Genomic DNA, 42775 nt, shown 5'->3' on the forward strand with positions numbered 1-42775 from the left:
ATCATTGATGTTCCTGCCAACTATGGATACGGGGGATGTAGTTATAAAAATCCAAGTTGAAATAGCAGAAACTGTGCCACGCCTTTAAATAACAGCTGAAAGCCGCATAAACAGTGCACTTCATTTAAATCGGCAAACTTGCACTATCACTATTTAAATCAGCCAGTGCTGCTGCGCGACCAACAATTGCTGTCGAACTGCTGATTTCGCAGCACTAAAACGCCCCTGCAAAAACAATGCAGCGTTCGCCGGATATAAACAGAAGAGAATTAAAACCCGAGCGCAGGCTTGCCCAACAAACCGCCACCCGCCAGGCAAAAAACCGCGCAAAGCAAAGCACCACGGGGGCCACAGAGCAGGCACCGGGCCGGCCTAATGCATTTTAGTTAGCTGTTTATGCACTGCTGTTTTCGCAACACCTTTAACAGCAATTGCTGTTTCAGCAACATAAGAAAACACCCGCAGTTTTCACATAAAAGCCGGCCAGCCAATTAACACCCCTCAGCCACCGCAGAACAAAACTCGCCCAACACAAACAAGCAAACCCTTATAAATCGCGCAGTTAGCCAATGCCTGCCTGGTATTTCTCAATAACATTCAACGCGCTCTTTGCGCCTTTTAACGAGCATTACCAATAGCTGGCATGGAGCATGCTCTATGGATTGGCGTGAATAACCACACCGCTATTCAAGGAACGGACATGAGCACTAACAAACCACCAGTCCAACTCTTCTATACCCGCTGCGGCGCAGCCACCGCCTCGGCCCTGGCCATTCGTAAAAACTGGCTGCAAAACGAATTCGCCGGTGCAGACACCGTGCTGCATTCGCTGCGCGATTCCCACAGCCTGGCAGTGCGCAATGCGCACTATCACCACCAGCAAACCGGCCTGTTTCGCGAAGGCGGCAATATCCCGCCGATCTGGGCCAAAGGCAGCGGCTCGGACACCGTGGTGGTCGGTATCACCTGGCTGGATGAATACCAGGGCATCCTCACCCGCGCCGACAGCGATATCCGTGATATCGCCGACCTCAAGGGCAAGCGCCTGGGTGTGCCGCTGCATCAGAACGCGGTGATCGACTTTCAGCGCGGCGCGGCCCAGCACGGTTATGTCACCGCGCTGGGGTTGGCCGGGCTGAGCACCGACGACGTCACCCTGGTGGACCTTGAAGCTCCCAGCTACGACACCGAAGACGGCCCGCGCAGCACCACCCGCGAACAGCGCGCCGACGTCGCCGTGACTGCTCTGGATGCCGGCACCGTGGATGCCATCTTCCTGCGCTTCACCCGCGGCTATCGCCTGTCGCAGGACGCGCGCTATCGCCAGCTGATCAATATCAACGAGCTGTCCGACCCGCTGCTGCGCGTCAACAACGGCACGCCACGGCCGATCACCGTCGACCGCCAATTCCTCGAACAGCACCCGGAAGTGGTGGTGCGTTATCTCGCCGTGCTGCTGCGCACCGCTGAATGGGCCGCCAGCCACCACGACGAAGTGGTGCAGCTGCTGCAACCCGAAGACAGCAACGCCACGGCCGCCGAAGTGGTCGGTTCCCACGGTGCCGATGTGCACCTGTCCTTCACCCCCAAGCTGAGCCCCGAGTACATCGCCGGCCTGAACACGCAAAAGAACTTCCTGCGCGACTGGGGCTATCTGAAGGCCGACTTCGAAGTGAGCGACTGGATTGTCAGCGGCCCGCTGGAGCAGGCGCAAAAACTGGTTGCCGAGGAAAAAGCCAAGGCTGCCGCCGCAGCCTGAAGCCGTCCCCCTGCCCTTTCTTACCCTTTATTGTTGGAGCAACACCCATGAGCGCTTTTGAAAAAACCGAAGTTGATCTGATCGCCTATATCGAACAAGCCAAATCGGATGCCGTGCATGTGTTCGAAACCCTGCGCGCCAACGGCACGCTGTCGGCCAGCCTGACCTTCCATATCTCCCACCGTGTGCCGGGTACCGACACCTTGCTGGGTATTCGTTTCCCTGGCGGGCTGGCACGCAGCCAGGCGCCGAAAATCAGCGTGTCGTCGTTTGCCGAGGCCAGCGGTTCGCTGCTCAATGAACCGCGCCTGGAAGCCGACACCGTTATTCACGTGCACACCGCCTGGCTGTCCGCCTGGTCCCTGGCCCACAAAGACTTCCCAATTCTCTATGTGGCGGCGGCCCGTCACCTGCTGGCACGCAGCATTCCCAACCACCTGGAACGCACCCGCAGCGCGCTGGAAGTGATCAGCGAGCGCCTGGACAAACACCCGGAACTGGCACCACCACCCGCCTTGCTGGAGTCCAACGGCGGCGCCAATTTCTGGGGCCAAGGGATTATCAAAACCGCGGAAACCATTCTGTTCGTGGAAGAGGCTGCGCGCTTCCAGGCCATTGCCGAGCAGATCGGCGGGGCCCAGGTGTACACCCCTGGCGGTCTGGAACTGCAGTGGAAGCGCACCGGCCTGCTGGAAAAATCCAAAGCCTTCAGCGGTTAAGCCTGGCGGGCGTCCCCTCGCTGACAACCCCGGGACGCCCGGCGTACCCGACCCTGTGGGGCGTGCATCACGCCCCCGCTTTTGCCCATAGAGAAGCGCACCGTGAGCAGCAAAAAACGCCAATTGGCCCTTAACGTCTTTCTGCACCGCTTCGGCCACCACCCGGAGGCCTGGAGACATCCCAGCTCAACCGACAATGGCCGGCCCAACCTGGCGTGGTGGATAAAGGCCGCCAAGCTGGCGGAAGCCGCCAAATTCGATACCTTTTTCGTCGCCGACTTTATCGGCCGTTCGGGAGAGGTCAGCGCACAGACCGGGCGCAGCCCGCAGAACTACCAGTTCGAACCCTTTACCCTGTTGTCCGCGATTGCCGCCGTCACCGAGCACATCGGCCTGGTGGCAACGGTCAACACCAACTACGACTCGCCCTATCACGTCGCACGCAAATTCACTTCACTGGACCACCTCAGCGGCGGGCGCGCCGGCTGGAACGTGGTGTCCTCGTTCGGCGATCACGCGGCGAAAAACTTCGGCATCAGCGAGGCGCGCAGCCATGAAGAACGCTACGAGCGTGCGGCCGAATTTATTGCCGTGACCAAGGCGCTGTGGGACAGCTGGGATGACGACGCCTTCGATCAACCCGATCGCCAGAACGGCGCGTTTTACAAGCCAAGCTCCGGCCACCCGGTAAACCACCACGGCAAATACTTCACCAGCGAAGGGCTGCTCGATTACCCCCGCCCTATCCAGGGTTACCCGGTGATTGTGCAGGCGGGCAACTCGGAAACCGGGCTGGAGTTTGCCGCCCGCGAAGCCGAGATGACCTACGCCTCGGCGCAGTCGCTGGAGGTCGCCAAGGCGTATTACGCCAACCTCAAAGGGCGCATGGCCAAGTACGGCCGCGATGAAGACCAGCTCAAGGTCACCCCGGGGCTCTCGGTGGTGGTCGGCGAATCCGATCAGGAGGCCCAGGATCGCTTCAACGAACTGCAGCAACTGGTCGATGTGAGCAACGTGCAGTTTGGCGGTTTCGACCTGTCCTCCTACGACGTCGATGGCCCCCTGCCCGACCTGCCGTACCAGGCCGATGCCAACGGCAAAGGCCGCTTCCAGCAGCAGCTGGACCTGGCCCGGCGGGAAAACCTGAGCATTCGCCAACTGGTGCTGCGCTTCCGGGTTTCCCGCGGGCACCTGCAAGCCATTGGCTCGGTGAAAACCGTGGCCGACACCATCGAACAATGGTTTGTCGAACGCGGCGCTGACGGTTTCAACGTGGTACCGCCGTATCTGCCGCAAGGCTTCGAAGACTTCACCCGCCTGGTAGTGCCCGAACTGCAACGGCGCGGCATTTTCCGCCGCGAGTACGAAGGCAAAACCTTCCGCGAAAACCTTGGCCTGAAGCGCCCGGGTAACCCACGGGATACACGGACCGCATAACGGCGAAAAGCATCGCGGCTGAAGCCGCTCCTACGAATCGCACCATCTGCGTAGGAGCGGCTTCAGCCGCGATCCCTGCAAACACCGAAGCCTTCTGGAATCCACGCTATGGCGTATTACCTGATCACCCGCTTGCTGGCGATGATCCCCACCCTGTTGGGGGTTCTGACCCTGACCTTTCTGGTCACCCAATTCGTACCGGGTGGCCCTGTCGATCATGTGCTCAGCGACCTGGATAACCAGAGCGCGCGCTCCGGTGCCGAAGGTGCGACCTCGGGCAGCGGCTGGAGCTACAGCGGACGGCAGGGTATCGATGCGCAACAGATCGAACACCTGACCCGCCAGTACGGCTTCGATCAGCCGGTGTTCGAGCGTTATGTGTCGATGCTCAGCAACTTTCTGCGCTTCGATCTGGGCCAGAGTTACTTCCGTAACGAAAGCGTGTGGGAGCTGATCAAGTCCAAGCTTGGCGTTTCGGTGTCGTTGGGCATCTGGACCTTTCTGCTCACCTACCTGATCTCCGTGCCCCTCGGTGTGGCCAAGGCCGTGCGCGCCGGCAGCCGCTTCGACTTCATCACCAGCCTGCTGATTCTGTGCGGCTATGCGGTGCCGGGGTTTGTGCTCGGCGTGCTGCTGATTGTGCTGTTTGGTGGCGGCTCGTTCTGGGACGTTTTCCCGCTGCGCGGCCTGACCTCGGATAACTGGAGCGAGCTGAGCTGGCTGGGCAAGATCACCGACTACCTGTGGCATATCACCCTGCCGGTGGCCGCTTCGGTGCTCAGCACCTTCGCGTTGAAAACGCTGCTGACGAAAAACACCTTTCTGGAAGAAATCAGCCGCCAATACGTGCTGACCGCCCGCGCCAAAGGTCTGTCCGAGCGCCGGGTGCTGTGGAAACACGTATTTCGCAATGCCCTGTTGCCGCTGGTCACCGGCTTTCCCGGTGCCTTTATCGCGGCGTTTTTTACCGGCAGCCTGCTGATCGAAACCCTGTTCTCCCTCGACGGCCTCGGCCTGCTGTCTTACGAGTCGATCAATAGCCGCGACTACCCGGTAGTGCTCGGCAGCCTGTACCTGCTGACCCTGATCGGCCTGCTGACCAAGCTGGTGGGCGATATCGCCTATGTGTTGGTCGACCCACGAATCAAATTCAACGCGCAGGTGGCCTGATGACTGCTCAGACGATTGCCCCGCCGAGTTTCTGGCAGCGCCTGTCCCAACGCTGGGGCCGCCGCACGCCAGGGGTTGAGGATCAGCTGCTGCCCCACCCGGAGCTGCAAACCGAGGCGGCGGTAGCCCCGGGCAGACGCCTGTGGCTGCGCTTCAAGCAGAACCGCCTGGGCTACTGGAGCCTGATTCTGTTTACCTCGCTGTACCTGGTGAGCCTGGCGGGTGAGTTGATCAGCAATGACAAACCCTTGCTGGTGTACTTCCAGAACCAATGGTTTTTGCCGCTGCTGCATGACTACCCCGAGGCACTGTTTGGCGGCCAGCTGCCCATTTATACCGACTACAACGACCCCTTTATTCGCGAGCAGTTGGCCAAGCCCGGCAACTTCGCCTTGTATGCGCCCAACCCCTACTACTACGACACCCTGAATTACTTCTCCAACGCCGTGCACTACCCCGGCCCCCCCACCAGGGAAAACCTGCTGGGCACCGATATCGCCGGCTACGACATCGTTGCCCGGCTGCTGTATGGCTTTCGCGTGTCGGTGACCTTCGGCCTGGCGTTGACCTTGATCGGCACCGTACTCGGCGTGCTGATCGGCGCGGTGCAGGGCTACTTCGCCGGCAAGCTCGACCTGGTCGCCCAGCGCCTGATCGAGGTGTGGGGTTCGCTGCCCGAGCTCTACCTGCTGATCATCTTCGCTTCGTTGTTTGAGCCCAGCCTGATTCTGCTGGCGGTGCTGCTGTCGCTGTTCGGCTGGATCTATCTGTCGGATTACGTGCGCGCCGAGTTCCTGCGCAACCGCCAGCTGGAATACGTCAAAGCCGCGCGCGCCATGGGTTTGTCCCACGGGCAGATCATCTGGCGGCACATCCTGCCCAACAGCCTGACGCCGGTGATCACCTTTCTGCCGTTTCGCATGAGCGCGGCCATCATGGCCCTGGCCAGCCTGGACTTTCTCGGCCTCGGCGTCCAAGCGCCGGCGCCCAGCCTTGGCCAGTTGCTGTTGCAAGGCAAAGAAAACCTGGATGCCTGGTGGATCGCCGTGTCGGGCTTTGGCGTGCTGATGCTGACCCTGCTGTTGCTGACGTTTATGGGCGAAGCCCTGCGCAACGCCATGGATACCCATATTGCCGACCGACTGCCGGCGGAGACTGTGTGATGAGTGCGACCTTGCCGAGCCCGGTTTTGTTAAGCCTGGAGAACCTCACCATCACCCTGGGTAACCGCACCGTGGTGGACGACCTGAACCTGCAGATCAAGCCCGGCGAGCGCCTGGCGCTGGTAGGGGAATCCGGCTCGGGTAAAACCATCACCGCGCTGTCGATCCTGCGCCTGCTGCCGAACGCCAAGGTGCAGGGCCGCATCCTGCTGCAGGGTGAAGACCTGCAGAAAAAAGGTATTGGCCAAATCCGCCAGATCCGCGGCCGCGACGTGGCGATGATTTTCCAGGAACCGATGTCCGCGCTTAACCCGCTGTACAGCATCGGCGCGCAGATTATCGAAACTCTGCAACTGCACGAGGGGCTGGGCCCACGCGAGGCGCGGGAGAAAACCATCCGCCTGCTGGCGCGCACCGGTATCCGTGAGCCGGAGCGGCGGGTGGACAGCTTTCCCCACCAGCTTTCCGGTGGCCAATTACAGCGCGCGGTCATCGCCATGGCCCTCGCCTGCCGGCCCAAACTGCTGATCGCCGACGAACCCACCACCGCCCTGGACATGACCGTGCGGGCGCGCATCGTGCAGTTGCTGCTGGACCTGCAAGAGGAAGAACTGGCCCGTGGCGATGGCCAGGGTATGGCCATTCTGCTGATCACCCACGACCTCAACCTGGTGCGTCGCTTTGCCCAGCGGGTAGCGGTGATGGAGCACGGCAAGCTGGTGGAGAGCAACAGCACCGAAGCCTTGTTCGCCAGGCCGCAACACCCCTACACCATCAAGCTGCTCAACAGCCGGCCGCAGCGCGAGATTGCCGAAGTACCGGTGGGTGCTGCCACCCTGCTGCACACCGAAGCCTTGCGGGTGGAATACGCGAAGAAGATTGCCGGCTGGCGCGGCTGGTTTCGCCACGACCGCTTTATTGCCCTGGACAGCGCCAGCGTGTCGCTGCGGGCCGGGGAAACCATCGGCGTGGTCGGCGAGTCGGGCTCCGGCAAGTCGACCCTGGCGCAGGCCATTCTCAACCTGATTCCGGTGCAAGGCGGCACGCTGGATTTCGACGGCATTGCCATGCACCAACGCAGCAAGCAACAGCGCCGCGAATTGCGCGCCACCCTGCAGGTGGTGTTTCAAGACCCCTTTGGCTCGCTGTCGCCACGGCAAACGGTGGCGCAGATTGTCGGCGAAGGCCTGGCCCTGCACTTCCCCGAACTCAGCGCCGCCCAGCGCCTGACGCGGATTGTCGAGGTGCTCGGCGAGGTCGGCCTGCCCACCAGCGCGCTAAGCCGCTACCCCCACGAGTTCTCCGGCGGCCAGCGCCAGCGCATTGCCATCGCCCGCGCCCTGGTGCTGAAGCCGCGCGTGCTGGTGCTCGACGAACCGACCTCGGCGTTGGATGTATCGATCCAGAACCAGATCCTGCAACTGCTGGTCAGCCTGCAGAAAAAGCATGGCCTGAGTTACGTGTTGATCAGCCATGACCTGGCCGTGGTGAACGCCCTGGCGCACCGCCTGTATGTGGTTAAAGACGGGGTGATCGTCGAGGCGGGCGACACCGCCGAGCTGATCGCCCGCCCCCAGCACCCCTACACCCAAAGCCTGGTTCAGGCCTCGTTGTAAACCGGCCCGTGGAAACTCTATGACGCTCTTGATCGCCTCCCCCCTCACCCGCCGCCTCGGCCCGGCTTTGGCCTTGTTCGGCGTGTTGCTGGCCAGCCCGACAACCACCTGGGCCGCGCATGCCGTGGCGCAATTCGGTACGCCCAAATACCCGGCGGACTTTCAGCACTTTGACTATGTGAACCCGCAAGCGCCCAAGGGCGGCACGCTGTCCATGTCGCTGGTGGCCACCAACAGCAGCTTCGACAAGTACAACCCCTACAGCCTGCGCGGCACGCCACCGCCGGGGCTGCTGGAACTGGTATTCGAAACCCTGACCATCAATGGCCTGGACGAGCTGAACACCCACTACGGCCTGCTGGCCGACGATATTCAGGTAGCCCCGGACTTCACTTCGGTGCTGTTCCACCTCAACCCCAAGGCGCGCTTCAGCAACGGCGACGCGGTGACCGCCGACGACGTGCTGTATTCGTACAAGACCCTTACCGACGGCAAAGCCAGCCCACGCTTCAAGGCCTACTTCGCCGAGATTGCCCAGGTGCAGGTGCTCGACCCGCAACGCGTGCGCTTTGTGTTCAAACGCAAAGGCCGCGACCTGTCGTTTATCGCCGGCAGCCTGCCGGTGTTCTCGCCCAAGTGGGGGCAGCAGGCGGACGGCAGCACGGTGCCCTTCGACCAGTTGCGCTTCGAGCAACCGATTGCCAGCGGCCCCTACCAGATCGACAAGGCCATCAGCGGGCGCGGCATTGTTTATCGGCGTAACCCCGACTACTGGGCCAACGATCTGCCGGTACGGCGCGGCTCGTTCAACTTCACCACGATCGACTTCAAGCTCTACAAAGACCGCGACACCCAGGTGGCCGCCCTGCGCGCCGGCGACTACGACGTGATCAGCGAAACCCAGATGCGCTACTGGTGCTGCCAGTACATCGGCAAGCGCTTTGATCAGGGCGAGCTGGTCAAACGCACCTTTACCCACCGCAACCCGCCGGCCATGAACGGCTGGGTGGTGAATCTGCGCAAGCCACGCTTCCAGGACCCGAGGGTGCGCGAGGCGTTGGACTACGCGCTGGATTTCGAGTGGATCAACCAGAAGATTTTCGACAACGAGTTCAAGCGAGTGGACAGCTACTTCGCCGGCACCGCGCTGGCGGCCAGCGGCCTGCCCAGTGAGGACGAGTTGAAGCTGCTCGAACCCTACCGTGGGCAGATTCCCGATGCGGCCTTCGGGCCCATGCTGCAGCAGCCCTCCACCCACGCACCCGGCAGCGTGCGGCAGAACCTCACCAAAGCCCTGGAGCTGTTCGCCGAAGCCGGCTGGCATAACCGCGATGGCGTGCTGCGCAACGCCCAGGGTGAACCCTTTGTGCTGGAAGTGGCCGGCACCCGCACGCAAAGCCCCTACACCGACCCGATCTACCTGAACCTGAGCAAGATCGGTGTGGTGGTGAAGAAGAAGCTCACCGACGCCGCCACCGCCCGCAAGCAACTGACCAGCTTCGACTACGACTACACCACCCTGGCGCTGCGTGAAGCACGCAACCCCGGTGATGAGCTGTGGCGCAACTTCAATAGCAAGGACGCCGACCGGCCCGGCTCGGAGAACATCACCGGGGTCAAGTCGGCGGCCGTCGATGGGCTGATCAAGCACCTGCTGGATGCCGACAGCGAGCACGAGCAGCAAACCGCCGCCCATGCCCTCGACCGCGTGCTGGTGCACAGCTACTACGTCATCCCCTGGCGCTACCTGGACAAGCACTACGTGATCTTCAACCAGCGCCTACAACAACCGGCCAACTTGCCGCAGTACTACGGTGCCAATGAATGGGTGCTGAGCACCTGGTGGGACGGCACGGCCGAGCGCCTTTCCACGTCCCGCTAAGCCATCACCCGATAAGCCATTTGCCAGACAAGCCCCTTACCAGAAAAGCCCCTTGCCCCTTTGAGGTCACCATGTCCCAGCCCCGCCACTCCGAGCACGCCATCCACCCGCTGTTTATCAATCGCTGGTCGCCGCGCGCCTTTACCGGCGAAGCCATCGACCCCGCCACCCTCGACAGCCTGTTCGAAGCCGCCCGTTGGGCACCGTCGGCCAACAACTCCCAGCCGTGGCGTTTTATCTATGCACGCAACGGCTCGGCGCACTGGCCGCCACTGCTGGAACTGCTTAACGAGAAGAACCGTGCCTGGGCCGGCAATGCCTCGGTGCTGATCGTGCTGGTGTCGAAAACCACCCACGTACGCGCCGGCAGCGACGCCGCCAGCGCACTGCGCAACCACTCGCTGGATGCCGGGGCCGCCTGGGCCCATCTGGCCTTGCAGGCCGAACACGCCGGCTGGCACAGCCACGCCATTGGCGGTTTCGACCGCGAGCAGGCGCGCACCCTGCTGGGTGTGCCGGACGGCTACCACGTGGAAATCGCCATTGCCATCGGCAAGCTGGCCAGCCGCGACAGCTTGTCGGCCGAGCTGCAGGCCCGTGAGCAACCCACTCAACGCAACCCGCTGCGCAGCCTGATCGCCGAAGGGCGCTTCAGCTTCCACGAGTGAAGCGTGCCCGCGCGGCCACAGCGCGCCCCCCAACCATCATTTCTGATCGAAACCAGCACCTATGAAAAACCTCTGGCGCACTATCCAGTTCATCCCCGAATACCGCGGGCGGGTGATTGCCGTGACCCTGGTCGGCACCATTCTGGGCTTTATCGGAACGGCCACGCCCTACCTGTACAAAGTGATCGTCGACACCATTTCGCAACTGCTCACCGGCAAAATCACCCAGGAGCAAGCCACCTGGAGCGTCACCCTGCTGCTCGGGGTGTTCTTCGTCCTGCGCCTGGGCGTGGTGGTGTTTGGTGCCCTGCAGAACAAGCAGGCCGATGACCTCTGGCTGGACACCGTAAGCACCTTCCGCCAGCGCGTTTTCGACAACATGACGCAGAAGTCCATCGACTACTTCGAGAAGACCCGCGTCGGCGAAATCATGGACCGCTTCGGTAATATCACCAGCATCACCATGTGGCTGTCCTCGCTCACCGAAGGCACCCTGGCGAACATCCTGCAGATGCTGTTTATCATCAGCGTGCTGCTGATCAAGGCACCGCTGGTGGGCGCGATCATGACCGCGGTGCTCGTGCTGAACTTCTGGATTTCCTACCGCACAGTGGGTTGGACCCGCCCCTACCGGCGCGGCTGGCAAGCCCTGGCCGGGCGCATGACCGGGCTGCTGGCGGAAATGGTCGGCAATATCTCCACGGTGCGCAGCTTCGGTGGCGAGCCGGCGGTCAAGCAGCGCTACGACGACACCCAGGCCGAATGGATGATTACCCGCGGCAAGCTGCACACCACCGAATGGCGCTCCGAGCAGGCGCTCAATCTGATCAATACCCTGGGCGTGTTTATCGCCGTGGCGCTGACCGTGCATGGTGCCTTGCAGAGCCGTTTCACCACCGGCGACATTCTGCTGATCCTTACCCTCACCCAGAACCTGATCAACAGCATTGGCCCCATCGCTCGGCAGATCAATCAGGCCGGCGAAATCGAAAGCAACGCCGAGCGCTTGATCGAACTGCTGGATATCGAAGCCGAACATGCCGACCGCCCCCATGCGATTGCCCTGACCCGCCTGAACAGCATCACCTTTGAGAACGTCAGTTTTCATTACCCGGGCAAAGAGGAATACGCCCTCAGGAACGTCTCCTTCCATCTGGACGCCGGGCTTACCCTGGCCCTGGTGGGCAGCAGCGGCAGCGGCAAAAGCACCATCGTCAAACTGCTGATGCGTTTTTACGATGTCAGCGAGGGCCGCATCCTGATCAATGGCATCGACCTGCGCGACTACCAGCAACGCACGGTGCGCGCGCTGATGGGCGTGGTGCTGCAGGACGTGGCGCTGTTCAACGACAGCATCGGCGAAAACATCGCCTTCGCCCGCCCCGGCGCCAACGCCGAGCAGGTGCGCGAAGCGGCCAGGGCAGCGCATGCCGACGAGTTTATCCAGCGCATGGAAGCGCAGTACGACACCTTGGTAGGCGAGCGCGGCATCAAGCTGTCCGGCGGTGAAAAGCAGCGGGTGGCGATTGCCCGCGCGGTGCTCAAAGACCCGCAACTGATCATCCTCGACGAAGCCACCAGCGCCCTCGATTCCGAATCCGAACACCTGGTTCAGCAGGGGCTGGAGCGTCTGATCAGTGGCCGCACCTCGGTGATCATCGCCCACCGCCTGAGCACCGTGATGTCCGCCGACCTGATTCTGGTGATGCGTAACGGCGAGGTGCACGAGCGCGGCAACCACGCTGAGCTGGCGCTGCGTGAGGGGGGCTTCTACGCCAAGTTGTATGCCCTGCAAAGCCAGGGCCGCCCGGCGCTGGCCAATTGATCCGTGGCCAGCCGCTGCTGCGGCCCGGACAGGGCTGTTGTTGGGTTGCTGCTGGCCAGCCAAAGGCGTTTTTCTCAGCTCTGAAACTATCCGCAGAGAAATCTGCAAGCTATTGATAGAAAAGGGATTAAACCGCCGTTAAGCGGCTGGCACAGGGGTTGCAAAGTGAGCTTTGCCACTCCCTGCACAGCCTCTGCAGTACGGCAGCAAGGCAGGTCCGCCGTCCTTGAGCGGCGAGTAACAGCAACGTGCCCCTGGCACCTGCGCCCACTGAAAAGCAAAGGAAGAGCACCCTCATGAGTCAACCACTGGATACGCTTTGGTACACCCGCTGCCCGGTTCCGACCGGCCTCGGTATTGCTGTGCAAAAGGGCTGGCTGGAACAGACCCTGGCTACCCAGGGCACGCAGATCAAATCCCTGCGTGAATCGGAAAACCAAGCCGTGCGCGAGTCGCACTTCGACCACACCCTGCAGAACTCGGTGCGCCACGGCGGCAATATTCCGGCCATCTGGGCCCGCGCCAGTGGCCGCGAAACCCGGGTGATCGGCCTGTCCTGGCAGGACGAAGTGCAGTTGATCCTGAGCCTGCCGGACAGCGGCATCAAAACCGTCAAAGACCTCAAAGGCCGCAAGTTCGGCCTGCCGCTGTGGGCCAATGCGCAAATCGACTTCTCCCGCGCCCAAGCCATTCGTGGTCTGGAAAACGCCTTGAAACTCGAAGGCCTGCAAGTCAGCGATGTCGAGCTGGTCGACTACCAGCGCGGCGGCACCCATAGCGACGAAGCGGCACGTACGGTGTCCGGTATCACCACCTTCGGCGGCCGTCGCACAGGCGGGCAGAACGCCGAACTGGTTGGCCTGCTGCGCGGTGAAGTGGATGCGATCTTCCTCAAAGGCGCTTCCGCCGCCCACCTGGCCCACGCCTTCGGCCTGCACACGGTAATCGACACCGGCTCGCACCCGGAGCCGCTGATTCGCGCCAATAACGGCACCCCACGCACCCTGTCGGTAGACCTGCACCTGCTGGAAAACCACTTCGACGCCGCCGTGGGCATTCTCGACGCGGTGATTCGCGCCGAAGCCTGGGCCTGGAACAATCCCGAAGACACCCGCCGTTACCTGGCGCGGGAAACCAACAGCAGCGAGTTCTGGGTGACCGGTGCCTACGGCGAAGACGCGCACCTGCGCCTGCGTACCGACCTGCATGAAAACTCGATCCTCGGCCTGCAGGACTTCACCGACTTCCTGCATCGCTGGAACTTTATCCCGCAGACCTTCTCGGTGCGTGACTGGATCGACCCACGTCCGCTGCAGGCGCTACGCTCAGCCACGGCATTGGCAGGCTGAACCCGGCAACAGGCCGGGTGAGCACCGCGCGCAGTGGTGTTCATCTGGCCTGTAGCGCGCCCGAGACCTCGACAAGCAGGCCCCATGAGCAAACCCCTCGATACCCTTTGGTACACCCACAGCCCGGTACCCACCGGGCTGGGGATTGCCGTTGAATCCGGTCGCCTGGCGGATGCCTTGCGCCCGTTCGGCACCACTATTCAAGCGCTGCGCGAATCCAACGACCGCGAGATCCGCGAAGCGCATTTCGACCACCACCTGCCCAATTCCGTCCGCCACGGCGGCAACACCCCCGCCATCTGGGCCCGCGCCAGCGGCGCGCAGACCCGCTTGCTGGGGTTGTCGTGGAGCGACGAAGTGCAGTTGATCGTCAGCCACCCGGAAGGCCCGGTAAAAACCATCAGCGACCTGAAAAACCGACGCTTCGGCCTGCCCAAATGGGCCAACGTGAAAATCGACTTCAACCGCGCCACCGCCCTGCGCGCCCTGGAAAACGCCTTGAGCCTGGAAGACCTGCAGGTGTCCGACGTGGAGCTGGTCGACTACCCCTATGGCGGCACCCACAGCGATAACCCGGTCCGCCATATCTTCGGTGCCCAGGTGCGTTTGAGCGGCAAGCAGGTACGGCGCAGCAACCGCGAATTGATGGGCCTGATGAATGGCACGGTGGACGCCATCTTTCTCAAAGGTGCCCATGGCCTGCAACTGGCCGATGAATTCGGCCTGCATGTAGTGATCGATACCGGCTCGCACCCGGACCCGATGATCCGCGCCAATATCGGCACGCCGCGCACCCTGACGGTGGACCAACTGCTGCTCGATGAACACTTCGATATCGCCTTGTGCATCGTCGACAGCGTGATGCGCGCCGAACGCTGGGCCTGGGTAAACCCGGACGACACCCGGCGTTTCCTCGCCCGGGAACTGAACACCAGCGAATACTGGGTAGCCGCCGCGTATGGCGAAGACGCCAACCGCCGCCTGCACACGGCCCTGGACGAACGCTCGATCCTCGCCCTGCAGGCGTTGACCGACTTCCTCGAACGCTGGGGCTTTATTCCGCGAAGCTTCGACGTACGCGACTGGATCGACGAGCGCCCGCTAAGCCAGAGCCTGCACCGCCTTGTAGAGGCCCGCCCGTGACAACAGCGGGTGCCACACCGGGGTCGGCCAAGCAAAACCCAGCCGATAAGCAGCGGGGGTACAGGCGTGGGGCTGGACCGGATGGGACGCTGGCCACCCGCCAATCGTCAGGCTGCTCGATGCTCAGTACTTGATATCCCTGGCTTGGCGGCGGGTATCTTGTTTGCTACTGCGCTTCTCCTGGCGACACTCGACATTGGTTTTGTCATTGCCCCTTCGACAGTCATCCTTGGTCTGCCGGGCATTGGAGCGACCATCCTGGCGGGTATCACGAGCTTCACGCCGTTGCTCACCCTGCTCGGTCGCGTAGGCCGGTTGCGCCATCCACTGCACGCCAGCAACAAGGACCAGCATGCTCAGAGCCTTGAAATAGTGCTTGCGGTTCATCATTTTTCTCCCCTTATCGACCGTTCAAGGCCCAACGAAGAATTCAGCGCAAAATCTGTATCCACTTCGTATGGTCGCCACTCAACACGCACGCTGAAACGTGAAGACTGAGAATAGGTCAGGCAGGCCGCCGCGCAAGGAACGGATGAGCGGCGCTGTGGCAGGCTGGGCTGATCGTCCTTCCAAGGGCTTTTACCCGCAGTCCCCTCGCCGCGGATGCGATGTACCCCCTTCGCCGCCTTGCCCTATCGGGCTGAGCATAGGGATCAAGCAGAGCAGCTGTCTTACGACTAGTTTTACCTGCAACACCGAAGCCCTCGTCCACCACTCAGCCAGGTAAAGGTTCGCAATGACTAAAACAATCGATCTGACGGTCACCCAGGATTACCTCAATCCGTTTGCCGCGCCGGACAGTCCCAAGCTAAGCCCCGAGCTGACGGACTATCTGTCGGATAGCGCCTGGTACTACCCCTCGCTGAGCCTGCAGATTCGCTGCCCGGAAGATGAGCGAGAACGCCTGCAGCAGGCCATCGGCAATACCTTTGCGGAAAAGAGCGAACAACTCAAAGGAGAAATTCGCACCCAGCGGCTGCTAGCGGTGATCCTCCTGGGCCTGGCACTCGCCTTGGTGCTGGCTGGCACGGCTCTGGGCATTGAAGGCACCATCCCTGTGGGCGTCGTTACCGTCACCGCGTGGATGCTGCTCTGGCGCAGTGGAGAGATATTTTTTCTGGATATCCGCAGCGTTAACCGGCACCTGCGTAAGTATCAGCGCATCGTCAGCGCATCCAAGCAGTTTGTTTAAGGTGACCCGTTGCCGTGCCCACCGCCCAGCCACTGCGCGGGCGAAACGCTTGGCAACGTGGCTCGAACAAGAACGCCAATGGACTCTTGCGGCAGTACGTTGCACAGGGCACCGACCTGTCGATTTACGCGCAAGCCAAGCTCAATGCAGGAGCGCGAGCGACCTCGAAAAACACTCGACGTCGATAGGCCCGAGCGGTCCGTTTTTCCGCACTAAGAACGCCCCTTGCCGCCAACCGCGGCCTCATCCCCAAGCAGCGTGCGCCGCGCGGTTTCCACGCTGCGTTGCGAGAGCGCCTGCATGCGCGGGGATTGCACGGCCCACGAGTGCCAATACAACGCCACGTCGGTGACGTGCCCGGGGGCGAGGTCTACCAGCGTGCCGTTTGCCAGAGAATCTTGCAGTTGCATATGCGCCACCATGCCATAGCCCAGGCCACGGCGAATGGCTTCGAGGCGCGCCTCGGGTAGCGCCAGGTAGTGGGTGGGATAGGCGTCTGCGCGAAGGCCGAAGCGGGTTTGCATAAAGTGATCTTGCAGGGTGTCTTTGCGTGAGTATGCAAACACCGGGGCCTTGCGCGCGGCCTCGCGGTTGAGCCCTTTGGCAAACCAGCGCGCCTGGAACGCAGGCGATGCCACCAGGCGATAGCGGACAGAGCCCAGCGGCACGGCGAGGCAACCGCGCATAGGGTCCGGGCGGGTACTGATGCAGGCGATGACCTGACCGCTCTCCAGCAGCGTGAAGGTATGGTCCTGATCGTCAACGACTACGTCGAGCAGGATGCGTTCGCTGACAAAAATGGCCGCCAGGGCGGGGAAAAACCAGGTCGCGAGGGTATCGCCATTCGCGGCGATCACCACACGCAGGTGCTCGTCCTGATCGCCCGACAGCTCGTTGAGCAACTCGTCTTCAAGCACCGTGGCGCGCCGCAGATAAAGCAGCAGCCGGCGCCCTAGCTGCGTCGGTTCACAGGGCCGCCCGCGCACCACGAGCGGACTCCCCAGGTGGGCTTCCAATGCGTGTATGCGCTGGGAAAGCGCCGAAGGGGTTATCGCCAGCGTCTTCGCGGCCTTTTCAAAACTGCCGTTATCGATGGCGGCCAGGAAAGCCTGTAGCTGTTTGGCGTCGAGTTTCACCCTGCCACCTTCGTTAAGTTTGGCTAACCGAAGCTGAAAGTTACTTCATTATTCTTAACTAATACACCGCTTGAACCGATGCTTACTCCACGGCGATTTCGCTTACCCAACACCAGCGCCGCCGTGCGCGACCCCACTGGTCGGCCATAACAACCAGCGGCTTGCGCGCCCACTTTTGCAGTGCAGGAGAAGCTTATGAAACTCAAGATTTTGGCGGTTATCGCGGTGTATGCAGTACTGGCTGGCTGTGCCTGGCAAACACCGGCGATGAAGCTCGACAACCAGCTGTACCAGACCTCCGCGACCGCTTCGCTGGCACGCGGCGCGCAAACCGGCGCGCGCCGCCTTGCCCTTGAAGAGGCCAACGCCAAGTGCACCTCGCTGGGTAGCGAGATCAGCGTGTTGGATATTCAGTCGCACTGGGCGTTTCCAACCAACGGCGTGGCTTTCGTGACATTCGCCTGCAACCCCATGGCAGAGCGCCAGGCTGGTTAGCGGCACCGCCTTCCCCAGAAGCCCGCGCCTCTGGTTCACCAGCCCATCAGCGTACTAGGCTAGCGTCACTTGCTAGGCTGTTGGCGACTCAACCCTCTGTGCACGTTGGCGGTGATTGTGGATCGGTTTCAGGAAATGAAAGTGTTGTTGGCGGTCGCCGAGGCGGAGAGTTTTGCCGCGGGGGCCAAGCTGTTGGGGATGTCTGCGCCGAGTGTGACGCGGGTGATTGCCGGGTTGGAAAATCGCTTGGGCACCTTGCTGCTCGCGCGCAGCACCCGCAGCCTGCGCCTGACCGAGGCGGGCCGGCGTTATGTGGAGGATTGCAAGCGCATCCTGCTGGATCTGGAGGAAGCCGAGGAGCTGGCCACCGGCAGCAGTATTCGTGCGCGCGGCAATCTGACGGTGACGGCGCCGGTGATGTTTGGTGAGCTGTTTCTGATTCCGTTGATTACCGAGTACCTGGCCGAGCACCCGCAGGTAAGCCTTAACGCGCTGTTGGTGGATCGTCTGGTCAGCATGTTGGACGAGGGGGTGGATGTCGCCATCCGCATTGGTGAACTGCCCGATAACGGTCTGCAGGCGGTGCGGGTTGGGCAGATCCGGCCGGTGGTGTGCGCTGCGCCGGCCTTTCTCGACAAGGTCGGCAGACCGACTGAACCCAAGGATGTGCTGGGCTTGCCGATGGTGATGTCGTCGGCCAGCAACCTGCTGACCGACTGGCAATTCCGGGTCGCGGATACCCTGCTGACCCTGCACCCGAAACCGCGCCTGCTGGTCAGTTCCAACCAGGCGGCCATCAATGCCGCACGCATGGGCTGGGGCCTCACCCGGGTGCTGTCTTATCAGGTAGCGGACGCGGTAGCCAAGGGCGAGCTGGAGATTGTGCTCGAGGCCTTTCAAACTCCGGCGCTGCCGGTGCATGTGCTGTACCAGGGCGACAAACGCGTGCCGGCCAAGGTGCGCACTTTTGTCGATCACTGTGCCCGCCGCTTTCTCGCCGACCCGGCGCTGCAAGCGCTTTCGAAGGTGTAACCGGTGAGCAGCTTCCGGCAGATGCAAACCTTCGCCGCCGTGGCCCAGGCCGGCAGCCTCGCGGCGGCGGCGCGGCAGCTGCAGCAGTCGCCGGCGACCATCATGCGCGCCATCGCGGCGCTGGAGGCACGTCTGCATAACACCTTGCTTATTCGTAGCCCGCGCGGGGTGGCGCTGAGCCCGGCAGGTGAGCAGTTTGCGCAGAGCTGCCGGCAGATCCTCGAGCAAACCGAGCACGCCGAACGCTCGGCGGCGGGCCTGCATGCCAGCCCCGACGGTCTACTGACGGTGGCGGTGCCGCTATTGATGGATCTGCAGGTGTTCACCCCCATCGCCCTCGCCTACCTCGATGCCTTTGCCGATGTGCAGCTGGCGATTCGCACGGGCGAGGGCGTACCCAAACTGCTCAAGGAAGGCATCGATGTGGCCCTGGTGCTGGGCCCGCTGCCCAGCTCCTCGGACTTTGCCATGCCGCTGGGTACCGTCACGCCAATGGTTTGTGCGGCACCGGCTTACCTGGCCAAGTGGGGGTGCCCGCAAAGCCCCGACGACCTCAAGGCCCACCGTGCGGTGCTGGCCACCTCCCTCGGTGCCGAGGCGCAATGGCAGTTCGCCAATGGCCAGCGCACCCGGCTGGTCAAACCGGCGCAGGTACTGAGCTGTAGCACCCAGCGCGGCGCGATACGCGCGGCCAGCCTGGGGCTGGGCCTGGTGCGCTGCATGAGTTATGAAGCCCACGACGAACTGCAACGCGGTGCGCTGCTGCCGGTGCTTAGCGACTTCGCCGGCCCGGGTGTGCCGGCGCAGCTGATCTATCGCCACGGCCGACGCGCAGAAGCCCGGGTGCGCAGCTTTATCGATTTTGTTACGCCGCTGTTGCGCGCCCATCCGGCCTTTAGCGCCTGAACTGCAGCACCCCGTCCTGTGCGCTTTATTCCACATAACGAAATTATGGATTGCTCAACCTGGTGATTCTGCTGGCCCGGCGCTGGGCGCAGCATGGTTCCACCAGCGCAACAACCGCCAACCAGGTTTTACGGCCGCGCTGATTCCTTTGAACTCATTGCGGAGCCACGACCATGCCACAGACCATCAAACTCTATCGCCACCCGCTGTCCGGCCACTCCCATCGCGTCGAGCTGCTGCTGTCGCTGCTGCAGTTGCCCACCGAGCTGGTGTTTGTCGACCTCGCCAAAGGCGAACACAAATCCGCCAAATACCTGGCCATCAATGCCTTCGGCCAGGTGCCGGTGATTGACGACAACGGCACGCTGCTGGCCGACTCCAATGCCATTCTGGTGTACCTGGCACAAACCTACGGCAAGGGCAGCTGGCAGGCTCAGAACCCACTTACCCAAGCCCGTATCCAGCGCTGGTTGTCGGTGGCGGCCGGTCAGGTGGCCTACGGCCCGGCCGCCGCGCGACTGATCACCGTATTCGGTGCGGCCCTGAATGCCGAGGAAGTGATCGCCCGTGCCCATACCCTGCTCAAGGTGATGGAAACCGAGCTGAGTGCCAGCCCGTATCTGGCCGGCAGCGAGCCGACCATCGCCGATGTCGCCAACTACAGTTACATCGCCCACGCACCGGAGGGCAACGTATCGCTGGATGCCTACCCGAATGTGCGCGCCTGGCTGCAACGCATCGAAGCCCTGCCCGGTTTTGTGCCGATGCAACGTACTGCCGTCGGCCTGCAAGCGGCCCCAGTAGCAATCTGAGTAGCAATCTGGCTGCCGGCAACCCCGGCAGCCCTGCCAAGGAGCATCCGCCATGGACCATCAGCTCGAACCGCGTAAATCGCCCTGGCATGCCGGTGAGAAAAAGCTGCAGGCACACTTTCACGCCGCCGAACGGATGGAAGAACTCGGCCAACGGGTGATCCGCGACTACATGCCCGATCAGCACCGCGAGTTCTTCCACCAGTTGCCGTTTATGGTGGTGGGTGCGGTGGATACGGATAACCGCCCCTGGGCCACCTTGCTGGAGGGGCCGGAAGGCTTTGTGACCTCGGCAGATCCCTACCATTTGCTGCTCGACAGCCAACCCGATAGGCAAGACCCGGCGGCGTCCGGCCTGCAGGCCGGGCATGCCATCGGCCTGCTGGGCATCGAGCTGCATAGCCGCCGGCGCAACCGCATGAACGGGGTGATTGCGCAGCGCTCGGCGGCGGGCCTTGAGGTGGCAGTGGAACAGTCCTATGGCAACTGCCCCAAGTACATTCAGGAACGCATCTACACCCGGCTTCCTGCGCCGCAAAGCGGCAAGCCGGCGCGCCAGGATTTCACCGCGCTGGATGACCACACCACCGCGTTGATCCGCGCGGCGGATACCTTTTTTATCGCCAGCTTTGTCGACCATGACGCCCATAGCCGCTCGGTGGATGTCTCCCACCGCGGCGGCCGCGCCGGTTTTATCAAGGTGCAAGGCAATCGGCTGACCATTCCCGATTACGCCGGCAACCTGTTCTTCAACACCCTGGGCAACCTGCAGAGCAATCCGGTAGCCGGTTTGTTGTTTGTCGACTTCACCAGCGGCGACATGCTGCAACTCAGCGGGCGCACCGAACTGCTGCTGGACGGCCCGTTGATCAAAGCCTTTGAGGGTGCCGAGCGGCTGTGGGCCTTCGACGTCGAGCACGTGGTGGTGCGCCCGGCCGCCTTGAATATTCGCTGGCTGTTCAGTGACTACGCCCCCACCAGCCTGGCCACCGGCACCTGGGCCGAAACCGACGAGCGCCTGCGCCACAACGAACAGCGCCGGCAGTGGCAGCAATGGCGGGTGACGCGGGTGCAGCAGGAGAGCAGCGATATCCGCTCGCTGTTCCTCGAGCCGCCGGATAGCGCCGTGGTGCCCTTTGCACCGGGCCAGCATCTGCCCATACGCATCGTTGCCGAGGGCGAAGAGGCGCTGATCAGAACCTACAGCCTGTCCAGCGCGCCCTCGGACGGCCAACTCCGCATCAGCGTCAAGCTGCAGGGCAAGGCCTCCGGGCATCTGCACCATCAGGTGCAGGTGGGCGATCTGCTGCAAGTGCGGCCGCCGCTGGGCAGCTTCACCCTTACCGACGACCACGAACGGCCCGTGGTGCTGCTCGGCGCGGGCGTGGGCATCACGCCGCTGATCTCCATGGCCCGCGAGCTGGTGGCGCAGAACCAGCAGCACCAGCGGGCACGTCCTATTCATTTATTCCAGAGCGCAAAAAGCCTGGCGGAGCTGCCGTTCCAGGCCGAGCTGACGGAGTTGCTGCAGCGCGCCAACGGCCTGCTGCATATCCACCGAGCCCTCAGTGCCCCCGACGCCGAGGCGCTGCTGGAGCGCGACTATCAGGTGGCCGGACGCCTGGACTTTGCCCAGGTAAAAGCGCGGCTGCCGCTGGATGACTACGACTTCTACCTGTGCGGCCCGGCGGGTTTTCTCCAGGCCATGTACGACGGTCTGCGTGGCATGAATATCGCCGACCAGCGCATCCACGCCGAGGCATTCGGCCCATCGGCTTTGCGCCGTTCGGAAAGCGCCCAGCCACCTACGCTCGAACAGCCACCAGCGGCCGACACCCCGGTGCCGGTGTACTTCGCCGCGTCCAATACCGAAGCGCGCTGGAAGCCCGAGGGCGGCAGCCTGCTGGAGCTGGCGGAAAGCCGCGGCCTGAATCCGCAATTCAGCTGCCGTGGCGGCTCCTGTGGCACCTGCGCCACCAAGCTGATCAGCGGCACCGTGCATTACAGCAACCCACCGGCGCAGTTGCCGGAGGGCGACAAGGTACTGATCTGCTGCGCCGTACCGGCGCAAACAGCAGGCACATCCCAACCCCTGGTGCTCGATCTTTAACAAGGAGGCCATGCCATGCCCAACGCAACCTTCAGTCGCCCGATTCCTAAATGGCAAGCGCAGGGCGGCGATGACAGCCCTGCCAGCTCGCCACAGCTTCTGGCTGCCGTGGAATGGGAAGGCAGCTACCTGCTGCCGCAGTGGCAGGCGACTGCCGAGCCGCCCATCAGCGCCGCACAGAGCTCCCCACCGGCACGGGCGAAACCCTGGCTGAGCCTATGGCGAGCGCTGCGGGTAAAACCCCGACCGGCCAATCCCTGGCACCGCGCCCAGCTCAGCCAGTAACCCGCGGGCGGTGTTTCCCATTGCTGCTTTCCCATCGCGGCTTTTCCATCGCCACTGTCCCATCCCTAAAAGGAGCAAGCGCTATGTCCACCCCGGAAATTCGTCAACCGGTGCCGCCCTTCACCCGCGACACCGCCATCCTCAAAGTGCGGCTGGCCGAAGACGGTTGGAACAGCCGCGACGCCGGCAAAGTCGCCCTCGCCTACACCGCCGATACCCGTTGGCGGAACCGTGCGGAGTTCGCCAGCAGCCGCGCCGAGGCCGAGGCCTTTCTGCGCCGTAAATGGAACAAGGAACTCGACTACCGCCTGATCAAAGAACTCTGGGCCTTTACCGATAACCGCATTGCCGTGCGCTACGCCTATGAATGGCACGACGACTCCGGCAACTGGTTTCGCTCCTACGGCAACGAAAACTGGGAGTTCGCCGAAAACGGCCTGATGGCCCATCGTTTCGCCTGCATCAACGACCTGCCGATCAGCGAAGCCGAACGCAAATTCCGTTGGCCGCTGGGACGCCGTCCGGATGAGCATCCTGGTTTATCGGAGTTGGGCCTGTAAGCCCGCCGATGCCACGCCTGCGCCCACAAAAAAGCCCGCCAAGCGGCGGGCTCCTGGTTAAGCGCAAGGCGGCTTAGCCTTCCCACTTACCGCCTTCAACGATCACCGATTTCGGATCGGTACCGTCGGCCAGTTGCGCACGCACGTACTGGTCATAAAGCTTGAGCAGGAACTGCTCTTCGCCCAGCTTGCTCAGCTCGCTGTTCACCCAGTCACGCAACTCGATATTGCCCTTCTTCACCGCCGGAGCAATCGGGGCTTCGCTGCCCAGTTTGTCACTCAGCACGCGGTAGCCAGGGTTCTGTTTGGCCCAGCTGAACAGCACCAGATTGTCCTGGGCGTAGGCGTCGCCACGGCCATTGGCCAGGGCTTGCAACGATTCGGAGTTTTTCTCGAACTTCAGCAGTTTCCAGTCCGGATGGTTTTTGGTCAGCCAGATATCGGCGGTGGTGCCGGTGGTGACGATGGTGGTTTTATCCGCCAGGTCATCCAATTTCTTCACCGCACTGCCCTCGGGCACGATGGCCTGGACCGCAACGCGCAGATTGGGGTTGGTGAATTCCACCGCTTCGGCACGCTCCGGGGTCACGGTCATATTGGCCAGAATCAGGTCGACCTTGTCGCTTTGCAGAAAGGGAATACGGCTGGCCGGTTCCACCACCACGAACTCCACCTTGCTGGCATCGCCGAGCAGATCCTTGGCCAGGCGCTTGGCAATATCGGTGTCAAAGCCCACGTAGGTGCCGTGCTCATCGACAAAGCCGAATGGCGGTTTGTCGCTGAATACGCCGACGACCAGCTTGTCGCGGGCCTTGATCTTGTCCAGGTAGCCGGCGCTTGGCGCAGCTTCCTTGGCCGGCTCGGGGCTGGCTTCCTTGCTGGCTTGTTTGGGCGCATCAGCGTTGCCGCAACCGAGCAGAATGCTGGCAGCGAGCACGGGGAATAACAGGGCAGTTGTACCTTTCATCATGCTTTCCTTTTAGACATGTTTTCCAAGTAGGAGAACTTCTGCAGAAACTGCTGCGCGCGTGCGGTTTGCGGGTTACTGAAAAAGCTTTCAGGGTCGTTCTGTTCGGCAATCACACCGCCGTCCATAAACAGAACGCGGTCGGCCACCGCGCGGGCGAAGGCCATTTCGTGGGTGACGATCAACATGGTCATGCCGCCCTCGGCGAGCCCGAGGATGACCTCAAGCACCTCCTTGACCATTTCCGGGTCCAGGGCGGCGGTTACTTCATCGAACAACATCACTTCCGGGTTCATGCACAGCGCCCGCACGATGGCGATGCGCTGCTGCTGACCGCCAGACAGCTCGCGCGGGTAGGCCGTGCGTTTGTCCAGCAAACCGACCCGCGCCAGCAGCGCCTCGGCCTGGGCCAGGGCTTCGCCATAGGCACGCTTCTGCACGTGCAAGGGGCCAAGCAGAATGTTCTCCAGCACGGTCTTGTGCGGGAACAGGTGGTAGCTCTGAAACACCATGCCGATGCGCTGGCGCACCGCCCGCCAATCGGTGTCGGCGCTCAGCTCTTGCCCGGCGAACCGCAGCTGCCCGGCATGCCCCTCCTCCAGGCCGTTCAGGCAGCGCAACAGGGTGCTTTTGCCGCAACCGCTGGGGCCGAGAATCACCACCACCTCGCCGCGCTGCACCTGCAGATCGACACCGCGCAGCACCGGCACGGCACCGAAGTTCTTACTGAATTGCGAGAGTTGCAAAAGCGCGCTCATGCGTGACTCCAACGGCGTTCGAGCACGCGTGACACGGCCGACAGCGGAAAGCACAGAAGAAAGAAAAAGGCGAACAGAAAGCCGTAGATCAACACCGACTCATAGGTGCGCTCGATGATCTGCTGGCCCACCTTGATCACGTCCACCACGCCGATCAGCACCGCCAGCGAGCTGGTCTTGATGATGCGGGTGTAGACATTGATGGTCGGCGGCGTGATGCGTTTGAGCACCTGTGGCAGCAGAATCTGCCCATACAGGCGGGGCAGGCCAAGGCCAATCGCCAGGCCCGCTTCGCGCTGGCCACGGGGCAGCGAGTGCAGGCCACCACGCACCACCTCGCCCACCTCGCTGCCCCCCCACAACGACAGCACCAGCACCGCGCAACTGAAACTCGACAGGCTGACACCGAGAAAAATCGGCAGGCCGAAGAACAACAGATACAGCCAGACCAGCACCGGTATCGCCCGGAACAGCTCCAGATAGATACGCAGCGGCCACTCCAGCCAGCGCTTGTTAAGGTCGCGCAGCACGCCGTAGAGAAAACCGCCCAGGGTGCTGAAGCAGATCGCCGCCGCAGAAATGCTCAGCGTCTGCCAGGCACCTTTGGCCAGTTGCGGTGCCGACACCAGCAGCAGATCAAGACCCGAACTGGGCATGCTGCAACCTCCTTTCCACGCGCACCAGCAACAGCGACAGCGGCAGAAACAACAGCACGCAGATCGCCGTCAGCAAGGCGAGCATCTCGTAGGTTTTGTAATACAGGGCGATATAGCTTTTGGTGGTGTAGAGAATTTCCGGCACCGCCACGGCCGAGACGATGGTGGTTTCCTTGAGCAGAAAAATGAAGTTGGCAAACAGCGCCGGCAGGCTCAGCGTGGCCGCCTGCGGCAGCACCACATGGCGGAGCAATTGCCAGCGCGACAGGCCGATCGACAGCCCGGATTCGATCTGCGCTTTCGGCACTGCCTCCACGCCTGCACGCAGCACCTCAGTCAGGTAGGCACCGCCAAGAAAGGTCATGGCAATAATCGCCGCACTGAAACCGGACAGACGAATACCCACACTGGGCAGGGCGAAATAGATAAAGAACAGCTGCAACAACAGCGGCGTATTGCGCGCCACCTCGATATAGCCCTTGACCAGCGTGCTCAACACCCGCACACGCAGAACCAGAATCGAGGTATTCAGCAGCGCCACCAACAGCCCGGTGGCAATGGCGATGGCCCCCACCTGCAGGGTGACCAGCACCGCCTTGGCAAAGGCCGGCAGCGTGGACAGCAGAAAATTCCAATCGAAGCTCATCGCGGCAGACGCTCCCCGGGCTGCAGCAACGGCACGTCCACCGCCTGGGTATCGGGGTACTTGATGCCGCTGCCGGTGTTCAACACCACCACCCGCTCACCGGCACGAATCCAGCCGCTGTGCCGCAACTTGCGCGCGGCGGCGTACAGGGCCGCCCCTTCCGGACAGACAAACGCGCCCTCCAGCTCGGCCACCTTGCGTTGCTCGGCCAGCAGCTCGGCGTCGTCCACCGCGATGGCATAGCCTTCGCTTTCGTACAGCGCGCGCAACACCAGAAAATCGCCAAGCGCCTTGGGCACATTGATGCCAAAGGCCACGGTGCGTGAGTCCGCCCAGAACTCCGACGCCTCGGCACGCGCCTCCCAGGCTTTGACAATCGGCGCACAGCCACTGGCCTGTACTGCCACCAGGCGCGGCAATGGCTGGTCGGCATCCAGCCAGCCCAGTTCACGCAGCTCCTGGAAGGCCTTGTGGATACCGATCAGCCCCACGCCACCGCCAGTGGGATAAAGGATCACATCGGGCAGACGCCAGCCGAACTGCTCGGCGATCTCAAAGCCCATGGTCTTCTTGCCTTCGATGCGGTACGGCTCTTTCAGTGTCGAGGCATCGTACAAACCACCTGCCGCCACCGCCTCGGCCACCTGCTTGCCGGCATCCGAGATAAGGCCGTTGACCAGGTACAGATGGGCACCGGAGATCGCGGTTTCCAGGCGCGTGATCTGCGGCGCATCCTGCGGCATCACCACCGTGGCCTCGATGCCTGCACGGGCGGCATACAGCGACCAGGCGGCACCGGCATTGCCATTGGTGGGCATGGCCAACGCGCGCACGCCCAACTCCTTGGCCTTGGACACCCCCACCGCCGCGCCACGGGCCTTGAACGAGCCGGTGGGGATAATGCCTTCGTCCTTCAGCCAGAGATCGTCGATACCCAGGTCACGCCCCATGCGCGGGGTTCTGAACAACGGCGTAAAGCCTTCGCCGAGACTGACCACATGCGCCGGGTCGAGCACCGGCAGCAGCTCGTGGTAGCGCCACAGACTGGCCTCGCGGCCGAGCAGATCCGTGGGTTTCCATACCTCGCGCAGCGCGTCGAGGTCGTAGTCAACCAACAGCGGCGCACCGACCTCGCTCAGTTGCTGGATCTGGCTGGCGTCGTAACGGCGACTGGTTTTCGGGCAATGCAGATGGGACAGATAGCTATAGGGCATGGCAGGTGCCTAAGGGGCAAAAAGTGTTCAAGGCTCACGGCGGGGCAAACCACAGCAGGGGTTATTCACGCGGGGCGAGCAGGCATTCAGCAGCGGGCGCGATGGCTCACGCGGCAAGTTCCCATGGCGGGAGCGAGGTGAATGCAGGCATCCATTCGAGGTGCAGTGGCCGGGCCACTGTGGGGGTATGTGCCATCAACATGGCGGCTCTCCAGGTAACTGCGCGTTCGTGGCGCGCGGTGATCAAGAACGACGGGGTATCCGCCAATGTTCATGAGCGGCGCGCCGATTGATCGGCAGGTACGCAATGAGGAGAGAAACTCTATAGATATAAAAACTTTATTTTAAATATCGTTTACGCATAACCATATGGCCGAGGTCAGGGTTGGTCCTGGGGCTTGGGCATGGCTTGGCGTGGGAATAGCCCGCGTCTCAGCCATCGACGGTGATTGCACCCAACAAGGCAGTGAAAGCATCGACATCCAACGGACGGCTAAGGAAATAGCCTTGGCCTTCATCGCAGGCGATGGCTTTCAGCATACTGAGGTGCTCCGCCGTTTCGATGCCTTCGGCAGTCACGGTGAGCGACAAGGCGCGGCCCAGGTCGACGATGGCGAGGATGATCGCCCGGTCTTCCTCGCTGCCCTCTATCCGGTTGAGAAAGCTGCGGTCGATTTTCAGACCATCGAAGGGAAAAGTGCGCAGGTAGCTCAGCGACGAATAGCCGGTGCCGAAGTCGTCCATGGCCAGGCGCACGCCGAGGGCTTTAAGGGTATGCATCAGCGCCAGCGCGCCTTCGGCGTCGTCGAGCATCACGCTCTCGGTAATCTCCAGCTCGACCCGGGAAGGCCGAATGGCCGAGTCGCTGAGTGCCTTGGCGATGCGCTCGGTCAACCGCCCGCCTTTGAATTCGAGGGGCGAGAGATTGATCGAGATAAACAGCTGTGGCGGCCACTGCGCCGCCTGCTGACAGGCAGTACTGACCACCCAATCGCTCAACGGAATGATCAGCCCGGTCTGCTCGGCAATCGGGATAAAGGTGTCCGCAGGGATAAGCCCCCGCTGCGGGTGCTGCCAACGCACCAGGGCTTCCGCGCCGACCATCTGGCCATCGGCGAGCCGATAACGCGGCTGATAATGCAGGCGCAGTTCGCCGTGCTCGATGGCGAAACGCAGGTCGGATTCCAGCCGACGGCGCTCGATGATCTTGTTGTTCATCTCACCGGAATAGAAGCGCCAGGTGCTGCGGCCGCCGGCCTTGGCCTCATACAAGGCGATGTCCGCATAGCGCAGCAACTCGCTGGACTCCAGCGCATCGTTGGGTGCCATGGCGATGCCGATACTGGCGCTGACATAGGTTTGCTGGCCGTCGATCTCGATGGGCAGCTCGATGGAGCTCAGCAGGCGTTGGCACAAAGCCTCGACATTACTTTGCGAACCGATCTGGGAAAGGATCAAAACAAACTCGTCGCCGCCGGTTCGGGCCACCAGGTCTTCATTGCGCACGCACTCGGCCAGGCGCTTGGACACCACATGCAGCACCTGATCACCGGCGGCATGGCCAAGCAGATCGTTGATCGGCTTGAAGCGGTCGAGGTCCACGCAGAGCATCACCAGCGGTTGTTCCAGGGTTGGCGTTGCCCTCAGCTTGCCATCCAGGAATGCCTGCAGCCGCGTTCGATTGGCCAGCCCGGTCAGGGCGTCATGCTGGGAAAGAAACTCGATCTGCCGCTGCGCTTCGACTTCCCCGGTGACGTCGGTGGCCGTGCCGCGAAAACCTTGCTCCGGCATGGCGCGTGCGGAAACCCGGGTCACACGCTCCTGACCATTGCTGCCCATATAGCGACAGTGAATGCTGTTTTCCCCACGGCGACTGGCCAGGCTCAACCACTGCGAAGGGGTGCCGTACTCGGTAGCCATAAGTGCATCGATCGAGGTGCCCATCCAGGCATCTCTGGTCAGCCCGGTGACCGCCTCGAAGCGCTCGGACAGGTAGGTAAAACGCCACTGGCTGTCGATTTCCCAGATCCAGTCTGAGCTGATCTCGACGATATCGCGAAACCGTGCCTCGCTGACGGCCAGAGCGTTCTGGCTGCGTTGCAACGACTGATAGCTGGCATCCAGCGCTTTAGCCCCGGCCTTGGTACGGTGCCATGACACCCAGGCCATCAGGCAGACCAACAACGCGGTAAGACCCAGCAGCGGAAAACCCAAGCCCAACAAGCGCCGGCCGGGGATTTCCGGCCGCCAATGCAAATGTCCTGCGGCAGCGTTTTCGCCCAAGGCCAAGGTCGCCCCGCCGTTTAACTCATCGGCCGTCGCCAGGCGTAGCCCCTCGACACCGTACTCCTTGCCCAATTCCTTAAGGCCAGCCGGGTCCAGCACGCGGACAAAGATCAACACCGAAGGCAGCCGGCCATCGAGCTCTACGCTCGGGTCGGTTCCGGGCGTGATCGCCGCCGCCGCGACCAGAGCAGGCTGCCCGTCGATATTGATAAAAGTGCTGATGGGCATTTCTTCCTCAGCCGCGGCGCGGGCCTTGGCAAGCACCGCAGCCAGCGCTTGGCCCAGCCAACTCGACGCCTGAGTGGACTGCAATTGGCCCCTGATCACCGCGTACACCGTGTGATCGCGGTCATCCACCACAAACAAGCCCTGCAGGCCAAAGTCGCTGTACAGGGTGGGCCCGACGTTCTGCCGCACATAGGCCCAGTCGGGGTCCACCTGATGATGCAGGTGGCGATAGGCATCCCCCCAGAACGCGTAATCCCTCACCGTCGAGCGCAGCGAATTTTCCAGAGATTGCAGCGCCTTCTGCGTATAAAAAGCGCCCTCGCCCTCCTCGGTCTGGTCCAGATCCTGGGCCAGATAAATAAGCAAATAGCCCGCGAAAAAAAACACGCTGATCAACAGACCGACAAACTTGAAAAAAGAAGCTCGGGTCAGCGCCACACTTGAGCGGTCAGGCGTGGTTCCGCTATCAGGCGGGAGATCGTCGGTCATTAGATCCTCACTGGCAGAGGGCAACGCAAGACAACTACTGGTCCTGGCCAACTCAGTTTAAGTGAGCATGGAGAAAGCGTCGGGGAATGTAACGAGATGGGCGATGGCCTTGGGTTGGCGAGGGCCAGGAGCAAACCGTTGCCGGTCTGGCATCGAAATGCGATACCAAGCAGCAGGACTGGTTGAACAGCGGGGCGCATTCCTGCTACCTGCCCGCCGTAGCAGCCTTTTACTGGTTCAAAGCGCAAAATCACGCCCTTTTCATCACTTCCTTGCCTCATCGGCCAACCCTCGGCAAATCTCCGTCTATGCTGCCTCCATGCGTCGAACAGCAAGGAGCTAGGCAATGTTAGGTTCAAACATTTCCGCAAGGGCGATTTCCGGTGGTTTGCTTGATGTGTTGATCCGCGCCGGACTGATCACGGTGCTGGTGCTGTTCTGCTTCCAGATCTTCCAACCGTTCCTCAATCTGATGCTCTGGGCAATGATCCTGGCCATCACCATGTACCCGCTGCACAACCTGCTCAAGCGCAAGATGGGCAACAAGGATGGCCGCACCGCCACCCTGATTGTCGTCGTCGCCCTGGCCTTGCTGATGGTGCCGATTTACCTGTTGGGCACCTCGATCAGTGAATCGATCGAAGGCACCCTGGCGATTCTCAAGTCCGACAGCGTCTCCATCCCGCTGCCAAACGAAAAAATCGCCACCCTGCCGCTTATTGGCAAGCCGCTCTACGCCTTCTGGTATCAGTCGGCGACCGATATGAGCAGCGTGCTGATGAAGTTGATGCCGTATATCAAAACGATTGGCTTGACCCTGCTGGGCAAGATGGCCGGTGTGGGTGTGGGCTTTCTGTTGTTTATCGGGGCACTGATCATTGCCGGTGTGCTGATGGCTTACGGCGACAACGGCGAACGCAGCGCCATCGCCATTGCCAACCGCCTTTCCGGCCCTGAGCGCGGCCCGCGCATTACCACCCTGTGCACCGCAACCATCCGCGCAGTCGCCCAGGGCGTGGTGGGTATCGCCTTTATCCAGATGCTGCTGGTGGGGGTCGGCTTCGTGCTGATGGGGGTGCCTGGTGCCGGGCTGCTGGCCATGGTCGCGCTGTTGATGGGGATCATGCAGTTGCCGGTGATTCTGGTGACGATACCGGTCATTGCCTATGTGTTTGCCACTGACGGCACCACCCTCGGTACCGTGGTGTTCTGTATCTACAGCGTGATTGCCGGCATGTCCGACAACGTGCTCAAGCCCCTGATGCTGGGCCGCGGCGTCGATGTGCCGATGCCGGTGATTCTGATTGGTGCCTTGGGCGGTATGGTCAGCGGCGGTTTTATCGGCCTGTTTATTGGCCCGGTGATGCTGGCGGTGGCCTATCAACTGTTCTGGCAATGGGTCGAGGACCAGCCGCACATCGAAGTGCTGGATGAACTACTCAGTGATGAGCAGCCGCGAATTGAGGCAGCGAACGACCTCCCGCCGGTCTGAAGCGCATGCGCGTGCTGTGCTGCCCTGCACGAATCAGTGGGCTGCTGCTGTGTGGCGCGGTGGGCCTGGGCGGCTGCGTGCGCCTGGGCCCGGACTTTCAGTCACCGACCCAACCGTGGGTCGATCACTGGAACACCCAGGCCCTGGAACTTGCCACCCAGCACCCTGCGCAACCCGATAGCCGCCAGTGGTGGCAGGTATTTGCCGACCCGGTGCTCGACCACCTGATCGCCGAGGCGGATGCGCACAACGCCGACCTGGAAATTGCCGGCCTGCGGGTGATGGAAGCCCGCGCCCAGCTGGGCATTGCCCTGAGTAGTCGCTACCCGCAAGTGCAACAGCTCAGCGCCGATAGCGCCTACCTCAAGCGTCGCCAGTGGGGCGGCGACAATCCGCAGGACAGCCATCTGTGGCAGCACAGCGCGGGTTTCGACGTCGGTTGGGAACTGGATTTCTGGGGCCGCTTCAGCCGCGCCATCGAGTCCGCCGATGCGGCCTGGTTCGCCGCGCAGAGCAACTATGAAAACGCTCTGGTGCTGTTGCACGCTCAGGTGGCGCAAACCTACTACGCGCTGCGTACCGCCGAGGCGCGCCTGCTTATTGCCAAGAACAACGCCAAGCTGCAGAAGCGCAGCTATGAGATCACCGAGCGTCTGTTCGCCAGCGGTGACAATGCCGAGCTCGATCTGCAACAGGCCAAGACCCAGTACCTCGGCACCCTGAGCACCATCCCGGATTTCGAAGCGCAGGTCGCCAGCACCCGCAATGCCTTGTCCATCCTGATCGGTCGCCCGCCCGCCGCAATGCCGGAACTGCAAAGCAACACCGCCGTGGTGCCGCTGGTGGACCGCGCCGTGTTGCAGGGTGTGCCGATCGATCTGCTGTTACGCCGCCCGGATGTGCGTAGCGCAGAAGCGCAAGTGGCGGCCCAGTCGGCGTTGATCGGGGTTGCCGAGGCCGACCTTTACCCCTCGATCAGTCTGTTCGGCAGTATCGTCTGGTCCGCCAACTCCCTGGATGGCACCTCCAACACCCTGGACCTGATCGGCGGCCCTAGCCTGCGCTGGGATGTATTCGACCATGGGCGTATCACCAACAACGTGCGCATTCAGGATGCCCGGCTGCAACAGCTGATATTGGTTTACCAGGACAGTGTTCGCCAGGCGGCGCGTGAGGCCGACGATGCGGCGACTGGTCTGGTCAAGGCGCTGGAGCGCGACCAGATCCTCAGCGAAGCGTCGATTGCCGCCGAGCGTTCGGTGGCTCTGGCCAATACCCAGTACCGAGAAGGCTATTCGGATTTCCAGCGGGTTCTCGATGCCCAGGCGGCCCTGTTCGCCCAGCAGGATAACTACCTGGTCAACCGCAACACCGCCGTCAACAGCCTGATTGCGCTGTACAAGGCCGTCGGCGGCGGTTGGTACAGCGACCGTCCGCTGCTCCAGCCCGCCACCCGCCAACAAATGCAGCAACGCACCGACTGGGGCAACCTGCTCGATGAAGGGAAGGAAGGTGTCCATGAGTGACCGCCAACAAGAACTGCAAGAGCCCGCACCCGCGCCTGCGGCCGACCCGGCAAAAAAGGCCGTGAGCGGGGTTGCCGTGCTGATCCTGCTGAGCCTGGTCTGGTACCTGCTGGCCGACCGCTATACCCCCTATACGCAACAGGCACGGGTGCAGACCTTTGTGGTTCCGGTGGCGGCTGAGGTCGCGGGCAGGGTCACTAAAGTCAACGTGCGCAACAATCAGGAGGTCAAAGCCGGCGACGTGTTGTTCGAAGTGAACCCGCAGCACTACCAGATCGCGGTCGACCGTGCGCGTGCCGACTTGCAGACCACCCGCAAGCAGATCGGTGCCAACACCGCAGGCATCGACTCCAAGATGGCGTCCCTGAAAGCCGCCCAGGCCAATGAAGTCATGTCCAGCCAGGACCTGCAACGCCTTGAGCGCCTGTACAAGGAAGACGCCGGGACCATCTCCCTGCGCCGCCTGGAAGTGTCCCGCTCCACCCTCAATGCGGCTGTCGCCCAGGTCACGGCAGCGCGGGCAGAAGTGGAACGCGCCCGCGAAACCCAAGGGGGCGGCGACGAGAAGAACGCCATCTTGCTGAGCGCCATCGCCAACGTCGACAAGGCCGAACTCGATCTGGCCAACAGCGTGGTGCGGGCCCGCTCCGACGGCCTGGTTACCGACCTGCGCACCGATGTCGGCCAGTTCGCCGCAGCCGGTGCGCCGCTGATGACCTTGATCGCCATCCACGATGCGTGGGTAAGCGCCGACATGACCGAGAACAACCTCGGCAAGATAAAGCCCGGAACTCCGGTGCGCATCGTCCTGGATACCCTGCCCGGGACAATCTTCGAAGGCCATGTGCGCAGTATCGGCTATGGCGTCAGCACCGGCCAAAGCACCCCGGCCGGAACCCTGCCGACGGTGCAGAACAGCCGGGACTGGCTGCGCCCGGCGCAGCGCTTTCCGGTGATCATCGAGCTTGAACCCGGCCAGTTGACCGATATCAGCGGCATCCGGGTCGGCGGCCAGGCCGAAGTCATGGCGTTCCCCAACGAAGGCAACCCGCTGAACCTGCTCGGCCGGCTGTTCCTGCGGGTAATGAGCTGGTTGTCCTATGCCTACTGAGCAACAGGTGCGGGCCCGGCGCGCCCGGCGCCTGGCAACCGGTACGGCGCTGTGCCTGGCCGCGAGCTTCGGCCTGGCGCTGCCCATTCCCTTTATCGCACCGATGCTGGCGCTGACGATGCTGGCGGCAATGAACCAACCGCTGCCGTTCAAGGCCAGCCTGGGCCTGGCCATGGTGTTGATGCTGACCACCGGCAGCGGCCTGCTGCTGATACCACTGCTGCACTACTACCCGGCAAGCGGGGTGATGCTGGTGGGCCTGTGCCTGTTTCTGGTGTTCAGGTATGGCATGAGTGGCGGCAACTCGCTGGTCGCCACTTTTATGGTGGTGGGCTTGACCATGATCAGCGCCGCCGGCGCTAGCGATTTCGACCTGGCCCTGCAGGTGATTCTCTCGTTGGTCAAAGGGCTGCTGCTGGCCGTCACAGCGGTATCGATCAGCCACTGGCTGTTCCCGGACCCGCTCGGCACCAAACCGCCTGCCCCCGCTCCGGCACTGGCGGCCGATGAAATCAGCTGGCTGGCCCTGCGCGCCGCGCTGGTGGTGATGCCGGCGTTCCTGCTGGCGCTGATCGATCCGGCCAGCTTTATGCCGATCATCATGAAGTCGGTCGGCCTCGGCCAGCAGAGCACCGTCACCGGCGCACGCACGGCCGGCCGGGAACTGCTCGGCTCAACCCTGCTTGGCGGCCTGCTGGCGATTCTTTTCTGGTTCGCCCTGGGCCTGTTCGTCAACCTGTGGATGTTCTTCCTGTGGATGCTGTTGTTCGGCCTGGTGCTGGCGCGAAAACTTTACGGCCTCAGCCCCGGCAGCTACAAACCGAGCTTCTGGCTCAACAGCCTGACGACCATGATCATTCTGCTCGGCCAGTCGGTGCAGGACAGCGCCGCCGGCAAGGATGTCTACACCGCCTTCGCCATCCGTATGGGGCTGTTTATTCTGGTCACCCTGTATGCCTGTGCAATGGTTTACCTGCTCGATAACCGCCGGCAACGCCGACACGTCCAAGCCAACCACTGAAGAGGGTCACCCATGCTGATCAATTTCCTCGTAGGTCTACCGGTGATCGTGCTTTGCGTCTTGTTGCAGGCGGTGTTCCTGGCCCTGTGTGCGCGGCGCTATGTGGCGCTGCGCGGCAAGATGAACGGCAGCACCACCAAAGCCGGTGACGTGCGCTTGCTGTCGATGGTCATGGTGGTGATGCTGATCGGCAACTACGTGCAAATGGCCCTGTGGGCCGCGCTGTTTCTGCTGCTCGGTGAATTCAAAGACTTCACCACCGCGCTGTACTTCTCCGGCGTGACCTTCGCCACCCTGGGCTACGGCGATGTGGTGCTAAGCCAGCAATGGCGTCTGCTCAGCCCCCTGGAGGCGGCCAATGGCATTCTGATGTTCGGCGTTTCCACCGCCATCATGACCGCAGCGGTTATGGACCTGATCAAACAGAACGCGGTTGGCCAGCAGGAATAACAACGACCGGGTGCGAACGCTCCATAGCTGCCCGCCGTAGCGGACATCGGTTGCCTGCCCCCGCCGTCTTTGTAAAACCGTGAATGGGGATTCGAGGAATCCCCGTTTTCTGGTTTCGCCACTCCCATCCCTATCCAAGGGGATGGGCTGGCGGGCTTACAAGAGCCGCATTACAACAACGATATCGGGTAGACGACGGTTGCCGAGCTGGCACTGACAGCCAGGGTCAGGCCGATCAACGCTTATTGTGTGGCTGCGTTACGACGCAGCAGGTCATCGATGGCCCTGATAGCCAGGGGATAACCGTCAGCGCCCATGCCACAGATCACCGCATTGACCACGCCGGACATGATCGAGTGGCGATGCAGTTCATCGCGGGCATGGATGTTCGACAGATGCAGTTCGATCAGCGGGGTGTCGAGCAGCTTCAGGGCATCGAGTACTGGAATCGAGTGAAACGAGAACCCGGCCGGGTTGATGATCAGCGCCGCGCCTTGTTCGAACGCCTCCTGAATCCAGTCGATCATTACGCCTTCGTGGTTGGTCTGGCGAAAGTCGCATACCAGGTCAAGCTCCTCGGCCAGCCGTTCACTGGTCTGACGAATCTGATCGAGCGTGGTGTGGCCGTAGATGTGCGGCTCGCGACGACCTAGCAGATTCAAGTTAGGGCCGTTGAGGATGAAGACGGTGCGGTTCATGGTCGTCCTACTGCTTTATTTGGAAAGAATGGCTGAAGAGCGGGTGTCGACGGCGTCGTCTTTGGCGACAGCGTTGAGGTCGATGCCGCGGGTTTCCGGGCCGAGAAGGATCATTGCCAGCGAGATCAGGTTGATCACCGCGCACAGCGTCACCAGAGGCCATGGCGAGTTGTTCGATTGGCTCATCATCCATACGGCGATCATCGGCATAGGGCCGCCAATCACAAGGTTGGCGCCGGTGTAGGCCAGTGCCGAGCCCGAGTAGCGAACCTGGGTCGGGAATGCTTCTGCAAACGCCACGGGCTGAATACCGCTTTGGAACTGGGTAAAACCCAGGAACAACCCCATGACCGCCATGATGGCGGCGACGTTGAGTGTGTTGAGGATCGGGAAGTACACGAACAGGATCGCCAAGGTCATGCAGGAGCCCAGGGCCAGCGCCTTCTTGCGGCCCCAGCGGTCCGCCAGATAACCACCGGCCAGGGCACCGAAAATGGCGCAGACGTTGGCCACCATCAGCGACATAAAGCCCGTCGACTGGCTGAAGCCCAGGTGCTTGGTGAGGTAGCTGAGGGAGAAAATCACGATCAGGTAGAACAGCGCAGCCGGCGAGCAGAAGAACAACATCAAACGCAGGATGGTTTTGTAGTGGCTGCTGACGGCCGATTTCAGCGGGCTTTTTTCCTGAGGGGCCTGGGTCTTTTTCAAGGCGACGAAAGCGGGGGTTTCATCGACTTTCAGGCGGATAAAGATCGCCACCACTACCAGCACGAAGCTCATGAGAAAAGGGATTCGCCAGCCAAAGCTTTCGAATTGCTCACTTGAGAGTGTCGCTGCCAGGCCCATTAACACACCATTGGCCAATATCTGGCTCAGCGGTGAGCACAAGCCGAGCATGCCCGAATAACGCCCGCGGCGATCGGGGGCTGCGTGCTCCAGCGCCATCAGTTGTGCGCCGGTGGATTCACCACCCAGGGCGAACCCTTGAATGATCCGCAGAATAACCAGCAGGATCGGTGCCAGAATCCCTACCTGGCCGTAGGTTGGCAACAGGCCCATCAACACCGACGCCAGGCCCATCATGGTCACAGTGGCCAACATCAGGTTGCGGCGGCCGAGTTTGTCGCCGAGGTAGCCGCACGTAATGGCACCCAATGGTCGCGCGGCCAAACCAACACCGAAGGTCGCCAGCGACGCAAGCAGCCCGGCAGTCGGTTCCATCGCCGGGAAAAACAGCTTGGGCAATATGGTCGCCGACACGGCGCCATACAGGGTGAAGTCAAACCATTCCAGGGCGGTGCCTATGGTCGCGGCGGTCACCGCTTTGCGAGGCATGCGCAAATCATGAGTCTCGTGACTGGTTGTGCTCATTGAGGTGCTCGTCATTTTTATGATTATGGGGTGCTCCAACGATCCAGCCCGAGCAAGGGCACCAGCAGAAACGTCGAAGTGAATAGACGTTAATTCATACGGCCTGCAGAATAATTATCGAATTTACGATAAATAGATAAGCCAGCCTTATGGATGCGAACTATGGAACTGCGCCACCTGAAAGCCTTCGTAGTCGCCGCCGACCTGCAGCACTTCAGCCGCGCAGCCGAGCAACTGGGCATCGCGCAACCAGCGTTGAGTCAATTGATGCGTACGCTGGAGTCCGAACTGGGCTTGGTATTGTTCCGCCGGGAAAATCGTGGGGTGGTGCTGACCGCTGCCGGCGAGGCGTTTTTACCCCATGCACGGCAGTCCATCGAGTCCAGTGAACTGGCAATAGCCGCTGCCCGGCGTGCCAGGCGCGGCGAAGTGGGCGAGATCAATATCGGCTATCACTCGGCATTGTTCGAGGCCAATTTGCCGCAACTGCTGCGCCATTACTTCAGCACGTTTCCCGAGGTCAAGGTGTCGCTGGTTGACGCAGGCATTCGCACGCAGTTCGACATGTTGCTCGACCACAAACTTGATCTGGCCTTTGCCAGGGTGTTCAAGGATCACCTGCCGGACCGCCTGCGCACCCATCATTTCAGCCAGTCCCGACTCGTCCTGCTGATGCCGGATAACCATGGGCTGGTCGACAGTTTCAGCGGAGACCTGGCGACACTGCGCCATGAGAAGTTCGTTTTCCTCCAGGACAGCTCCGGTATCGGCCTGACCTCGCACACCCTTCAGGCGTGCCGGCAGAACCAGTTGCACCCGCAGAACATCATGTATGTGCCATCGCTGATGAGTATCCCCGGGCTGGTGGCCGCCGGCATCGGCCTGAGCATCGTGCCTGAAAGCATGACCCGCCTGAGTATGCCGGGCATACGCATTGTGCCGCTGGCCCAAGAGGAAATGGTCAGTGAACTGTCGCTGATCTCACGAATTGATGAGCGCTCCAGTGCAGTGCTGCACTTTATCGAAGAGGCTCATGGCTGGGGATAACGTTGCTCGCCTTTCGATAGTAAAGTGTCGAGCCCTGTCGTAACGCCACAGAGGCGGCTGATGTCTCCATATCGCTCAACATTGATTGCCCTTTTGGTAGCGGTGACGTTCTTTATGGAGAACCTCGACGCTACGGTAATCGCCACCGCGCTGCCGGATATGGCCGGAACCTTTGGTGTACCGGCGGTGGATATGAACATCGGCATGAGCGCGTACATGCTCGCGGTGGCGGTGTTTATTCCAATCAGCGGCTGGTTGGCCGATCGCTTCGGCTCACGACTGATATTCAGCTCGGCCATCGTGCTGTTCAGCCTTTCTTCACTGCTCTGTGGCTTGAGCGACAGCCTGCCGGCCTTTATCGCAGCGCGCGTGCTGCAGGGCATCAGCGGCGCGATGATGGTACCGGTCGGACGTCTGGCAGTGCTTCGCACCACCGAGAAAAAAGATCTGGTACGGGCCATCTCCTTTATCACCTGGCCCGGTCTGGTCGCGCCAATATTAGGTCCCCCCTTGGGCGGTCTGATCGTTACCCACGCGAGCTGGCCGTGGATTTTCTACCTCAATCTACCCTTGGGCTTGCTGGCGTTGATGGCCGCACTGGTGCTGATTCCCAAGCAAGACCAGAGCATTGGCCGGTCTTTCGATTTCGCCGGCTTCCTACTCGCCGGCGGTGCCAGCGCTGCGTTGCTATTCGGTATGGAACTGTTGGGGAAAAGTCCGGCCATTGGACTGGCACCACTGGCACTCACTTGCGCAGGGGCACTGCTCGGGGTCCTGGCCTGGCGTCATATGCGCCGGCATGGGCAACCGTTGCTGGCGCTGGATGCATTCGCCATACGGACGTTCAGCGTCTGTTTATGCGGTGGATCGATCTTCCGCATCGCCATCAGCACCTTGCCGTTTCTCCTGCCGCTGATGTTTCAACTGGCCTTCGGGCTTTCTGCATTGGATTCAGGGCTTCTGGTCCTGGCGGTCTTTGCCGGTAATCTGGCCATGAAGCCATTCACCACCCAGGTGATGAAACGCTGGGGCTTGCGCCCGGTGTTGCTGGTCAACGGTGGTCTGGGCGTACTGGCGATTGCGGCCTGTGCCTGGCTGGACCAACAGATGAGTTGGGCGCTGGTCATGTTCATTCTGTTTGTCGGCGGTTTGTCGCGATCCATGCAGTTCACCGCGTTTAACTCCCTGGGTTTTGCCGATGTCCCCAAGGAGCAGATGAGCGCAGCCTCAACCTTGTTCAGCATGTTCTTCCAACTGAGCATGGCGATGGGGGTTGCCACGGGTGCCCTGCTGTTGCGCCTATCGATGGGCATCCATGGCAATACCGGGACCGCCGGGACGACCGACTTCCAGCTGACATTCCTGTGTGTCGCCGCGGTGGCGGCGATTGGCTTGCTGGACATCCTGCGATTGCCGTCGAAGGCTGGTGATGCGGTATTGCAGCGGACCTGAACGGGTGAGGGATTGGCGGCGATGGGCTGGTGCTATCAATACCGGGTCCAGTGAATCGCCTTGGTTTCCCAGACCTATCTGACCGTCTCGCGAAAGAACGCCTTCGTCATGTCCGCTTTTGGCCGTTAACTGCCTGTCGTTACCGACTGCAATCGACCAGAAGCAGATGTTTGGATTAAGCAAAAATAAATCTGTTCCCTTGATGCATGATCTTGCTAGGGTACCGCCGTTCTGTTCAAAGCGCCGTGTTCGCCATGGCGCTCTGTGCAATCCAAATCAGCAATCAAGGAGTAGTCATGGCAGGGATTTTTGCCTTTCGATGTGCAAGTTGCGATGAGGTGCATGAAAGCTCTCCGTCCTTCGGTTTCAACGCGCCCGACCATTACGCGAATCTTTCAGATGAGCAGAAAGAACAGCTTGGTTGGCTCAGCGATGACTTATGCACAATCACTCGCGGCGACCACACGGATTTCTTTATCCGCGCCGTGCTCGACGTTCCCATTCACGGGGTGGACGAGCCATTTAGCTGGGGCGTATGGGTATCGGTTTCGCCGCAAAGTTATGAGCGCTATGTAGCGACATACGACGCCCCGGTGAAAGGCGATGTTTTTTTTGGCTGGGTCTGCAACGCTATTCCCTACTATCCCAAGGGCGAGCATCTAGCTGCCGACGTATTGGTTCGCCTGCATGGCTTACGTCCCCAACTTCGCCTGCAAGCCGGCGAAGGGCGTAATCACCCTTTGATTGCAGATCAGCACAACGGCATCACGGTGCAAAGGGCGCAGGAACTCGCCGAGTTTTTAATGCACCAGGACTCAAACCCTGCGCCATAAGTTCTGCCGCCCGCGACACTGCATATGCCTGACCTGCAAGACTTAACTACTCAGCCAACCTATGCCAAAGGCAGCTTCTGGCCGTTAACTGCCGGTCGTGACCGGCTGCAAACGGCCCAGAGTGTGTATAAACGCTGGGCCCAAATTGAAGTGCGCGCGTCTACACGAAGTCTGAAATTTATCGGCAGGTCATCAGATGTAGACTTTGCGTAGGAACGCTTTTTTCACCCCGACTTTTGGCCTTTGCTGCGCTTGAAAACGTTTTCACACAGCCTCGGCCAAAAGCGGTCAATCGATCTGAGGCGATGAGTAGGATGGCGTATACCAGTGAACTCTGGAGGCGTCATAAACGTGTTTTTGCTTCTGAGGCGTGAAGGGGGTGTCTAGTGTGCCCAGGGCTATCGAAACCCAATCGGAAAATTTACCTTGAGAACGTGACCAGAACAAAGTCGAACCACACTGCGCGCAGAACTCGCGTAGCACCGATTCTGAAGAGGAGTACGTAGTGATGTGCCTAGCGCCATTGAGTATCCGTAGTGCGCTGCGGGGCACGCTACCATACGAAGCGAATGCTGCACCGTGACCTTTACGGCATTGACTACAGTGACAATGACTCACAGCTTTTGGCGTAGTAAGTAGCTCGTAACTGATTGCTGTACAAAGGCAGCTTCCCTGGTAGACCTCTGTCATGTGTTCGTCCCTGACGCTGGAATAGACGCCAGCTTAACCACGTTTATCTGATCCGTCGAACGTCCGAACGTCCGCGCCTGGCCGATTGAAGCCACTCACGATAGGCTGCTATCCCCATCCTAACTAGGTACCAGGAATGCCCCGAATTCGGACTGAAAGCGCCAAGGCCGCCGGCAAGCTGATCAAAGAGATTCAACGCGTCTGGAACTACAACATTGAGTACGGGCAGCCAAATGCGAGTCTTAGCGAAGACATCCTGGATCTTGCGCATGATCTGCTTCAAGCCCGGGACGCTCCAGGCATCAAACGACTGCTTGGGAAAAGAACTGTGAAGCAGTATCTCGGCAGTCTCTGGGTTGAATCCCATCCAGCGGTAAAAGCGCGGGTAGAGCAGCTTGAGCAGGCAATCGCCAGTGAGAGCGCGTGATATGTGGGCGCGCCTGAAGTAAACAGTAACGCCCGTTGCGGTTCAGCGAAAAGAGGACAGATTGAACCACCCCCGATATTTCGGACACCCATGAAAGGGGGCAATCCCCGAGGAGGTGTTTGGTGGAACAACGTAATCGGTTTACAGCAGAGTT

Annotated in this window: 39 protein-coding genes; 28 read left to right on the forward strand and 11 right to left on the reverse strand. The window is 61.5% G+C overall.

Annotated features, from left to right (window positions below):
* Nucleotides 1-700 precede the first annotated feature (700 nt).
* From ACVW0Y_RS15485 to ACVW0Y_RS15535, 11 genes are all read left to right on the forward strand, one after another.
* Nucleotides 701-1759 carry an ABC transporter substrate-binding protein gene (locus tag ACVW0Y_RS15485; RefSeq protein WP_457439217.1) on the forward strand — a complete coding sequence of 353 codons (1059 nt, stop codon included), beginning with the start codon at nt 701-703 and terminating at the stop codon, nt 1757-1759.
* Between the two features lie 47 nt (nt 1760-1806).
* Entirely contained in the window at nt 1807-2478 is a 672-nt protein-coding gene (locus tag ACVW0Y_RS15490) for a class II aldolase/adducin family protein (RefSeq protein WP_457439219.1), read from the forward strand.
* 102 nt (nt 2479-2580) lie between these two features.
* Complete coding sequence (locus ACVW0Y_RS15495; protein ID WP_457439221.1) at nt 2581-3915, forward strand: LLM class flavin-dependent oxidoreductase; 1335 nt, start codon at nt 2581-2583, stop codon at nt 3913-3915.
* Between the two features lie 108 nt (nt 3916-4023).
* Entirely contained in the window at nt 4024-5085 is a 1062-nt protein-coding gene (locus ACVW0Y_RS15500; RefSeq protein ID WP_457439223.1) for a microcin C ABC transporter permease YejB, read from the forward strand.
* Nucleotides 5085-6248, forward strand: a complete 1164-nt coding sequence (locus tag ACVW0Y_RS15505) for an ABC transporter permease (protein ID WP_457439224.1) — start codon at nt 5085-5087, stop codon at nt 6246-6248. Before ACVW0Y_RS15500 ends, ACVW0Y_RS15505 begins: the two co-directional genes overlap by 1 nt.
* Entirely contained in the window at nt 6248-7864 is a 1617-nt protein-coding gene (locus tag ACVW0Y_RS15510) for an ABC transporter ATP-binding protein (RefSeq protein ID WP_457439226.1), read from the forward strand. The genes ACVW0Y_RS15505 and ACVW0Y_RS15510 overlap by 1 nt, the downstream gene beginning before the upstream one ends.
* Nucleotides 7865-7883: 19 nt before the next feature.
* Nucleotides 7884-9746 (forward strand): extracellular solute-binding protein, encoded by a 1863-nt coding sequence (locus ACVW0Y_RS15515; RefSeq protein ID WP_457439228.1) that lies wholly within the window; start codon nt 7884-7886, stop codon nt 9744-9746.
* A 71-nt stretch (nt 9747-9817) separates the two neighbouring features.
* Complete coding sequence (locus tag ACVW0Y_RS15520; protein ID WP_457439230.1) at nt 9818-10414, forward strand: nitroreductase family protein; 597 nt, start codon at nt 9818-9820, stop codon at nt 10412-10414.
* A gap of 61 nt (nt 10415-10475) precedes the next feature.
* Nucleotides 10476-12239, forward strand: coding sequence for an ABC transporter ATP-binding protein (locus tag ACVW0Y_RS15525; RefSeq protein ID WP_457439232.1), 1764 nt, complete (start codon nt 10476-10478; stop codon nt 12237-12239).
* A 296-nt stretch (nt 12240-12535) separates the two neighbouring features.
* Nucleotides 12536-13588, forward strand: coding sequence for an ABC transporter substrate-binding protein (locus ACVW0Y_RS15530; RefSeq protein WP_457439234.1), 1053 nt, complete (start codon nt 12536-12538; stop codon nt 13586-13588).
* Nucleotides 13589-13672: 84 nt separating this feature from the next.
* Complete coding sequence (locus ACVW0Y_RS15535; RefSeq protein WP_457439236.1) at nt 13673-14731, forward strand: ABC transporter substrate-binding protein; 1059 nt, start codon at nt 13673-13675, stop codon at nt 14729-14731.
* Nucleotides 14732-14854: 123 nt separating this feature from the next.
* On the opposite strand, the gene ACVW0Y_RS15540 is transcribed toward ACVW0Y_RS15535, so the two are convergent.
* A complete protein-coding gene (locus ACVW0Y_RS15540) occupies nt 14855-15118 on the reverse strand; it encodes a hypothetical protein (protein ID WP_457439238.1) in 264 nt (87 codons plus the stop codon).
* 349 nt (nt 15119-15467) lie between these two features.
* On the opposite strand from ACVW0Y_RS15540, the gene ACVW0Y_RS15545 reads away from it, so the two are divergent.
* Nucleotides 15468-15923 (forward strand): hypothetical protein, encoded by a 456-nt coding sequence (locus tag ACVW0Y_RS15545; protein ID WP_457439240.1) that lies wholly within the window; start codon nt 15468-15470, stop codon nt 15921-15923.
* A 212-nt stretch (nt 15924-16135) separates the two neighbouring features.
* On the opposite strand, the gene argP is transcribed toward ACVW0Y_RS15545, so the two are convergent.
* On the reverse strand, nt 16136-17059 hold the full coding sequence (argP, locus tag ACVW0Y_RS15550; protein ID WP_457439242.1) for an HTH-type transcriptional regulator ArgP: 924 nt from the start codon (nt 17057-17059) through the stop codon (nt 16136-16138).
* A 195-nt stretch (nt 17060-17254) separates the two neighbouring features.
* Here argP and ACVW0Y_RS15555 point away from each other — a divergent pair, with 195 nt between their 5' ends.
* From ACVW0Y_RS15555 to ACVW0Y_RS15585, 7 genes are all read left to right on the forward strand, one after another.
* Entirely contained in the window at nt 17255-17554 is a 300-nt protein-coding gene (locus ACVW0Y_RS15555; RefSeq protein ID WP_457439244.1) for a hypothetical protein, read from the forward strand.
* 135 nt (nt 17555-17689) lie between these two features.
* A complete protein-coding gene (locus ACVW0Y_RS15560) occupies nt 17690-18586 on the forward strand; it encodes a LysR family transcriptional regulator (protein WP_457439246.1) in 897 nt (298 codons plus the stop codon).
* Nucleotides 18587-18589: 3 nt separating this feature from the next.
* On the forward strand, nt 18590-19492 hold the full coding sequence (locus ACVW0Y_RS15565) for a LysR family transcriptional regulator (RefSeq protein WP_457439248.1): 903 nt from the start codon (nt 18590-18592) through the stop codon (nt 19490-19492).
* Between the two features lie 173 nt (nt 19493-19665).
* On the forward strand, nt 19666-20304 hold the full coding sequence (locus ACVW0Y_RS15570; protein WP_457439250.1) for a glutathione S-transferase: 639 nt from the start codon (nt 19666-19668) through the stop codon (nt 20302-20304).
* A 52-nt stretch (nt 20305-20356) separates the two neighbouring features.
* Nucleotides 20357-22414, forward strand: coding sequence for a pyridoxamine 5'-phosphate oxidase family protein (locus ACVW0Y_RS15575; RefSeq protein WP_457439252.1), 2058 nt, complete (start codon nt 20357-20359; stop codon nt 22412-22414).
* 15 nt (nt 22415-22429) lie between these two features.
* Nucleotides 22430-22699 carry a hypothetical protein gene (locus ACVW0Y_RS15580; RefSeq protein ID WP_457439254.1) on the forward strand — a complete coding sequence of 90 codons (270 nt, stop codon included), beginning with the start codon at nt 22430-22432 and terminating at the stop codon, nt 22697-22699.
* Between the two features lie 83 nt (nt 22700-22782).
* Nucleotides 22783-23259: a nuclear transport factor 2 family protein gene (locus tag ACVW0Y_RS15585; RefSeq protein WP_457439256.1), complete on the forward strand. Its 477-nt coding sequence runs from the start codon at nt 22783-22785 to the stop codon at nt 23257-23259.
* Nucleotides 23260-23332: 73 nt separating this feature from the next.
* Here the strand turns inward: ACVW0Y_RS15585 and ACVW0Y_RS15590 are convergent, their stop codons facing one another.
* The 6 genes from ACVW0Y_RS15590 to ACVW0Y_RS15615 all read right to left on the reverse strand — a co-directional run bounded on the left by ACVW0Y_RS15590 (nt 23333) and on the right by ACVW0Y_RS15615 (nt 30503).
* Nucleotides 23333-24226, reverse strand: coding sequence for a transporter substrate-binding domain-containing protein (locus tag ACVW0Y_RS15590; protein WP_457439258.1), 894 nt, complete (start codon nt 24224-24226; stop codon nt 23333-23335).
* A complete protein-coding gene (locus tag ACVW0Y_RS15595; protein WP_457439260.1) occupies nt 24226-24984 on the reverse strand; it encodes an amino acid ABC transporter ATP-binding protein in 759 nt (252 codons plus the stop codon). The genes ACVW0Y_RS15590 and ACVW0Y_RS15595 overlap by 1 nt, the downstream gene beginning before the upstream one ends.
* Nucleotides 24981-25640: an amino acid ABC transporter permease gene (locus ACVW0Y_RS15600; protein WP_457439262.1), complete on the reverse strand. Its 660-nt coding sequence runs from the start codon at nt 25638-25640 to the stop codon at nt 24981-24983. Before ACVW0Y_RS15600 ends, ACVW0Y_RS15595 begins: the two co-directional genes overlap by 4 nt.
* Entirely contained in the window at nt 25621-26286 is a 666-nt protein-coding gene (locus ACVW0Y_RS15605; protein ID WP_457439264.1) for an amino acid ABC transporter permease, read from the reverse strand. The genes ACVW0Y_RS15600 and ACVW0Y_RS15605 overlap by 20 nt, the downstream gene beginning before the upstream one ends.
* Nucleotides 26283-27500, reverse strand: a complete 1218-nt coding sequence (locus ACVW0Y_RS15610; protein ID WP_457439266.1) for a threonine synthase — start codon at nt 27498-27500, stop codon at nt 26283-26285. The genes ACVW0Y_RS15605 and ACVW0Y_RS15610 overlap by 4 nt, the downstream gene beginning before the upstream one ends.
* A gap of 432 nt (nt 27501-27932) precedes the next feature.
* Nucleotides 27933-30503 carry a bifunctional diguanylate cyclase/phosphodiesterase gene (locus tag ACVW0Y_RS15615; protein ID WP_457439268.1) on the reverse strand — a complete coding sequence of 857 codons (2571 nt, stop codon included), beginning with the start codon at nt 30501-30503 and terminating at the stop codon, nt 27933-27935.
* Between the two features lie 346 nt (nt 30504-30849).
* Between ACVW0Y_RS15615 and ACVW0Y_RS15620 the strand changes: the two genes are divergently transcribed.
* The 5 genes from ACVW0Y_RS15620 to ACVW0Y_RS15640 are packed head-to-tail and all read left to right on the forward strand — an operon-like array spanning nt 30850 to nt 36103.
* Nucleotides 30850-31995, forward strand: a complete 1146-nt coding sequence (locus tag ACVW0Y_RS15620) for an AI-2E family transporter (protein WP_457439270.1) — start codon at nt 30850-30852, stop codon at nt 31993-31995.
* Nucleotides 31996-32000: 5 nt separating this feature from the next.
* Entirely contained in the window at nt 32001-33521 is a 1521-nt protein-coding gene (locus ACVW0Y_RS15625; RefSeq protein WP_457439271.1) for an efflux transporter outer membrane subunit, read from the forward strand.
* Nucleotides 33514-34632, forward strand: a complete 1119-nt coding sequence (locus ACVW0Y_RS15630) for an HlyD family secretion protein (RefSeq protein ID WP_457439273.1) — start codon at nt 33514-33516, stop codon at nt 34630-34632. Before ACVW0Y_RS15625 ends, ACVW0Y_RS15630 begins: the two co-directional genes overlap by 8 nt.
* Nucleotides 34622-35653 (forward strand): DUF2955 domain-containing protein, encoded by a 1032-nt coding sequence (locus tag ACVW0Y_RS15635; RefSeq protein ID WP_457439275.1) that lies wholly within the window; start codon nt 34622-34624, stop codon nt 35651-35653. The genes ACVW0Y_RS15630 and ACVW0Y_RS15635 overlap by 11 nt, the downstream gene beginning before the upstream one ends.
* 12 nt (nt 35654-35665) lie before the next feature.
* The gene (locus ACVW0Y_RS15640; protein ID WP_457439276.1) at nt 35666-36103 is read left to right on the forward strand and encodes a potassium channel family protein; all 438 of its coding nucleotides are present in this window, start codon (nt 35666-35668) and stop codon (nt 36101-36103) included.
* Between the two features lie 242 nt (nt 36104-36345).
* Here ACVW0Y_RS15640 and ACVW0Y_RS15645 read toward each other — a convergent pair whose 3' ends face one another.
* Together ACVW0Y_RS15645 and ACVW0Y_RS15650 are read right to left on the reverse strand one after the other, a co-directional pair.
* On the reverse strand, nt 36346-36801 hold the full coding sequence (locus ACVW0Y_RS15645; RefSeq protein WP_457439278.1) for a type II 3-dehydroquinate dehydratase: 456 nt from the start codon (nt 36799-36801) through the stop codon (nt 36346-36348).
* Between the two features lie 15 nt (nt 36802-36816).
* Entirely contained in the window at nt 36817-38172 is a 1356-nt protein-coding gene (locus ACVW0Y_RS15650; RefSeq protein WP_457439280.1) for an MFS transporter, read from the reverse strand.
* 162 nt (nt 38173-38334) lie between these two features.
* Here ACVW0Y_RS15650 and ACVW0Y_RS15655 point away from each other — a divergent pair, with 162 nt between their 5' ends.
* The 3 genes from ACVW0Y_RS15655 to ACVW0Y_RS15665 all read left to right on the forward strand — a co-directional run bounded on the left by ACVW0Y_RS15655 (nt 38335) and on the right by ACVW0Y_RS15665 (nt 41504).
* Nucleotides 38335-39219, forward strand: coding sequence for a LysR family transcriptional regulator (locus ACVW0Y_RS15655; RefSeq protein ID WP_457439282.1), 885 nt, complete (start codon nt 38335-38337; stop codon nt 39217-39219).
* Between the two features lie 60 nt (nt 39220-39279).
* Nucleotides 39280-40671, forward strand: coding sequence for an MFS transporter (locus tag ACVW0Y_RS15660; protein WP_457439284.1), 1392 nt, complete (start codon nt 39280-39282; stop codon nt 40669-40671).
* A 296-nt stretch (nt 40672-40967) separates the two neighbouring features.
* On the forward strand, nt 40968-41504 hold the full coding sequence (locus ACVW0Y_RS15665) for a DUF2199 domain-containing protein (RefSeq protein ID WP_457439285.1): 537 nt from the start codon (nt 40968-40970) through the stop codon (nt 41502-41504).
* Between the two features lie 288 nt (nt 41505-41792).
* Here the strand turns inward: ACVW0Y_RS15665 and ACVW0Y_RS15670 are convergent, their stop codons facing one another.
* The gene (locus tag ACVW0Y_RS15670; RefSeq protein WP_457439287.1) at nt 41793-42194 is read right to left on the reverse strand and encodes a GFA family protein; all 402 of its coding nucleotides are present in this window, start codon (nt 42192-42194) and stop codon (nt 41793-41795) included.
* A gap of 136 nt (nt 42195-42330) precedes the next feature.
* On the opposite strand from ACVW0Y_RS15670, the gene ACVW0Y_RS15675 reads away from it, so the two are divergent.
* Nucleotides 42331-42621, forward strand: coding sequence for a hypothetical protein (locus tag ACVW0Y_RS15675; protein ID WP_457439289.1), 291 nt, complete (start codon nt 42331-42333; stop codon nt 42619-42621).
* The last annotated feature ends 154 nt before the right edge of the window (nt 42622-42775 follow it).

It is taken from the genome of Pseudomonas sp. TE3786 (assembly GCF_054057335.1).

What these genes read in the sequence shown, in the direction of transcription:
- ACVW0Y_RS15485 (WP_457439217.1), top strand. Translation starts at nt 701, where the DNA reads ATGAGCACTAACAAACCACCAGTCCAACTCTTCTATACCCGCTGCGGC.
- ACVW0Y_RS15490 (WP_457439219.1), top strand. Translation starts at nt 1,807, where the DNA reads ATGAGCGCTTTTGAAAAAACCGAAGTTGATCTGATCGCCTATATCGAA.
- ACVW0Y_RS15500 (WP_457439223.1), top strand. Translation starts at nt 4,024, where the DNA reads ATGGCGTATTACCTGATCACCCGCTTGCTGGCGATGATCCCCACCCTG.
- ACVW0Y_RS15505 (WP_457439224.1), top strand. Translation starts at nt 5,085, where the DNA reads ATGACTGCTCAGACGATTGCCCCGCCGAGTTTCTGGCAGCGCCTGTCC.
- ACVW0Y_RS15510 (WP_457439226.1), top strand. Translation starts at nt 6,248, where the DNA reads ATGAGTGCGACCTTGCCGAGCCCGGTTTTGTTAAGCCTGGAGAACCTC.
- ACVW0Y_RS15515 (WP_457439228.1), top strand. Translation starts at nt 7,884, where the DNA reads ATGACGCTCTTGATCGCCTCCCCCCTCACCCGCCGCCTCGGCCCGGCT.
- ACVW0Y_RS15520 (WP_457439230.1), top strand. Translation starts at nt 9,818, where the DNA reads ATGTCCCAGCCCCGCCACTCCGAGCACGCCATCCACCCGCTGTTTATC.
- ACVW0Y_RS15525 (WP_457439232.1), top strand. Translation starts at nt 10,476, where the DNA reads ATGAAAAACCTCTGGCGCACTATCCAGTTCATCCCCGAATACCGCGGG.
- ACVW0Y_RS15530 (WP_457439234.1), top strand. Translation starts at nt 12,536, where the DNA reads ATGAGTCAACCACTGGATACGCTTTGGTACACCCGCTGCCCGGTTCCG.
- ACVW0Y_RS15535 (WP_457439236.1), top strand. Translation starts at nt 13,673, where the DNA reads ATGAGCAAACCCCTCGATACCCTTTGGTACACCCACAGCCCGGTACCC.
- ACVW0Y_RS15540 (WP_457439238.1), bottom strand. Translation starts at nt 15,118, where the DNA reads ATGAACCGCAAGCACTATTTCAAGGCTCTGAGCATGCTGGTCCTTGTT.
- ACVW0Y_RS15545 (WP_457439240.1), top strand. Translation starts at nt 15,468, where the DNA reads ATGACTAAAACAATCGATCTGACGGTCACCCAGGATTACCTCAATCCG.
- ACVW0Y_RS15555 (WP_457439244.1), top strand. Translation starts at nt 17,255, where the DNA reads ATGAAACTCAAGATTTTGGCGGTTATCGCGGTGTATGCAGTACTGGCT.
- ACVW0Y_RS15560 (WP_457439246.1), top strand. Translation starts at nt 17,690, where the DNA reads ATGAAAGTGTTGTTGGCGGTCGCCGAGGCGGAGAGTTTTGCCGCGGGG.
- ACVW0Y_RS15570 (WP_457439250.1), top strand. Translation starts at nt 19,666, where the DNA reads ATGCCACAGACCATCAAACTCTATCGCCACCCGCTGTCCGGCCACTCC.
- ACVW0Y_RS15575 (WP_457439252.1), top strand. Translation starts at nt 20,357, where the DNA reads ATGGACCATCAGCTCGAACCGCGTAAATCGCCCTGGCATGCCGGTGAG.
- ACVW0Y_RS15580 (WP_457439254.1), top strand. Translation starts at nt 22,430, where the DNA reads ATGCCCAACGCAACCTTCAGTCGCCCGATTCCTAAATGGCAAGCGCAG.
- ACVW0Y_RS15585 (WP_457439256.1), top strand. Translation starts at nt 22,783, where the DNA reads ATGTCCACCCCGGAAATTCGTCAACCGGTGCCGCCCTTCACCCGCGAC.
- ACVW0Y_RS15590 (WP_457439258.1), bottom strand. Translation starts at nt 24,226, where the DNA reads ATGAAAGGTACAACTGCCCTGTTATTCCCCGTGCTCGCTGCCAGCATT.
- ACVW0Y_RS15595 (WP_457439260.1), bottom strand. Translation starts at nt 24,984, where the DNA reads ATGAGCGCGCTTTTGCAACTCTCGCAATTCAGTAAGAACTTCGGTGCC.
- ACVW0Y_RS15600 (WP_457439262.1), bottom strand. Translation starts at nt 25,640, where the DNA reads ATGCCCAGTTCGGGTCTTGATCTGCTGCTGGTGTCGGCACCGCAACTG.
- ACVW0Y_RS15605 (WP_457439264.1), bottom strand. Translation starts at nt 26,286, where the DNA reads ATGAGCTTCGATTGGAATTTTCTGCTGTCCACGCTGCCGGCCTTTGCC.
- ACVW0Y_RS15610 (WP_457439266.1), bottom strand. Translation starts at nt 27,500, where the DNA reads ATGCCCTATAGCTATCTGTCCCATCTGCATTGCCCGAAAACCAGTCGC.
- ACVW0Y_RS15615 (WP_457439268.1), bottom strand. Translation starts at nt 30,503, where the DNA reads ATGACCGACGATCTCCCGCCTGATAGCGGAACCACGCCTGACCGCTCA.
- ACVW0Y_RS15620 (WP_457439270.1), top strand. Translation starts at nt 30,850, where the DNA reads ATGTTAGGTTCAAACATTTCCGCAAGGGCGATTTCCGGTGGTTTGCTT.
- ACVW0Y_RS15625 (WP_457439271.1), top strand. Translation starts at nt 32,001, where the DNA reads ATGCGCGTGCTGTGCTGCCCTGCACGAATCAGTGGGCTGCTGCTGTGT.
- ACVW0Y_RS15630 (WP_457439273.1), top strand. Translation starts at nt 33,514, where the DNA reads ATGAGTGACCGCCAACAAGAACTGCAAGAGCCCGCACCCGCGCCTGCG.
- ACVW0Y_RS15635 (WP_457439275.1), top strand. Translation starts at nt 34,622, where the DNA reads ATGCCTACTGAGCAACAGGTGCGGGCCCGGCGCGCCCGGCGCCTGGCA.
- ACVW0Y_RS15640 (WP_457439276.1), top strand. Translation starts at nt 35,666, where the DNA reads ATGCTGATCAATTTCCTCGTAGGTCTACCGGTGATCGTGCTTTGCGTC.
- ACVW0Y_RS15645 (WP_457439278.1), bottom strand. Translation starts at nt 36,801, where the DNA reads ATGAACCGCACCGTCTTCATCCTCAACGGCCCTAACTTGAATCTGCTA.
- ACVW0Y_RS15650 (WP_457439280.1), bottom strand. Translation starts at nt 38,172, where the DNA reads ATGAGCACAACCAGTCACGAGACTCATGATTTGCGCATGCCTCGCAAA.
- ACVW0Y_RS15655 (WP_457439282.1), top strand. Translation starts at nt 38,335, where the DNA reads ATGGAACTGCGCCACCTGAAAGCCTTCGTAGTCGCCGCCGACCTGCAG.
- ACVW0Y_RS15660 (WP_457439284.1), top strand. Translation starts at nt 39,280, where the DNA reads ATGTCTCCATATCGCTCAACATTGATTGCCCTTTTGGTAGCGGTGACG.
- ACVW0Y_RS15665 (WP_457439285.1), top strand. Translation starts at nt 40,968, where the DNA reads ATGGCAGGGATTTTTGCCTTTCGATGTGCAAGTTGCGATGAGGTGCAT.
- ACVW0Y_RS15670 (WP_457439287.1), bottom strand. Translation starts at nt 42,194, where the DNA reads ATGACAGAGGTCTACCAGGGAAGCTGCCTTTGTACAGCAATCAGTTAC.
- ACVW0Y_RS15675 (WP_457439289.1), top strand. Translation starts at nt 42,331, where the DNA reads ATGCCCCGAATTCGGACTGAAAGCGCCAAGGCCGCCGGCAAGCTGATC.